Annotated in this window: 41 protein-coding genes (1 of these 41 cut by a window edge); 9 read left to right on the forward strand and 32 right to left on the reverse strand. The window is 73.5% G+C overall.

The genetic code is table 11. From position 1 onward, the window contains the following. Together acnA and OG357_RS09185 are read right to left on the reverse strand one after the other, a co-directional pair. On the reverse strand, positions 1-2,062 hold the 5' portion of the coding sequence (gene acnA, locus OG357_RS09180; RefSeq protein WP_329620691.1) for an aconitate hydratase AcnA. 656 nt of this gene lie to the left of the window's left edge; only the first 2,062 of its 2,718 coding nucleotides appear in the window; its start codon is at positions 2,060-2,062; its stop codon lies beyond the left edge, outside the window. A gap of 315 nt (positions 2,063-2,377) precedes the next feature. Further along, positions 2,378-3,238, reverse strand: a complete 861-nt coding sequence (locus OG357_RS09185) for a maleylpyruvate isomerase N-terminal domain-containing protein (RefSeq protein ID WP_329620692.1) — start codon at positions 3,236-3,238, stop codon at positions 2,378-2,380. A 140-nt stretch (positions 3,239-3,378) separates the two neighbouring features. Between OG357_RS09185 and OG357_RS09190 the strand changes: the two genes are divergently transcribed. The 4 genes from OG357_RS09190 to OG357_RS09205 all read left to right on the forward strand — a co-directional run bounded on the left by OG357_RS09190 (position 3,379) and on the right by OG357_RS09205 (position 7,626). Further along, positions 3,379-3,735, forward strand: a complete 357-nt coding sequence (locus tag OG357_RS09190) for a VOC family protein (RefSeq protein ID WP_329620693.1) — start codon at positions 3,379-3,381, stop codon at positions 3,733-3,735. Between the two features lie 51 nt (positions 3,736-3,786). Continuing rightward, complete coding sequence (locus OG357_RS09195) at positions 3,787-5,316, forward strand: helix-turn-helix domain-containing protein (protein WP_329620694.1); 1,530 nt, start codon at positions 3,787-3,789, stop codon at positions 5,314-5,316. A gap of 199 nt (positions 5,317-5,515) precedes the next feature. Then, the gene (locus OG357_RS09200) at positions 5,516-6,163 is read left to right on the forward strand and encodes a hypothetical protein (protein ID WP_329620695.1); all 648 of its coding nucleotides are present in this window, start codon (positions 5,516-5,518) and stop codon (positions 6,161-6,163) included. A gap of 65 nt (positions 6,164-6,228) precedes the next feature. Beyond that, complete coding sequence (locus OG357_RS09205) at positions 6,229-7,626, forward strand: SMI1/KNR4 family protein (protein ID WP_329620696.1); 1,398 nt, start codon at positions 6,229-6,231, stop codon at positions 7,624-7,626. Between the two features lie 120 nt (positions 7,627-7,746). Here OG357_RS09205 and OG357_RS09210 read toward each other — a convergent pair whose 3' ends face one another. Both OG357_RS09210 and OG357_RS09215 read right to left on the reverse strand, forming a co-directional pair. Further along, on the reverse strand, positions 7,747-8,964 hold the full coding sequence (locus tag OG357_RS09210) for a M20 family metallopeptidase (protein WP_329620697.1): 1,218 nt from the start codon (positions 8,962-8,964) through the stop codon (positions 7,747-7,749). Further along, on the reverse strand, positions 8,961-10,430 hold the full coding sequence (locus OG357_RS09215; protein WP_329620698.1) for an MFS transporter: 1,470 nt from the start codon (positions 10,428-10,430) through the stop codon (positions 8,961-8,963). The genes OG357_RS09210 and OG357_RS09215 overlap by 4 nt, the downstream gene beginning before the upstream one ends. A gap of 338 nt (positions 10,431-10,768) precedes the next feature. On the opposite strand from OG357_RS09215, the gene OG357_RS09220 reads away from it, so the two are divergent. Then, a complete protein-coding gene (locus OG357_RS09220) occupies positions 10,769-11,746 on the forward strand; it encodes an Lrp/AsnC family transcriptional regulator (RefSeq protein ID WP_329620699.1) in 978 nt (325 codons plus the stop codon). Between the two features lie 6 nt (positions 11,747-11,752). Here the strand turns inward: OG357_RS09220 and OG357_RS09225 are convergent, their stop codons facing one another. The 3 genes from OG357_RS09225 to OG357_RS09235 form a co-directional block, all read right to left on the reverse strand. Further along, positions 11,753-13,306, reverse strand: coding sequence for an MFS transporter (locus tag OG357_RS09225; RefSeq protein WP_329620700.1), 1,554 nt, complete (start codon positions 13,304-13,306; stop codon positions 11,753-11,755). A 119-nt stretch (positions 13,307-13,425) separates the two neighbouring features. Then, positions 13,426-13,839, reverse strand: a complete 414-nt coding sequence (locus OG357_RS09230) for a RidA family protein (RefSeq protein WP_329620701.1) — start codon at positions 13,837-13,839, stop codon at positions 13,426-13,428. Beyond that, on the reverse strand, positions 13,836-14,999 hold the full coding sequence (locus OG357_RS09235) for an acyl-CoA dehydrogenase family protein (RefSeq protein WP_329620702.1): 1,164 nt from the start codon (positions 14,997-14,999) through the stop codon (positions 13,836-13,838). Before OG357_RS09235 ends, OG357_RS09230 begins: the two co-directional genes overlap by 4 nt. Before the next feature lie 162 nt (positions 15,000-15,161). On the opposite strand from OG357_RS09235, the gene OG357_RS09240 reads away from it, so the two are divergent. Both OG357_RS09240 and OG357_RS09245 read left to right on the forward strand, forming a co-directional pair. Next, positions 15,162-16,784 (forward strand): AMP-binding protein, encoded by a 1,623-nt coding sequence (locus OG357_RS09240; RefSeq protein WP_329620703.1) that lies wholly within the window; start codon positions 15,162-15,164, stop codon positions 16,782-16,784. A gap of 42 nt (positions 16,785-16,826) precedes the next feature. Next, positions 16,827-17,717, forward strand: a complete 891-nt coding sequence (locus tag OG357_RS09245) for a PaaX family transcriptional regulator (RefSeq protein WP_329620704.1) — start codon at positions 16,827-16,829, stop codon at positions 17,715-17,717. On the opposite strand, the gene OG357_RS09250 is transcribed toward OG357_RS09245, so the two are convergent. The 3 genes from OG357_RS09250 to OG357_RS09260 all read right to left on the reverse strand — a co-directional run bounded on the left by OG357_RS09250 (position 17,714) and on the right by OG357_RS09260 (position 21,419). Beyond that, positions 17,714-18,202 (reverse strand): anthrone oxygenase family protein, encoded by a 489-nt coding sequence (locus OG357_RS09250; RefSeq protein WP_329620705.1) that lies wholly within the window; start codon positions 18,200-18,202, stop codon positions 17,714-17,716. The genes OG357_RS09245 and OG357_RS09250 overlap by 4 nt on opposite strands. Positions 18,203-18,285: 83 nt before the next feature. After that, the gene (locus OG357_RS09255; RefSeq protein ID WP_443066800.1) at positions 18,286-20,589 is read right to left on the reverse strand and encodes a bifunctional salicylyl-CoA 5-hydroxylase/oxidoreductase; all 2,304 of its coding nucleotides are present in this window, start codon (positions 20,587-20,589) and stop codon (positions 18,286-18,288) included. A 2-nt stretch (positions 20,590-20,591) separates the two neighbouring features. Beyond that, a complete protein-coding gene (locus OG357_RS09260; RefSeq protein WP_329620707.1) occupies positions 20,592-21,419 on the reverse strand; it encodes an enoyl-CoA hydratase family protein in 828 nt (275 codons plus the stop codon). Positions 21,420-21,671: 252 nt separating this feature from the next. Between OG357_RS09260 and OG357_RS09265 the strand changes: the two genes are divergently transcribed. Then, positions 21,672-22,208, forward strand: a complete 537-nt coding sequence (locus tag OG357_RS09265; protein WP_329620708.1) for an ATP-binding protein — start codon at positions 21,672-21,674, stop codon at positions 22,206-22,208. A 40-nt stretch (positions 22,209-22,248) separates the two neighbouring features. On the opposite strand, the gene OG357_RS09270 is transcribed toward OG357_RS09265, so the two are convergent. The 17 genes from OG357_RS09270 to OG357_RS09350 form a co-directional block, all read right to left on the reverse strand. After that, positions 22,249-23,706 carry an amino acid permease gene (locus OG357_RS09270; protein ID WP_443066648.1) on the reverse strand — a complete coding sequence of 486 codons (1,458 nt, stop codon included), beginning with the start codon at positions 23,704-23,706 and terminating at the stop codon, positions 22,249-22,251. Between the two features lie 98 nt (positions 23,707-23,804). Beyond that, positions 23,805-24,827 carry an ornithine carbamoyltransferase gene (gene argF / locus OG357_RS09275; protein ID WP_329620710.1) on the reverse strand — a complete coding sequence of 341 codons (1,023 nt, stop codon included), beginning with the start codon at positions 24,825-24,827 and terminating at the stop codon, positions 23,805-23,807. A 129-nt stretch (positions 24,828-24,956) separates the two neighbouring features. Further along, positions 24,957-26,189 (reverse strand): arginine deiminase, encoded by a 1,233-nt coding sequence (locus OG357_RS09280; protein WP_329620711.1) that lies wholly within the window; start codon positions 26,187-26,189, stop codon positions 24,957-24,959. 108 nt (positions 26,190-26,297) lie between these two features. After that, complete coding sequence (locus OG357_RS09285) at positions 26,298-28,823, reverse strand: hypothetical protein (protein ID WP_329620712.1); 2,526 nt, start codon at positions 28,821-28,823, stop codon at positions 26,298-26,300. Further along, entirely contained in the window at positions 28,820-31,129 is a 2,310-nt protein-coding gene (locus OG357_RS09290) for a hypothetical protein (protein ID WP_329620713.1), read from the reverse strand. The genes OG357_RS09285 and OG357_RS09290 overlap by 4 nt, the downstream gene beginning before the upstream one ends. Next, positions 31,126-33,765: a hypothetical protein gene (locus tag OG357_RS09295; protein ID WP_329620714.1), complete on the reverse strand. Its 2,640-nt coding sequence runs from the start codon at positions 33,763-33,765 to the stop codon at positions 31,126-31,128. Before OG357_RS09295 ends, OG357_RS09290 begins: the two co-directional genes overlap by 4 nt. Then, positions 33,762-37,271 (reverse strand): tubulin-like doman-containing protein, encoded by a 3,510-nt coding sequence (locus tag OG357_RS09300; protein ID WP_329620715.1) that lies wholly within the window; start codon positions 37,269-37,271, stop codon positions 33,762-33,764. Before OG357_RS09300 ends, OG357_RS09295 begins: the two co-directional genes overlap by 4 nt. 22 nt (positions 37,272-37,293) lie before the next feature. Further along, positions 37,294-39,912 (reverse strand): vWA domain-containing protein, encoded by a 2,619-nt coding sequence (locus OG357_RS09305; protein ID WP_329625537.1) that lies wholly within the window; start codon positions 39,910-39,912, stop codon positions 37,294-37,296. A gap of 8 nt (positions 39,913-39,920) precedes the next feature. After that, a complete protein-coding gene (locus tag OG357_RS09310) occupies positions 39,921-40,472 on the reverse strand; it encodes a Pycsar system effector family protein (protein WP_329620716.1) in 552 nt (183 codons plus the stop codon). After that, entirely contained in the window at positions 40,469-42,313 is a 1,845-nt protein-coding gene (locus tag OG357_RS09315; RefSeq protein ID WP_329620717.1) for a hypothetical protein, read from the reverse strand. The genes OG357_RS09310 and OG357_RS09315 overlap by 4 nt, the downstream gene beginning before the upstream one ends. Further along, complete coding sequence (locus OG357_RS09320) at positions 42,310-44,781, reverse strand: hypothetical protein (protein WP_329620718.1); 2,472 nt, start codon at positions 44,779-44,781, stop codon at positions 42,310-42,312. The genes OG357_RS09315 and OG357_RS09320 overlap by 4 nt, the downstream gene beginning before the upstream one ends. After that, complete coding sequence (locus OG357_RS09325) at positions 44,778-45,635, reverse strand: hypothetical protein (RefSeq protein ID WP_329620719.1); 858 nt, start codon at positions 45,633-45,635, stop codon at positions 44,778-44,780. Before OG357_RS09325 ends, OG357_RS09320 begins: the two co-directional genes overlap by 4 nt. A gap of 106 nt (positions 45,636-45,741) precedes the next feature. Next, complete coding sequence (locus OG357_RS09330; RefSeq protein ID WP_329620720.1) at positions 45,742-46,467, reverse strand: Crp/Fnr family transcriptional regulator; 726 nt, start codon at positions 46,465-46,467, stop codon at positions 45,742-45,744. A 363-nt stretch (positions 46,468-46,830) separates the two neighbouring features. Next, positions 46,831-49,383 carry a polynucleotide kinase-phosphatase gene (locus tag OG357_RS09335; RefSeq protein ID WP_329620721.1) on the reverse strand — a complete coding sequence of 851 codons (2,553 nt, stop codon included), beginning with the start codon at positions 49,381-49,383 and terminating at the stop codon, positions 46,831-46,833. Next, complete coding sequence (locus tag OG357_RS09340) at positions 49,380-50,858, reverse strand: 3' terminal RNA ribose 2'-O-methyltransferase Hen1 (RefSeq protein WP_329620722.1); 1,479 nt, start codon at positions 50,856-50,858, stop codon at positions 49,380-49,382. The genes OG357_RS09335 and OG357_RS09340 overlap by 4 nt, the downstream gene beginning before the upstream one ends. Positions 50,859-51,015: 157 nt before the next feature. Then, positions 51,016-51,939: a homocysteine S-methyltransferase gene (mmuM, locus tag OG357_RS09345; protein WP_329620723.1), complete on the reverse strand. Its 924-nt coding sequence runs from the start codon at positions 51,937-51,939 to the stop codon at positions 51,016-51,018. 13 nt (positions 51,940-51,952) lie between these two features. After that, positions 51,953-52,876 carry an LLM class F420-dependent oxidoreductase gene (locus OG357_RS09350; protein ID WP_329620724.1) on the reverse strand — a complete coding sequence of 308 codons (924 nt, stop codon included), beginning with the start codon at positions 52,874-52,876 and terminating at the stop codon, positions 51,953-51,955. A 249-nt stretch (positions 52,877-53,125) separates the two neighbouring features. Between OG357_RS09350 and OG357_RS09355 the strand changes: the two genes are divergently transcribed. Then, positions 53,126-53,422 (forward strand): hypothetical protein, encoded by a 297-nt coding sequence (locus OG357_RS09355; RefSeq protein WP_329625833.1) that lies wholly within the window; start codon positions 53,126-53,128, stop codon positions 53,420-53,422. A gap of 50 nt (positions 53,423-53,472) precedes the next feature. Here the strand turns inward: OG357_RS09355 and OG357_RS09360 are convergent, their stop codons facing one another. From OG357_RS09360 to OG357_RS09380, 5 genes are all read right to left on the reverse strand, one after another. Then, positions 53,473-53,958, reverse strand: coding sequence for a DUF6099 family protein (locus OG357_RS09360; RefSeq protein WP_329620725.1), 486 nt, complete (start codon positions 53,956-53,958; stop codon positions 53,473-53,475). 126 nt (positions 53,959-54,084) lie between these two features. Next, complete coding sequence (locus OG357_RS09365) at positions 54,085-54,471, reverse strand: nucleotide pyrophosphohydrolase (RefSeq protein WP_329625538.1); 387 nt, start codon at positions 54,469-54,471, stop codon at positions 54,085-54,087. Positions 54,472-54,566: 95 nt separating this feature from the next. Next, positions 54,567-55,850, reverse strand: a complete 1,284-nt coding sequence (locus OG357_RS09370; protein WP_329620726.1) for an ATP-binding protein — start codon at positions 55,848-55,850, stop codon at positions 54,567-54,569. A 55-nt stretch (positions 55,851-55,905) separates the two neighbouring features. Continuing rightward, on the reverse strand, positions 55,906-56,337 hold the full coding sequence (locus tag OG357_RS09375; RefSeq protein ID WP_317600030.1) for a cell division protein SepF: 432 nt from the start codon (positions 56,335-56,337) through the stop codon (positions 55,906-55,908). 73 nt (positions 56,338-56,410) lie between these two features. Next, positions 56,411-57,658 (reverse strand): aminotransferase-like domain-containing protein, encoded by a 1,248-nt coding sequence (locus OG357_RS09380; protein WP_443066649.1) that lies wholly within the window; start codon positions 57,656-57,658, stop codon positions 56,411-56,413. Positions 57,659-57,671 lie beyond the last annotated feature (13 nt).

Genomic DNA, 57,671 nt, shown 5'->3' on the forward strand with positions numbered 1-57,671 from the left:
GGTCGGTGGTGACCGAGTCGCCCAGCTTGGCCAGGACGCGCGCGCCGACGATGTCGGTGACCGGGGTGGTCTCCATCGTCATGCCCTCGAAGTACGGGGGCTTCCGGACGTAGGTGGACTCGGTGTCCCACTCGAAGGTGTTGCCGGTCGGGATCGGCAGCGCCTGCCACTGGGCGTCGCCCGCGAAGACGTCCTTGTAGGACTTGTTGAACATGTCCTCGCCGATGGCGTTGGCGACGACGTCGTTGACCTCGGCCTCCGTCGGCCAGATGTCGGCCAGGTAGACGGGCTTGCCGTCCTGGTCGATGCCGAGGGCGTCCTTGGTGATGTCCACCTTCATGGAGCCGGCGAGGGCGTACGCGACGACCAGCGGCGGCGAGGCCAGGTAGTTCATCTTGACGTCGGGGTTGATGCGACCCTCGAAGTTACGGTTGCCCGAGAGCACCGAGGTCACGGCCAGGTCGTGCTCGTTGACGGCCTTGGAGACCTCCTCCGGCAGCGGGCCGGAGTTGCCGATGCAGGTGGTGCAGCCGTAGCCGACGAGGTTGAAGCCGACCTTGTCGAGGTACGGGGTCAGGCCCGCCTTGTCGAAGTAGTCGGTGACGACCTTCGAGCCCGGGGCGAGGGTGGTCTTGACCCACGGCTTGCGGGTCAGGCCCTTCTCGACGGCCTTCTTCGCGACGAGCGCGGCGGCGACCATCACGTACGGGTTCGACGTGTTGGTGCAGGAGGTGATCGCGGCGACGGTGACGGCGCCGTGGTCGATCTCGTAGGTCGAGCCGTCGGGGGCGGTCACGGTGACCGGCTTCGACGGGGCGCCGTTCGGGTGGTTCGCCGGGGCGTCGGAGGCCGGGAAGGACTCCTTGCCTGCCTCGTCCACCTCGTCGACGTAGTTGCGCACGTCGAGCGCGAACTGCTGGGCGGCGTTCGCGAGGACGATGCGGTCCTGCGGGCGCTTCGGGCCGGCGATCGACGGGACGACCGTGGAGAGGTCGAGCTCCAGCTTCTCGGAGAAGTCGGGCTCGGCGGCCGGGTCGAGCCAGAGGCCCTGCTCCTTGGCGTACGCCTCGACGAGCGCGACCTGCTGGGCGTCACGGCCGGTCAGGCGCAGGTACTTCAGCGTCTCGCCGTCGATCGGGAAGATCGCAGCGGTGGAGCCGAACTCCGGCGACATGTTGCCGATGGTGGCGCGGTTCGCGAGGGAGGTCGCGGCGACGCCCTCACCGTAGAACTCGACGAACTTGCCGACGACGCCGTGCTTGCGCAGCATCTCGGTGATCGTGAGGACCAGGTCGGTGGCGGTGGTGCCGGCCGGGAGCTCGCCGGTCAGCTTGAAGCCGACGACGCGCGGGATGAGCATGGAGACCGGCTGGCCGAGCATCGCGGCCTCGGCCTCGATGCCGCCGACGCCCCAGCCGAGCACACCGAGGCCGTTGACCATGGTGGTGTGGGAGTCGGTGCCGACGAGGGTGTCGGGGTAGGCCTGGCCGTTGCGGACCATGACCGTACGAGCGAGGTGCTCGATGTTGACCTGGTGGACGATGCCGGTGCCCGGCGGGACGACCTTGAAGTCGTCGAAGGCGGTCTGGCCCCAGCGCAGGAACTGGTAGCGCTCCTTGTTGCGGCCGTACTCCAGCTCGACGTTCTGGCCGAAGGCGTCCGCGGTGCCGAACTTGTCGGCGATGACGGAGTGGTCGATGACCAGCTCGGCCGGGGAGAGCGGGTTGACCTTCGCCGGGTCGCCGCCGAGCTCCTTGACGGCCTCGCGCATGGTGGCGAGGTCGACGACGCAGGGCACACCGGTGAAGTCCTGCATGATCACGCGGGCGGGCGTGAACTGGATCTCCTGGCTCGGCTGAGCCTGCGAGTCCCAGCCGCCGAGGGCCCGGATGTGGTCGGCGGTGATGTTCGCGCCGTCCTCGGTGCGGAGCAGGTTCTCCAGGAGGACCTTCAGGCTGTAAGGGAGGCGCGCGGAGCCCTCGACCTTGTCCAGCTTGAAGATCTCGTACGACTCGTCGCCCACGCGCAGCGTGCTGCGGGCGTCGAAGCTGTTCGCCGACACGACAGTCTCCTTCATCAATGTGCGCGTACTACCGTCATGCTGCCGCCACGACCCCTCGCCGATCCGCTAAGGTAAGGCTTAGTTAGGGAACCCTTACCGGGCAGGCGGCCACGGTGCGCCGTAAGCAGTTATCTCGATGTCGAGATAACTCTAGTGCATCCCCGCCGCTCGGTCATGCCCGGCCGCCCTGTGGATCCGAGGTGGCGTTCGTCTCTCCGGGGTCCGTACGGTCTACTCCGGGGTCCGTACGGTCTACTCCGGGGTCATCCCGTCTGCTTCGGGGTCCGTCCGGCCTGCCGGGCTCCGTCTCCCGGGTCAGGGGGTGGCGACGAGTTCGCCGAGCCGTGTCGCGAGCCACGGCCTGCGGCCGCCCGCCCGCATCCGGCCCGAGGCGATCGCCTTCCAGATCGGCGTGCGCCGGAAGGAGACGAGCAGGAAGGCCGTCGGATCCACCGTGATCCTGCAGTCGTACGCGCGCGGCGGGGCGTCACGGGTCACCGCCATCGTCCCGTCGTCGACGACGACCGCAAGGCGCGGACCCCCCTTGACCACCAGGTCGAACGCGATGCGGACCCCGCGCGCCTTCGCCGGGTCCAGGGCCAGGCCCATCATCGTCGGCATCGACTGCCCGATCACCAGGCTCGCCTCGTCCCGGCCGATCGGCCACGGGAGCCCGGCGCCGCGCGCGATGTCCAGACCGTGCACGAGGCTCTCACTGAGCATCAGACCGGTCACCACCGCCACCGTGAGCGTCGGCTCCGGCCCGTACCAGGGCGCGGTGACCGGGGTGTCCGGGGCGAGGTTTTTGGTGCCGCGCAGGAACGTCTCGCCCCGTTCGGCGAGGAGGTCGCCGAGCCGGGCGCGCCCCTCGCCGTCGAGCAGGCCGATCGAGGTGGCGTTCAGGGCCGTGATCCGCTCGACGAAGGGCAGCTCGCCCGGCGGGAGGATGCCGCCCCAGTCCAGGGAGCCGTCGGCGGTGACGACGGAGCCGTACGCGAGGTACACGGACGCGAGGTGCGCGCCGACGTCGCCGACGCTCCACCTCGGGACACCGGCGGGGGCGTCCAGGTCGGGGACCTCGCGGAGCAGTCGCGCGAGGCGCGGGATCGCGGCGGCCAGCGCGGCGCGGGTCTTCTCGTGCTCGGAGACGGGATCGAACGTCGTGACGGCACCCATGCCACTCCCCATGCCACTCCCCATGCTGCGGACGGGCCCGCAGATTACCGCCGAGTAGGAGGGCAGCGGTAGACACGGCGACGGACACCGATGGCCGCGCACGGATGGCCGGGGACGGCCGACGGGCCGAGGATCGAGCCATGTTCAACGGCGCGCACGTGATTCTCTACACCCAGGACGCGGAGGCCGACCGCGCCTTCCTCAAGGACGTCCTCGGCTTCGACCATGTCGACGCCGGCCGGGGCTGGCTCATCTTCAAGCTGCCCCCCGCCGAGATCGCCGTGCACCCCACGGAGGGCGAGCCGAAGCACGAGGTCTACCTCATGTGCGAGGACATCACCCGGACCCTGACGGCGCTGGAGGACCGGGGCGCCGAGATCTCACGCCCCATCACCGACCAGGGCTGGGGCCTGCTCGCGGCCGTCCGGCTGCCGAGCGGCACCGAACTCCCCCTGTACGAACCGCGTCACCCGACCGCGCACACGCTGTCACCCTGACGGCCCACCCCAATGACGAGCGCCATCTCATATCTGAGATAACGTGACGCCATGGCAGACGACTACCTCGTACGCATCGGCAAGCTCATCCGTGACGCCCGGCAGCACCGTGGCTGGACACAGACGCAGCTTGCCGAGGCACTGGCCACGAGCCAGAGCGCCGTCAACCGGATCGAGCGCGGCAACCAGAACATCAGCCTTGAGATGATCGCCCGGATCGGCGAGGCCCTCGACAGCGAGATCGTGTCCCTGGGTTACGCGGGACCCATGCACCTCCGCGTCGTCGGACGCCGCCGGCTCTCCGGAGCCATCGACGTCAAGACGAGCAAGAACGCCTGTGTCGCGCTGCTCTGCGCCTCGCTCCTCAACAAGGGCCGCACGGTCCTGCGCCGGGTCGCCCGCATCGAGGAGGTCTTCCGGCTCCTGGAGGTCCTCAACTCCATCGGGGTGCGCACCCGCTGGATCAACGACGGGGTGGACCTGGAGATCGTGCCGCCGGCCGAGCTGGACATGGAGTCCATCGACGCCGAGGCCGCGATCCGCACCCGCTCGATCATCATGTTCCTCGGCCCGCTGCTGCACCGCATGGACCGCTTCAAGCTGCCGTACGCCGGCGGCTGCGACCTCGGTACGCGCACGATCGAGCCGCACATGATCGCGCTGCGCCGCTTCGGCCTGGACATCACGGCCACCGAGGGGATCTACCACGCGCAGGTCGAGCGCTCGGTCTCCCCCGACCGCCCGATCGTCCTGACCGAGCGCGGCGACACGGTGACCGAGAACGCGCTGCTCGCCGCCGCCCGCCACGACGGCGTGACGGTCATCCGCAACGCCTCCTCCAACTACATGGTCCAGGACCTGTGCTTCTTCCTGGAGGCGCTGGGCGTCCGGGTCGACGGCATCGGCACGACGACCCTGACCGTGCACGGCGTGCCGCAGATCGACGTCGACGTCGACTACTCCCCCTCCGAGGACCCGGTCGAGGCGATGAGCCTGCTCGCGGCGGCGGTCGTCACCGAGTCGGAGCTGACGATCCGCCGGGTCCCGATCGAGTTCATGGAGATCGAGCTCGCGGTCCTGGAGGAGATGGGCCTCGACCACGACCGCTCGGCGGAGTACGCGGCGGACAACGGCCGTACGCGCCTGGTCGACCTGACGGTCCGCCCCTCCAAGCTGGAGGCGCCGATCGACAAGATCCACCCGATGCCCTTCCCGGGTCTGAACATCGACAACGTCCCCTTCTTCGCGGCCATCGCGGCCACGGCGCAGGGCAAGACCCTCATCCACGACTGGGTCTACGACAACCGCGCCATCTACCTCACCGACCTCAACCGCCTCGGCGGCCGTCTCCAGCTCCTCGACCCCCACCGCGTCCTGGTCGAGGGCCCCACGCGCTGGCGCGCCGCCGAGATGATGTGCCCGCCGGCCCTGCGCCCCGCGGTGGTCGTCCTCCTGGCGATGATGGCGGCCGAGGGCACGTCGGTCCTGCGGAACGTGTACGTCATCAACCGCGGCTACGAGGAGCTCGCGGAGCGCCTGAACTCGGTCGGCGCGCAGATCGAGATCTTCCGGGACATCTGAGAGACCGTCGGACCTTTCGACGCCAGGCGGCCGGGACCCTGTGGAGGGTCCCGGCTGCCGTTGTTCGTGGTGGGGGTGCGCTCGTCGGTTTCCGGGGTGACCGCGGCCGGCACGACGGCTTCGGGCACCGCGATTACCGTGGGCGTCACCGCGGCCATGTTCGAGCCGGCGGCATGATGGCCGAGGCGAGAAGAGGGCAATGATTGCGCAGAGTTCCTGGCGCCGGCGCCATGTCGTGCCCGTCGCCAGGGAAGCAGGACTTGTCCCGGACGGCAGTGTGTTCAGAATGTCGGGGGAACGCGGCGACTGCGCGGTGCTCGAGCTGCAAGCGCACCCGATGGATCCTAAGCGCCAGAGCTTCTTCGTCCGGGTGTCCATCGTTCCGCTGACGGAGCGTGCCTGGACCCAGCGCCGGCACTGGGATCAGGCCAAGGACCACCCTCCCAGTTCGGGCTCCGGGATGCTGAGGTGGGAAGTGACGCCACCTGCGGCTGTGGCTTTCGATCCCCTGAGCGACAGCTCGGTCAGCGGTCTGTGGACGTACGGAGCAGGCGTCGAACCGGAGCAGTGCGCACAGCAGTTGATCGAAACGCTGCGCGAGCATACGTTTCCTGCCATGCGGCGATTCCTGGACCGCGATGCCCTGGCGGCTGAGATGCGACAGCGGTCCGACCAGCTGCGGCATCGTCGTCCGCCCGGTTGGGCAGCCGTACTCCTCAGCGTGGACCGGGTGCCATCGACAGCCCTGGAACCCTTGCTGGAGGGGGTGGAAGCCGACTATCCGCTTGCGGATGAGTTCGTCGCCTGGGCCCGGGAGTACGCGGCACGGCGCGGTACGGCAGGCTGACGCCTCCTTGATCCGCGCCTCGGCGGGCCGCTTCCGGTTCAGCACACGACACGTTGGAGGAAGAGTTGCCCTCGATAGACGAGGTCGCCACCTGGGAGCCTCTACTGCGGCTCCTGCGGCACGACAACGCGGAGCGGCTCGCCGCACCCGGCGGATACGTGGCGGGGAAGATCGGCCGCGGCGGTTGGAGCGTGCCGGTGGCCCGGGCGGCGTTCCCGCTCGGCCGGGCCGCGCTGGTCAGTGACATGCAGACGGAGTGGGACGCGGTCGGCCGCGTGCGGAGCGTCCTGGAGGAGTCGGACGTCAACGAGGTCTCCTTCATGCTGGAGACGCCCGAGCCCGGCAAGGCCCTGCTCCATCTCTTCGACCCGGGCCCCGCCGTCGAATCGGGTCTCGGGACCCGCCTGGGCGCACTCGTCCTGGTCGAAGGGGCCGTCCCCGAGCCCTGGCGCCGGCTGCCGGACCCGGCACCGGACGCGGCACCCGCCCCGACGGCGGACGCGGCGCTGCTCGAGCGGACGCTCAGGGAACGGCTGCCCAGCGCGATCGGCGCGACGGAGGAGGAGCTCACGGCGACGGAGGAACGTCTGGGCGTCGCGCTGCCCGAGGAGTTGAAGGCCCTTTACCGGGTCACCCGGGCGCGCTGGGAGGATCTCGGCGGGGACTACGGCGCCGCGACGGACATGGCCCGAGCGGTCGGCTGTGAGCTCTTCCCCCCGGACGAGGTGTACGTCGCCGACGCCGCGTCCCGCCCTGCCCCCTGGGAGCACGCCGCGATGGACGCCGTCGAGACCCGGCCCGACGCGGCTGTGCAGGGACTCGTCGGTTCGCCCGGCTGGATCGTGTTCGGGGACAACGGAGGGGGTGACCGGATCGCGGTCGACCTGACCCCGGGACCGTGCGGCCACCTGGGGCAGATCATCATCATGAGCCACGAGGAGAACTGCGGAGCGGCGCTCGTCGCCGACTCCCTGACCGACATGGTCCTCGACCGGCGCGCCGAGGTGAAGCGCGACGAGGAGGAGTGCGGCGCCCCTCGCGAGAAGCAGCCCCCGGCCGTCGCATGGGTGAACAGGAGCGGCATCCCCAGCGTGGCGGCCGCCGCCCATCCCGGTCTCGAGGCACTGAGCATCGGCGTGTGGGAGCACGAGCCTCTCAGCCTCGAACCGCTCGTCGGGCTTCCACGGCTGCGAACCCTGACCGCCTACCCGGGTACTCTCGCCGACCCGTTGGAGATCGCCCGCCTCGACGGTCTGGAGTTCCTGGAGCTCGCCCCGGAGGAGTGGCGCGTCCTCCTCGACTCCGGGGCCGTGCCGCGCGGCCTGTCGGCCGCCGCGATCGAGGTGCAGGGCGAGCGGAATCCCCTGCCGGTCATCGAGCTGGCCAACGAGATCCTCGCCCTGTGGGACCGGCCCCCGATCACCCGGACGGTCATCGAGGCCGACCTCGGGCCGGTGGCGTAGACCTGGGGTTCCCTCATCCTCGTCCCTCTCCGGGCCCCCTCGCTCGTCACGAAGCAAGGGGGCCTTCGCGTGCCCGGGCCTCGTCCGGGCTCGTCGTCCGTGGCGGCGCCCGGACGCGGCTCAGGAGCCGGACGCGTCCCGGTAGGGGGCGCGGGTCGCGAGGCGGGTGAGGAGGGATGCGCGGTGTTCGGGGGTGAGGGCCAGGTCCAGGGCGGTCCAGGCCATGGCGAGGCCGCCGTCGACGACGGCTCGGTCGGCCTGGGGGGTCGTGCCGTACCGGGTGAACTCGGGGTTGTGCATGATCGTGTCGCCGCAGTCGTAGCCGATCAGCGGGTGGATGGCCGGGACGTGGTGCGAGACGTTGCCCATGTCGGTGGAGCCGCCGCGGAGGGACGGGTCCTCGGACCGGACGTCCCGGCCGAGTGCGCGGGCGGCGGTCAGGTAGCTGCGGGCCATGGCTAGGTCCTGGCGGAGGTCGGCGTAGTCGTTGCCGACGGACTCCAGGGCGAGTTCGGCGCCGGTGGCGAGCGCGCCGGCCTCGAAGCAGGCGCGGATGCGGGCCTGGAGCTCGCGGAGTTCCTCGCTGGTGCCGGCGCGGCAGTCGTAGTCGGCGGCGGTGTGGGCCGGGATGACGTTGGCGGCCTCGCCGCCGGAGGTGACGACGCCGGAGACGACGGCTCCGGGCCGCATCTGCTGGCGGTACGCGGCGATGGCGACCTGCGCGATCATCATCGCGTCGGCGGCGTTGACGCCGCGCTCGGGCATCGCCGCGGCGTGCGCGGAGCGGCCCGTGTAGCCGACCTTCCAGCTGCTGATGGCGAGCGAGCTCATGCCGACGGAGTCCGAGGGCGCGGCGTGCACCATCATCGCGGCGGCGACGTCGTCGAACGCGCCGCCGCGCAGCATGTCGACCTTGCCGCCGCCGGACTCCTCCGCCGGGGTGCCGAGGAGCTTGACGGTGATGCCGAGTTCGTCGGCGAGCGGCGCGAGGGCGAGGGCGGCGGTGACGGACGCGGCGCCGTTGACGTTGTGGCCGCAGGCATGGCCGATGCCCGGCAGCGCGTCGTACTCGGCGCAGATCCCGATGACGAGGTCGCCGCTGCCGGCGGTGGCGGTGAACGCGGTCGGCAGGTCGCACACGCCGCGGGTGACGTCGAAGCCGGCGGCTTCGACGAGGTCGGTGATGCGGCGGGCGGAGCGGTGTTCCTCGTAGGCGAGTTCGGGGTCGGCGTGCAGCTGGTGGCTGAGGGCCAGGACGTCGTCCTGGCGTCGTGTCACGACGTCGCGGGCGCGTACGCGCAGCAGGTCGAGGGGTGTGGTCGCGGTGGTGGTGGTCATGAGCGGGCCTCGCGGTCCTTCGTGGTGCGGTAGAGCAGGGAGATCGCGGCGCCCGTGAGGGAGACGACCGCGCAGATCGTCCAGGAGGTGGTGTACGCGCCGAGCTCGGGCAGGGTCTCGCCGGCCGGGGTGCGGGCCGCGAAGACGGTGAGGACGATCGCGGCGCCGACGGAGCCGCCGACGTTGATGAGGAGTTCGTTGATTCCCGAGCCGACCGAGGTCCGGTCGTGGGGGACGGACTCGACGGCGAGCGTACGGGTGGAGTGCTGGAGGAAGCCGATGCCGAGCCCGGCGACGGCGGTGCCGGTGAGGAACAGCGGCATCGAGCCGTGCCAGGTCAGGGAAGCGAGGTAGCCGGCTGCCATGAGGAGGGAGCCGGCGCACAAGGTGAGCCGGTCGGAGATCGCGGCGGCGACGGCGGGCGCGGCCAGGGCCCCCGCGGCGATGGCGAGGAGGTTGGGCAGCATGGCGAGGCCGATGGCGAACGGGTCCAGGCCCAGGCCGTAGCCGTGCTCGGCGGGGCCGGTGCCCAGGAAGACGGGGTTGGCGACCTGGAGGCCGATCATCGGGATGGTGAAGGTCACGGTCACGAGGGAGACGGTGACGACGTTGCGGTGCCGGAACATGCGGACGTCGATCATCGGTTCGGCGGTACGCAGCTCGACGAGGATCCACAGGGCGGTGACGAGCGTGCCGCCGATCAGGCAGCCGAGGGTGCGGGCCGAGCTCCACTCCCAGTCGGGCAGTCCGCCCATGCCGAGGCCGAGCATGATCGCGACGAGGCCCGCGCACAGGAGGATTCCGCCCGCCCAGTCGATCCGGCCGCCGGGCCGCGCCGCGGACTCGGGCAGCAGGGGCCAGGTGACGGCGAGGGCCAGGCCGACGGCGGCGGTGGGGACCCACAGGGCGGCGGTGGGGCTGTCGACGGTACGGGCCACGAAACCGCTGGCGACCAGGCCGACCGCGATGCCGGCGACGAGCGCGGCGACCATGTAGCTGATGCCGCGGCGGGACTCCGCGTCGGCGCCCGCGTCGCCGTCCTTCCCGGCGCCTCGGTTGCGGAGGATGCCGACGAGCAGCGGGAAGAAGCCCGCGAAGGCGCCCTGGAGGATCTGGCCGGCGAGCAGCACGTCGAAGGAACGGCTGAAGCCCACCAGGACGGAGCCGAGCAGGACGATCGCGAGGTTCCAGCGCAGGATGCGCCGGTGGCCGTAGAGGTCGCCCATCCGGGACAGGACCGGGGTGAACACGACGGACGCCAGAAGGTTGGCGATGCTGATCCAGTTCAGCTCCGCGGCGGTGACCTGGAGGGTCTCCGTGAGGCCCTTCAGCAGCGGGGAGAGGAAGCCCTGGGTGATGCCGCTGGACAGCTCGACCAGCGCGACGGAGGCGATCACTGCGGCGCCGGGGGTCGCGCGGACGGCCCGCGACGCCGGTGGCGTGCGCAGGGTGTCGGTGTCCGTCATACGTACCACCTGTTCGAGGAAAGGGGCCCGGGGGGCCTGGGCAGGAAGGTGCTGGGGGGTGTCGAGTGCGGGAGTGCGGGGCGGGGATGCCTGTCGGCGGCCAGTCACCGGCCTGCCACGTGGCGGAATCCGCACCACAATGTCGCCAGCCGACAGGCATTCGGGCAAGAGTGCGCCTCACAATCGGGTGAAGGCGTCATTCGGCCGGGCCCGATCGGCGGATTCAGGCAGGGCCCGCCCCCTGACGGCCCTCCTCCGACACGCCCCGCGACCCGCCGGGGGGGGCCGCACCGTAGGGTCCGGCCACGCACCCCGCCGCTCCCCCAGGAGGTTCCCCGATGACGACCGAGCCCCCGCAGCCCGGCTCGCTCGACGCCCTGGACCACGCCGTGCTGCGGGCCCTCCACCGCGATCCCCGGGCGCCGTTCTCCGAGGTGGCCGCCACGGCCGGGGTGCACGAGCGGACCGCCGCGCGACGGCTCGACCGGATGACCGCGACCGGGGCGGTGGGGTTCACCGCGACCCTCGTCCCCGAGTACCTCGGGGAGGGCGTCACCGCCGAGGCGGCCGTACGCTGCGCCCCCGGCCGCGTCCACGACACCGCACTGGCCCTCGCCCGGCGGCCCGAGACGCGGTCCGTGGAAGTCGCCACCGGCGCACTCGACGTGTTCGCCGAACTGAACGTGCCCGACCACGACGCCCTGCTCACCCTCGTCGACGCGGGGATCGGCAGACTCGACGGTGTCGTCGACATCCACTCCTCGGTGGTCCTGCGGCTGCTCCTCACGGCCAGCGACTGGGCCCCGTACGACGACGAGCCCACGGACGTACGCCGGCACGCCATCGAGGGCCGGAGCCTGCCCGAGCCCCCGGTGGTGGACGAGCTGGACCGGCGCCTGGTCGCGCTCCTGCACCGCGACGCCCGGATGTCCACCACCCGGCTGGCCCGCGAGCTCCGGGTCGGCGAGACCACCGCGCGTCGCCGGCTCGGCCGCCTGATGGCCTCCCACGTCCTCCATCTGCGGCTGCACGCGGAGCCGGAGGTGCTCGGCTACCCCGTCGAGGCGCGGTTCCGGCTGGCAGTCGACCACGCCCGTCTCGATGCCGCGATCCGCCGCCTGGCCGAGGAGCCCGCCGTCCGCCACCTGGTGGTCACGACCGGGACGACGGCCCTGCTCGGCTACTCCAGCCACCGCTCCACGCGGGATCTGCACGACTTCACCGCCCGCGTCTTCGGCGCGCTCGACGGCGTCACCTCGACGGAGGTCGCCGTGCTGATGCGCACCTACAAACGCGCCGGTTTCGCGTCCCGGTGACCCCCCTCAGGCGCCGGGCATCATGCCGCCGCCCTTGAGGCGTTCGATGTCCGAGGGCCTGACCTGGATCACGATGAGGGCGATCAGGAAGGAGAGGATCGCGAAGACGGCGGCCACGATGAAGCCGGCCGAGACGCCGTTGGTCAGGACCTCGTCGCTCCAGGGGGGCGGGAGTTGTCCGGTCTCGGCGAAGCGGGCCTTCTCCAGTGGCCCGGCCTGGGCCAGGAAGGCCGGGACCTGCTTGTCGGCCTCGTTGCGGCTGGCCGTGCCGAAGACCGTCACGAGGATCGACAGACCCAGCGAACCGCCCACCTGCTGGGTCGCGTTGAGCAGGCCGGAGGCGGCTCCGGTGTCCTTGACGGCGACGTTGGAGAGGGCCATCAGGGTCAGCGAGACGAACATGAAGCCCATGCCGAAGCTGAAGACCAGCATCGGCCCGAGGATCGAACCCAGGTACGTCGAGTCGATGTTGGTCAGCGTGAGCCAGGAGAGGCCGACCGCCAGGCAGAGCGAACCCACCACCATGAACGGCTTCGGGCCGAACTTGGGCAGGAGTTGGGAGGTGATGCCGGCGGCGACCGCGATGACCGCGCTCACCGGGAGGAAGGCGAGACCGGCTTCCAGCGGGCTGAAGTCCAGGACCTGCTGCACGAAGAGCGTCAGGAAGAAGAACATGCCGAAGATCGCGGCCGCGAGGCAGAGCATGATGCCGTAGGTGCCCGCGCGGTTGCGGTCGGCGAACATGTGCAGCGGGGTGATCGGCTGGCGGGAGCGCTGTTCCACCAGGACGAAGGTGACGAGCAGGACGACCGCCGCGGCGAAGGAGGCGATCGTGTACGGGTCGCGCCACCCTTCCTGGGCGGCGCGGATGAACCCGTAGACCAGCGCCACCATGCCGAGCGTCGAGGTGAGCGCGCCGGTCACGTCGAAGTGGCCGGGCTGGCGCGCGGACTCCTTGACGTGCCGGGGTGTCAGGAAGGCGATCAGCAGGGCGATCGGCACGTTCACGAAGAAGATCCAGCGCCAGTCGAGCCATTCGACCAGGATGCCGCCGGCGAGCAGGCCGATGGCGCCGCCACCCGCCGACACGCCCGCGAACACACCGAAGGCGCGGTTGCGTTCGGGGCCCTCTTCGAAGGTCGTGGAGATCAGCGAGAGCGAGGTCGGCGAGGCGATCGCACCGCCGACGCCCTGGAGGGCGCGGGCCGCGAGGAGTTGCCAGTCGCTCTGGGCGAATCCCGCGAGCAGGGAGGCGAGTCCGAAGAGCAGGACGCCGAAGATGAAGACCCGGCGGCGACCGAGGATGTCGCCCGCGCGGCCGCCGAGGAGCAGCAGTCCGCCGAAGGTGAGCGTGTAGGCGTTGACGACCCAGGACAGGCTGGTGGTCGAGAAGTCCAGCGACTGCTGGATGTCGGGCAACGCGATGTTCACGATGGTGATGTCGAGGACCACCATCAGCTGACAGGAGGCGATCACGAACAGGGCGATGCCCTTGCCGTCTCCGTCGCTCTTGCGCGGGGCGGTCGCCGTCGGGGTTGTCGGCTTCGGATCACTGGTCATGGCTTCTCATGGCGCATCGCGCCCTACCGGTGGGAGCCGTGGGCCGGTCAGTCCACCTTTCGACATTAAGCCAGGGCCGGATGGGCGACCAGTTGATCAACGGCGGCTCCGCCGGCCGGTCAGGCGGGGGCGGGCTCGTCCAGGACGGCGAAGCCGTCCAGTTCCACCCGCGCCTGTTCGTCCCAGAGGCGTACGACTCCGATCACGGCCATCGCCGGATAGTCGCGGCCCGCCAACCGCCGCCAGATGCGGCCCAGTTCAGCGGCGTGGACGCGGTAGTCGTCGACGTCGGTGGTGTAGACGGTGACGCGCGCGAGGTCGGCGGGGGTGCCGCCGGCGTGCCGCAGGGCGGTGAGCAGATTGCCGAGGGCGGTGGCGAACTGATCGGGGAGCGTGTCCCCGACGACCGATCCCCCGGTGTCGAGCGCGGTCTGTCCGGCGAGGAAGACCAGGCGGGTGCCGGTGGCGGTGACCGCGTGGGAGAAGCCGGTGGGCGGGGCGAGTTCGGCGGGGTTGTGGCGGTGGAGGCTCATGCGGACCCGACCTCCTGACGGGACGCCTGCGGGGTGCCGGTCGCGTGTTTCGCGTACATCTCCTTGGCGATGATCGCACGCTGGACCTCCGTGGCCCCCTCGTAGATCCGGGGTGCGCGTACCTCGCGGTAGAGGTGTTCCAGGAGGTGGCCGCGTTGCAGGGCGGCGGCGCCGTGCACCTGGACGGCGGCGTCGACGACGTACTGGGCGGTCTCGGTGGCGAGGAGTTTCGCCATGGCGGAGCGCCTCGGCACGTCCGGGTCGCCGCTGTCGTAGGCGGTGGCCGCCGCGTAGACGAGGAGGCGGGCGGCCTCCGTGCGGGTGGCCATCTCGGCGATGCGGTGGGAGACGGCCTGGAGGTCGGCGAGGACGCCGCCGAAGGCGGGGCGGGCGGCGGTGTGGGCGACGGCGGCGTCGAGGGCGGCCTGGGCCATCCCGACGGCGAAGGCGCCGACGCTGGGCCGGAAGAGGTTGAGGGTGTGCATGGCGACCCGGAAGCCCCGGTCCGGTTCGCCGAGGAGGTCCTCGGGGCCGACGGCGACGCCGTCGAAGGTGAGGGTGCCGAGGGCGTGCGGGGAGAGCATGTCGAGGGGTTCGCCGCCGAGTCCGGGGCGGTCGGCGGGGACGAGGAAGGCGGTGACGCCTCGGGCGCCGGCGCCCTGGGTGGTGCGGGCGAAGACGGTGGCGAAGTCCGCCTCGGGGGCGTTGGAGATCCAGCGTTTCTCGCCGTGCAGGCGCCAGCCCCCGCGCCCGTCGGGGACGGCGTCGAGGGCGAGGGCGGCGGCGTCGGAGCCGGCGCCGGGTTCGGAGAGGGCGAAGGCCGCGACGGCCCGTCCGGCGGCGACCTCGGGGAGCCAGCGGGCGCGCTGCGCGTCGGTGCCGAAGGCGGCGACCGGGTGGGTGCCGAGCCCCTGGAGGGCGAGGGCCGTCTCGGCCTCGGTGCAGACCTGGGCGAGGGATTCGCGCAGGAGGCAGAGGTCCAGGGCGCCGGCGTCGAAGAGGCGGGCGAGGAGGCCGAGTTCGCCGAGGGCGGCGACGAGGGGGCGGTTGACGCGGCCGGGCTCGCCCTTGGCGGCGAGCGGCGCGAGGTGGTCGGCGGCGAGGACACGGAGCTCCGCACACCAGGTGATCTGTGCCGGATCGAGCGAGAATGCGGGCATGTGGGCCCTCTCCGGCGCCCTCCGGCGCCCTGGTCGGTGCGCCCTGCGGCGCCCTGGTCGCTGCGCCCCGGGGCGCGCTTGTCGCGAACTGTTGACTGCCGTCACCAACACGATACGCTCGTACGGCGTTGAGCGACCCCACCACGACAGGGGGACGGACTCATGGAGCTGACACCCTCGGCCCACCTCGACACCTTCGCCCGCGACCGGCTGCCGCCGCCGGAGCGGTGGCCACGACTCCTCTTCGAGCTGCCGGAGCTGGCCTACCCCGACCGGCTCAACTGCGGGGCGGAACTCCTCGACCGTACGGTGGAACGATTCGGCACGGACCGGCCCGCCTTCCACGACGGCCAGGGCCGGGTCTGGAACTACGGCGAGCTCCGCGACCGCGTCGACCGCATCGCCCACGTCCTCACCTCCGACCTGCGGGTCCTGCCCGGCAACCGGGTGCTCCTGCGCGGCCCCACCACCCCCTGGCTCGCCGCCTGCTGGCTCGCCGTGATGAAGGCCGGCGGCGTCGCCGTCACCGTCCTGGCCCAACAGCGCGCCCCCGAACTGGCCGTGATGGCCGAAGCGGCCCACTGCACCCACGCGCTCTGCGACGCCCACTCCCTCGACGAGCTCCTCGCCGCCCGGATCCCGGGCCTCCGCGTCACCCCCTTCGGCGGGGACGGCCCGGACGACCTCCTCGCCCTCGCCGCCGGCCGCCCCGGCCGGTACGAGGCGGTCGCGACCGCCGCCGACGACGTGGCGCTCATCGCCTTCACCTCCGGCACCACCGGGCAGCCGAAGGGCTGCGTCCACTTCCACCGGGACGTCCTCGCCGTCGCCGACACCTTCTCCGCGCACGTCCTGCGCCCGCTGCCCGACGACGTCTTCGCCGGTTCGCCGCCGCTCGCCTTCACCTTCGGCCTCGGCGGGCTCGTCGTCTTCCCCCTGCGGGCCGGGGCGAGCGCGGTCCTGCTCGAACAGGCCGGCCCCCGACAGCTGCTCACGGCCATCGAGCGGCACCGGATCTCGGTGCTCTTCACCGCCCCGACCGCCTACCGCGTCATGCTCGACGAGCTGGCCGGCGACGCCGCCCCCGACATCAGCACGCTGCGGCGGTGCGTCTCCGCCGGCGAGAACCTCCCCGAGGCGACCTGGAAGGCCTGGTACGGCCGCACGGGTCTGCGCCTGATCAACGGCATCGGCGCGACCGAGCTCCTGCACATCTTCATCTCGGCCGCCGACGGCGACATCCGCCCCGGCACCACGGGCCGCCCGGTGCCCGGCTGGCAGGCCAGGGTCGTGGACCGGGAGGGCCGGGAGGTCCCGGACGGCGAGGAGGGGCTCCTCGCCGTGCGTGGCCCGGTGGGCTGCCGCTATCTCGCCGACCCGCGTCAGGCCGAGTACGTACGGGACGGCTGGAACGTCACGGGCGACACGTACGTCCGCCGGCCCGACGGCTGGTTCCGCTACGTCTCACGGGCCGACGACATGATCATCTCGGCCGGGTACAACATCGCCGGGCCCCAGGTCGAGGAGGCGCTCCTCGACCACCCCGACGTCGTCGAGACGGCTGTCGTGGGCCGCCCCGACGAGCTGCGCGGCCAGGTCGTCGTCGCGTACACGGTCGTACGGGACGGGGTGCCGCGCGACTCCGGCACCGCCGCCGCGCTGCGGGCCTTCGTCCGCGCCCGCCTCGCCCCGTACAAGTCACCCCGCAGGATCGTCTTCCTCGACGCGCTGCCGCGCACCGCGACGGGCAAGCTCCAGCGCTTCCGGCTGCGCGACCCGGCCTGATCCGGCGCCGGGCCTGTCCGACGCACCCCCTAAAGTGATCACGTGGCCGAGCAGCACACTCCCCGATCCCTGATCGTCTCCCTCTACGGCGCGTACGGCCGTGGGCCCGACGAGTCCCCCATGCCGGTGGCCGCGCTGATCCGGCTGCTCGGGAGGCTCGGCGTGGACGCGCCCTCGGTGCGGTCCTCGGTGTCGCGGCTGAAGCGGCGCGGGCTGCTGCTGCCGCGCCGGACGGCGGACGGGGCCGCCGGGTACGCCCTGTCGGAGGACGCCCGACGGCTCCTCGACGACGGCGACCGCCGGATCTACACCCGTACGGAGCCGAAGCTGTCCGACGGCTGGGTCCTGGCCGTCTTCTCGGTCCCCGAGGCCGAGCGGCACAAGCGGCACCTGCTGCGCTCCCGGCTGGCCCGGCTGGGCTTCGGCACGGCGGCGCCGGGTGTCTGGATCGCGCCCGCCCGGCTGTACGAGGAGACCCGGAACGCCCTGGAGCGTCTGGAGCTCTCGACGTACGTGGACCTCTTCCGGGGTGAGCACCTGGGGTACGCGGCGACGGCCGAGGCGGTGGCCCGCTGGTGGGACCTGCCGGCGATCGCGCGGCTGCACGAGGAGTTCCTGGCGGTGCACGAGCCGGTCCTGCGGGCCTGGCGGTCGGCGCCGGGCGGCCCGGAGGACGCCTACCGGGCGTACCTGCTCGTCCTGGACTCCTGGCGCCGTCTGCCGTACGCGGACCCGGTCCTGCCGGCGGAGCTGCTGCCCGACGACTGGCCGGGCCGGCGCTCGGCGGAGGTCTTCACGGCCCTGCACGGGCTGCTGTGGGACCGGGGCGCGGAGTTCGTGCGCCCGTACGTCGCCGGGAGCGGGGACGGCAACGGGAACGGGGACGGGGACGGGGGGAACGGGGACGGCAACGGGAGCGGGAGCGGGGACTAGGCGTCCGTCCGGGCCCGTACCGCGAGGGCCCGGAGCAGGCAGGCGAAGCCCGCGGCCGTGACGATCGCGCGGACCAGGTTCCACGCCACCCAGGGGTCCTCGAAGGCGGCCCGGGCCGCGGCCGGGTCGCGGGTGGCCGCGAGGGCGTCGTTGAGGGGCACGTTCGCCGCCGAGGTGACCAGGAAGACCACCACGGAGAGGACGAGGGCCGCGAGCGTCCAGGTCCGCGCCGGGGTCGCGCGGTGCTGCCAGGCGGCCACGCCCGCGAGGATCGTCGCCCCGAAGAACGGGGTGAAGAAGACGGGGTTCTGGATCACGTCGTTGATGTTCCGCATCACCTCGACGTAGACCCGGTCGTCGCTCAGCGCCAGCGCCGGCATGACCGAGCAGACGTACGCGAACCACACCCCCGCGAGGAGTCCGGTCGCCGCCGTCGCCGCGCCGAGGACGGCCCCGGCACCTTTCCCACCCGTGGTCTGTGTCATGTCCCCATTCAAGTGGGGGCGCGGGGTGGAGACCATGGTTCCGCGTCGCACCCGCATACGCGCGCGTCCACGCGGTCTCGGTCTCACTGGTCGCGGCGGCCCGTCGGGGGTGGACGGCTGCCCGCGCGGTACGGGGCCGGCCAGGGTGCGGCCGGGCCCTCGTAGCCCTGCTCGGCCGCCGCGTGGAGGGTCCAGTGCGGGTCGTAGAGGTGGGGACGGGCGAGGGCGCAGAGGTCCGCCCGGCCCGCCAGGAGCAGGGAGTTGACGTCGTCCCAGGAGGAGATCGCGCCGACGGCGATGACGGGGACCCCGACCGTGTTGCGGATCCGGTCGGCGTACGGGGTCTGGTACGAGCGGCCGTACTCGGGGCGTTCGTCGGGGACGACCTGGCCGGTGGAGACGTCGATGGCGTCGGCGCCGCGGTCGGCGAAGGCGCGGGCGACCGCGAGGGCGTCCTCGGGGCTCGTGCCGCCCTCGGCCCAGTCGGTCGCCGAGACGCGCACGGTCATGGGGCGGTCCTCGGGCCACACCTCCCGTACGGCGTCGAAGACTTCGAGCGGGAAGCGCAGCCGGGCTTCGAGGGCGCCGCCGTAGGCGTCGGTGCGGAGGTTGGTGAGCGGGGAGAGGAAGCCGGAGAGCAAGTACCCGTGGGCGGCGTGGAGTTCGAGCAGGTCGAAGCCGCTGCGGGCGGCGCGGTGGGCGGCGGCCGCGAACTCCTCGCGCACGGCGGCGAGTCCGGCGCGGTCGAGGGCGCTCGGGGTCTGGTTGACGCCCGACCGGTACGGCAGGGGCGAGGCGGCGACGAGTGGCCAGTTCCCCTCGGGAAGGGGCTGGTCGATGCCCTCCCACATGCGCCGGGTGGAGCCCTTGCGGCCGGAGTGGCCGAGCTGGACGCCGATCGCCGTGCCGGGTGCCTGGGTGTGGACGAAGGCGGTGATCCGGGCCCAGGCGTCGGCCTGTTCGTCGGTCCACAGGCCGGTGCACCCGGGCGTGATGCGGCCCTCGGGGCTCACGCACACCATCTCGGTCATGACGAGTCCGGCGCCGCCGAGCGCCCTGGCGCCCAGGTGGACGAGGTGGAAGTCGCCGGGGACGCCGTCCTCGGCGACGTACATGTCCATGGGCGAGACGACGACACGGTTCCGGAGGGTCAGTCCGCGCAGCCGGAAGGGGGTGAACATGGGCGGCGTCCCGGGCGGGCAGCCGAAGTCGCGTTCGACGGCGGCGGTGAAGGCCGGGTCGCGCAGCCGCAGGTTGGCGTGGGTGACGCGGCGGCTGCGGGTGAGGAGGTCGAAGGCGAAGCGGCGGGGCGGCCGGTCGACGTGGCCGGCGAGCTCCTCGAACCAGCGGAGGCTGGCGGCTGCCGCGCGCTGGGTGGAGGCGACGACCGGGCGGCGTTCGGCCTCGTAGGTGGTCAACGCCTCGGCGAGGGTGGAGTGTTCGCCGAGCTGCCGGGCGAGGGCGAGGGCGTCCTCGACGGCCAGTTTGGTGCCGGAGCCGATGGAGAAGTGCGCGGTGTGGGCGGCGTCGCCGATGAGGACGGTGTTGCCGTGCGACCAGCGCTCGTTGACGACGGTACGGAACGCGGTCCAGGTGGAGCGGTGGGAGCGCAGCTCCCGGCCGCCGAGCGCCTCGGCGAAGATCTTGGCGCAGCGTGCGGTGGACTCGGCCTCGTCGAGTTCGTGGAACCCGGCGGCCCGCCAGACCTCCTCGCGCATCTCGACGATGACGGTGGAGGAGCCGGCGGAGAAGGGGTAGGCGTGCAGCTGCATCACGCCGTGCTCGGTCTCGGCGATCTCGAAACGGAAGGCGTCGAAGGGGAAGTCCGCGGCGAGCCAGATGTAGCGGCAGCGGTGGGTGGTGATCGTGGGGCGGAAGTGGTCGGCGTGGGCCTCGCGGGTGCGGCTGTGGACGCCGTCGGCGGCGACGACGAGGTCGTGGCCGGCGGCGAGCTCGGCGGCGGGCGGGGCCTCGGTACGGAAGCGGAGTCGTACGCCGAGCTCGGCGCAGCGGGCGTGGAGGAGCTCCAGGAGGCGGCGGCGGCCGAGGGCGGCGAAGCCGTGGCCGGTGGAGGTCGTGCGGTGGCCCCGGTGGACGACGTCGATGTCGTCCCAGCGGACGAGCTCGCGGCGGAGCGCCTCGTACACGGCGGGGTCGGCGTCCCGGATGCCGCCGAGGGTCTCGTCGGAGAGGACGACGCCGAAGCCGAAGGTGTCGGAGGGCGCGTTCCGCTCCCAGACGGTGACCTCGCGGGCGGGGTCGAGCCGTTTGAGGAGGGCGGCGGCGTAGAGGCCGCCGGGGCCGCCCCCGATGACGGCGATCCGCGCGGGACGCCCGTCGGCCCGGGGAGCGGCCGGCGTCGGGGCGGCCGGCGTCGGGGCGGCCATGGCTAGCGGCCTTGCCATTTCGGGGGCCGCTTCTCCGTGAAGGCCGCGTGGAACTCGGCGTAGTCCTCTCCGTGCATCAGGAGGGCCTGGGTCGCCGCGTCCAGCTCGATCGAGGCGGCGAGCGGCATGTCCAGCTCGGCGGTGAGCAGGGCCTTCGTCTGGGCGAGGGCGAGTGCGGGGCCGTCCGCCAGGCGGCGGGCGAGGGCGGCTGCGCGGGTGTCGGCGGCGCCCTCCTCGGTCAGCTCGCTCAGCAGGCCGATGCGCTCGGCCTCGGCGGCCTGGACCGGTTCGCCCAGCATGAGGAGCCGGGTGGCGTGGCCGAGCCCGACGACCCGGGGCAGCAGGTAGGCCGCGCCCATGTCCCCGCCGGAGAGGCCGACCCGGGTGAAGAGGAAGGCGAAGCGGGTGGTGGGGTCGGCGACCCGGAAGTCGGCGGCGAGGGCGAGGACGGCCCCGGCGCCCGCGGCGACGCCATGGAGCGCGGCGACGACCGGGAAGGGGCACTCGCGGATGGCCCGGACGACCTGGCCGGTCATCCGGTTGAAGTCGAGGAGCCGTGCGGTGTCGAGGGAGAGCGTGGCGCCGATGATCTCGTCGACGTCGCCGCCCGAGCAGAAGCCGCGGCCCTCGCCGCCGAGGACGAGGGCGCGGACGGCCCGCTCGCGGGAGAGCTCGGCGAGCAGGTCGCGCAGGTCGGCGTAGGCGCCGAAGGTGAGGGCGTTGAGCTTCGCGGGGCGCGCGAGGGTCACGGTGGCGACGCCCTCGTCGATGTCCAGGCGCAGGTGCCGCCAGCGTTCGGTGCGGGTCGCGGAGCCGGTAAAGGGGCTCATCCGGAACGGCCTCCTTCCTCCACTCGGAGGGTATCACCGTACTGTGACCGTCGTCACGAGCACGCGATAAAGGGGGTGTGATCGCGGACCTCACAAGGTCCCGGGAGAGAGATGACCGAAGTCCCTACCGGGCGGGGAGGGGTGCCCTGGGAACGGGATTTTGCGCCTCGTAAGGTTGAAACCAGGACGTCTCGGGATGCCCCCACCCCACTCGCCCACCTGCCGCCCTCGGTGAAGGGAGCCCTGCCAGCCATGCCCGAAGCCACCGGACCCGCCGGCCCTGCCGGCGCAACCGGACCCCCCGGACCTGCCGGCACCCCCGGACCTGCCGGCACCACCGGACCCGCCGCCTCCTGGCGTATCCGGCTGCCCCACACGACCGCCGCCGTACCGATCGCCCGCGCCCTGATCCGTACCGCGCTCAACGACATCGACCCCGGCGCGGCCGCCCTCCCCGACGGGGACACGGCGGAGCTGCTCACCGCCGAGCTCGTCGCCAACGCCGTCGAGCACACCGCCGGCCGGGGCCCGATCGAGCTGGTCGTCGAGCTGCTCGCCGCGCCCGGCGGCTGTCAGATCGAGGTCCACGACTCCGAGCCCGCCCGCCCTGGCGAGCTCGTCTGCCCCGACCCCGACGTCGGGGTCGACCCGTGGCAGGAGCACGGCCGCGGCCTCCTCCTGATCCGCGCGCTCAGCAGCGACTGCGGCCACCGCGCGACCGCGGGCGGCAAGGCGGTCTGGTTCACGCTCCCCGGAATTCCGGCCCAGCGCCGCCGTCAGGAACCCTGAGGGCGGGGGTCGGCCACGGCGCCTGAGCGGGCGAGGCCGGTCACGAGTCCTGAGAGGCGGGGTCCGTCGTCGTACCGAGCCGCGAGTGACGGCGCCCGTAGAGCGCGTACACGAGCGTCCCGACGACCAGGAAGACCGCGAACTGCACCCAGGTCGTCCAGCCCGTGCCCCAGATCAGATAGAGGCAGAAGCCGATGCCGAGCACCGGGCTCAGCGGGTAGAGCGGCACCCGGAAGGAACGCCGCAGTGCCGGGTCGCGGCGGCGCAGCACGATCACCGCGAGATTGACGACCGCCATGACGGCGAGCGTGCCGATCGTGGTCAGGTTGACGACGACGTCGAGCGAGGCGAAGGCGGCCGGGACGGCGAAGACGCCGGCGACGATCCAGGTGTTCGCCACCGGGGTCGCGGACTTCGGCGACACCCGCTCGAAGACCCGGGGCACCAGACCGTCGCGGGACATCGACATCAGGATGCGGGTCTGCCCGTACATCACCGCGAGGACGACGGACGCGATGGCGACGACCGCGCCGAAGGCGACGATCCCGCCACCGACCGAGGAGCCGGTGACCTCGTCGACGACGAGCGAGAGCGCGGCGGGCTGGTCGGCCACGGCGTCGGCGCCGAGGGCCCCGATCGCGGCGAGCGCGACGGAGCAGTAGAGCAGGGTGACCAGCCCGATGCAGATGAGGATCGCGATCGGGATGTTCCGGCGCGGGTTCTTCACCTCCTCGCCGGCCGTGGTGATCGCGTCGAAGCCGATGTACGAGAAGAAGGCCACCGAGGCGCCCGCGGTGATGCCGCCGGCGCCGTTCGTGAACGGCGAGAGGTTGCCGTCCTCGAACGCGGAGAAGCCGATCACGCAGAAGACGACCAGGATGCCGATCTTGAGGATGGCCATGGCGGCGGTCGCCCGGGCGCTCTCCCTGACACCCCGTACGAGGAGGGTGGCGGCGAGCAGGATGACGACGACCGCGGGCAGGTTGACCACGCCGCCGTCCGCGGGCCCCGCGGCGAGCGCGGCGGGCAGCTGCCATCCGATCAGGCTGTCGAGCAGCTCGTTGAGGTACTGACTCCAGCCGACCGCGACCGCCGAGACGGAGACGCCGTACTCCAGGAGCAGGCACCAGCCGACGAGGAAGGCGGTCCGCTCGCCGAGGCTCGCGTAGGCGAAGGAGTACGAGGAGCCGGAGACCGGGATCGCGCCGCCCAGCTCCGCGAAGGAGAAGGCGGTGAAGACGCAGGTGATCCCGGCGAGCACGAAGGAGATCACGACCGCGGGGCCGGCCTCCGCGACGCTGTCGGAGAGTCCGACGAAGATGCCGGTGCCGACGATCGCACCGACACCGAAGCACACGAGCTGGAAGAGACCCATGGTGCGCTTGAGGCCGTGACCTTCGAGGTCGGCGCCGGACTCGGCGATGAGCTGTTGCGGGGACTTGATCCGCGAGGACATGCGGGGGGTCTCATCTCTGGTGGTGCGTGGTGCGTGGTGCATGGTGCGCGCGTGAGGGGGGTCCGGGCATGTATGCCCGAACCCCCCTGAAGGATGCGATCGTAGCCGCACCACGCATATTCACCCAATCGGGCGTAAAGCTATGCCTGCGGCTCCCCTGCGGGACCGGCCATGGTGGCGACCAGGACCGCCTTGATCGTGTGCATCCGGTTCTCGGCCTCGTCGAAGACGACGGAGTGCGCCGACTCGAAGACCTCGTCGGAGACCTCCAGCTCGGTCAGACCGTGCCGGGCGTGGAGGTCGCGGCCGACGGCCGTGCCCAGGTCGTGGAAGGCCGGCAGACAGTGCAGGAACTTGACGTCCGCGTTCCCGGTGGCCCGCAGCACGTCCATCGTCACGGAGTACGGGGAGAGGGCGGCGATCCGCTCGTCCCAGACCTCCTTGGGCTCGCCCATCGACACCCAGACGTCGGTGGCCACGAAGTCGGCGCCCCGGACCCCGTCCGCCACGGACTCGGTGAGCGTGATCGTGGCGCCGCTCGTCTCGGCGAGCTCGCGGGCGATGGCGACGACCGCCTCGGCCGGCCAGTACGCCTCCGGGGCCACGATCCGGACATCCATGCCGAGCAGGGCTCCGGTGACCAGGTAGGAGTTGCCCATGTTGAAGCGGGCGTCCCCGAGGTAGGCGAAGGCGATCCCGTCGAGCGGCTTGTCGGTGTGCTCGGTCATGGTGAGCACGTCGGCGAGCATCTGGGTGGGGTGCCAGTCGTCGGTGAGGCCATTGAAGACGGGGACCCCCGCGAAGGCGGCGAGCTCCTCGACGGCGGCCTGGCTGTCGCCGCGGTACTCGATACCGTCGAACATCCGGCCGAGGACGCGGGCGGTGTCCTTGACCGACTCCTTGTGGCCCATCTGCGACGCCGCGGGGTCCAGGTAGGTGGTGGAGGCGCCCTGGTCCGCGGCAGCGACCTCGAAGGCGCAGCGGGTGCGCGTGGAGGTCTTCTCGAAGATGAGGGCGATGTTCCTGCCGCGCAGCCGCTGGACCTCGGCACCGGCCTTCTTCGCGGCCTTGAGCTCGGCGGAGAGCGCGACCAGGCCGCGGAACTCCTCGGCGGTGAAGTCCAGCTCCTTGAGGAAGTGGCGGCCGATGAGGTCTGTGGCCATGGGACGCGCTCCTGGGGGTACGGGTCGAGGGGACGGCGGTCGCGGACCCTGGAAGTCTATACGAACATCAGCATTTATATACAGCCCCCTCGTCCGGTGCCGGCTGCCCGCTGTCGGCCCCCGGCCCTCTCAGGTCGCGTCGCGCTCCACCGGGCAGCTCATACAGCGCGGGCCGCCCCTCCCCCGGCCCAGCTCGCTCCCCGGGATCTCGATCACCTCGATGCCCATCTTGCGCAAGTGCGTGTTCGTGGTGACGTTCCGCTCGTACGCCACGACCACCCCCGGCTCCACGGCGAGGACGTTGCACCCGTCGTCCCACTGCTCTCGCTCGGCCGCGTGCACGTCCTGCGTCGCCGTCAGGACGCGGACGTCCTGGAGCCCCAGGGCCGCCGCGATGGCGCTGTGCATCTGCTCCGGCGGATGGTCGGTCACCCGCAGGGACTGCCCCGCGTCGCCGGGTTCGATCGTGTACGAGCGCAGCATGCCGAGCCCCGCGTACTGCGTGAACGTGTCCTGGTCGACCATCGTCATCACCGTGTCCAGGTGCATGAACGCACGCCGCTTCGGCATGTCGAGCGCCACGATCGTGCGCGCCGAACCGGCCGCGAACAGGCCCCGGGCCAGCATCTCCACCGCCTGCGGCGTGGTGCGCTCGCTCATCCCGATGAGCACGGCGCCGTTGCCGATGACCAGGACGTCCCCGCCCTCGATCGTCGACGGGTAGTCGCGCTGCCCCTCCGACCAGTGGTGGAAGGCGCCCGCCTCCGGGCCGGCGAAGAGCGGGTGGTGCCCGTAGATCGCCTCGAAGTGCACGGTCTCGCGCTGCCGGGCCGGCCAGCGCATCGCGTTGATCGAGACGCCGTCGTAGATCCAGGCCGAGGTGTCCCGGGTGAAGATGTGGTTCGGCAGCGGACCGAGGACGAAGTCGTCCAGGTCGAGCGCGTGGAACCGCACCGACGTCGGCTCCCGGTGCGCCGCCAGGAACTCCCGCTTCGTCATGCCGCCGACGAGCGCCTCGCCGAGCGCCCCCGCGTCCAGCGAGTCGAACGCGGCGCGCAGGTGGTCGGCGGCCAGCGGCCCGTACTCCTTCTCGTCGAAGACCCGGTCCAGGACCAGCGCGCGGGCGGCGGGCACCTCCAGGGACTCCCGCAGGAGGTCGCCGAAGAGATGCACCTCGACCCCGCGGTCGCGCAGCACGTCGGCGAAGCCGTCGTGCTCCTGGCGTGCCCTGCGCACCCAGAGCACGTCGTCGAAGAGGAGCGCGTCCTTGTTGGACGGCGTGAGCCTCTTCAGCTCCAGATCGGGGCGGTGGAGGATGACGCGGCGCAGCCGCCCGGTCTCGGAATCGACATGGAATCCCATGGGCCCATCCTGACGGAGCCGGGCGGCCGGGGCCCGTCTTTCGGGCCTACGGTCCCGGGGTTCCGGTAGCCGGTTCCGGTGGTGGGTTCCTGTGGTGGGCCTGTGGCATCACCTCATGACGGCGGCGACGAGGATCGCGGCGACGAGGAGGCCGAGCACGAGGGCGGTACGGCTCAGGAAGCGCCGGGTGTAATTGTCGGCGGGGTCGTCGTCCGGCGGTGGATACGCGACGGCGCGGGGCGCGCCCGAGTGGGGCGGCGTGCCGGGCGGCGGGGCCTGGCGGGTGGGCGTGACCCGGCCGGGCGGCATGGCACGGCCGGGCGGCGGGCCATGACCGGGAGGCGGGGTGCGCCGGACCCCGTACGCCTCCTTGAGGAGCGTGAGCCAGACCGCGTCGGGCAGGCCGGGGCGGTCGCCGTCGACGATCTGCCAGAAGGCCTCGCGGGCCGACGGCACGGGGCTCGTCCGGAGCCGGGCGAGCAGGGCCGCGACCGTGCCGACCGGGGCGTCGCCCCCGCCGAGGAGGGGCCGGACGGCCCAGCGGTGCAGCTCGGCGGCGTTGGACGCGCGCTGTTCCTCCGGCGGCTCGGAGGTGTCGTACTCGGCGCCGGGCGGCGCGGCCGCCCAGAGCTCCCGGTCGAGGACCACCTCGCACAGCTCGCGGCGCGCCGGATGCTCCCAGGACGGCAGGCGCCGGGCGATCTCCTGGAGGAGCAGGGTGACGACCACGTACATCTGGGGGCGCCGCAGCGCGTCGAGCAGCTCGCGGCTGCCCGCGCGCTCGACGAAGCCGCGGGCCTCGTCCACGTCGCGCGCGGTCGGCAGCCGGTGGACGAGCCCGGTCTCGGCCTCCCGCTCCCGGCCCCACGGCTTCCTCGCCCACGCCCGCCGGCCGCCGTTGGCCGGACCCTCCCACTGGGCGCCGACGAACGGCAGGACGGGGCGGGGGTACGGGTCGTGCGTCAGGTCCGGGGCGGGGCGGGCCCGGACGGGTGCGGGGGTGGGACCCGGGTCGGCGTCGGTGTCGGAGGCGTCAGCGATGCCGTCGGGATCGGGGACGGAGTCGGCCCGGCGCGGTGGGGCCTCCTTGACCCAGGGGTCGGCACCACCGGGGGCCTCCCCGTGGGACGTGTCCGTGTACGGCTCCGCCGGGTACGGGGACGGGTCCTGGAGGGGACGACCGGGAAGCGGCGGGTCCTGCCGGCCGCCGCCCCAGGGCTCCGGGGAGGACGGGGGGCGCCCCGCGTCGGGGGAGACGGGGGGCCACGCCTTATCCGGGGTGGCCGGTGCCCTCCCCGTGGCCGGGGAGTCGAAAGGCCACTCGTCGTCCCGGGAGTTCGGGGAGCTCGGGGTGCTCGGGGTGTTCGGGGTCTTCGAAGGGCGCCGCGCGTCCGGGAGAGCCGACGGGCGGTCGACGTCAGGGGAGGCCGGCTCGCGTCCGGCGTCCCGGGGAGGGACCGAGGAGCGCCGCGGATCCCGCGACGCGCCCGGGTACCCCGTTTCCGGCGCGGCCGGGTATCGCGGGTCCACCGCGGCCGTGCTCTCCGGCTCCGGTGCCGTCCGGTGTCTCGGGTCCCGCCCGCCTGTGTCCCCCGGCTCCGGTGCGGCCCCGTAGCCCCGGTTCGGCGCAGCCTCGTACCCCGGCTCCGGCGCCGCCTCGTACCGCGGCTTCGGTGGTGTCCCGTACCGCGGGCCCCCCGTGGGCGGGCGGCGCGGTTCGCGGGGTGGGGCGCCGCGGCGGGCGTGGCTGTCGAGGATGTCCAGGGCGCGGGCCGCCGTGTCGACGAGGGCCCGGCGGGCGGACGCCGCCTCGTGGAGGGCGCTGCCGACCGCGTACTCGCGGCCTTCGCCCTCCTCGACGCCCCGCAGGTGGTGCCGGACGAGGCGGGCCGCGATCTCCTCCGCCCGGTCGCCGCACCGCTCCCGCGGGTCGACGCGGCGGCGGCCCGTGTTGGGGCTCGACGCTCCCGACCAGCGGCCGACGAACACGAAGCGCAGCGCGGGCAGTTCGACGGTGTCGTGGCTGGCGAAGGTCCACCCGCGGCCGATGAGCTCGCCGAACATGCTGTGCAGCCCCCACAGCACGGGTCCTGCGGTGTCGCCCCGTTCGTCGAGGACCGTGAACCGGCCGTCGGGGTGCCGCAGCAACTCCGCCAGCGCACCGGTGAGTTCCTGCCTCACGTACGGCAGCGTCTCGTCGAGCTCGCCCTGCCCCCGGCCCGTCGCCGGTACGAGGTCCTCCTCCCGCACCACCGGGAGCCGTCCGCGCACCTCGGCGGCGTTCAGTGCGGCTGCGCCCTCCCAGTCCCAGGCGTGGAGCCCGAGGCAGAAGGCGGGGTCGAGGAGGGCGGGTGAGCCGACGAGCGCGTGGCAGAGCACGGACGTCCCGCCGTCGGCGTCCGTGAACGGGGTGCGCCGGATCAGCATCACTCCCGGGCGGCCCTCCAGCCGGATCAGGGCCGGCCGGGTCTCCTCCCCACCGGCCCGCAGCATGGGTCCGGAGATCCGGAAGAGGGCCTCCGTCTCGTCCCGGGGCCCGGACCAGGCCACCGGGCCGAAGCCGGTGCTGCCCGAGGCGTTCTCGCTGTCCCAGCGGAAGACGATCTGGTCGACCTCGTTCTCCGACCGTGTCATCGGACGATTCCCTCCGTAGGCTCCGCCCCGGGCAGCAGCCCGCACATGGCGAACAGGGACAGCAGGGGCGCCAGGACCCGGCGCGGCCGGACCCCGTGCGGGAAGCGGTCGCCGCGCGCCTGCCCGCCGGTCGCGGCGACGAAGTGCAGGGAGCAGTTCGCGCAGTCGTCGAAGGGCTTGAGCCAGGCGGCGCTGGCGTGGTGGGCGAGGAAGGCGTACGCGTCCCGGCTCTCGTCCCGCGCCTCCGCGTGGTCGAAGCGGCCGGGCAGGGCGCGGCCGAGCCACCGGTCGACCGACGGTTCGAAGCGCACGAGGTCGCTCTTGTTGACGGCGAGCGCTGCCGGCGCCGCGACGAGGCCGCCGCGCTGCCGCGGGATGCGGTCGAGCACGGTGGCGAAGGCCTCGTCGCCGAGGTCGCGGCGGCGTATCCCGCTCTGATCCCGTACGGGGTCGAGAGAGCCGAGCCGGAGCGCGCGCAGAGGGTCCAGGACGAAGACGAACGCGTCGACGCCCATGAGGAACCGGGCCACGTCCCCGTCCTGCGCGAGGTCCTCGCCCGCGAGGTCGAAGAAGACGACGGGCCGGGGCGTCCCGCCGCCCGCGGAGACGAGCAGGCCGTCGGCGAAGCGGGCGAAGGTCTGCTGTCCGGTACGGCCCAACTGCCGTCCCTGCTGGAGGTTCTGCACGCGTTCACGCAGATAGGTGCGGTGCGCCTCGGGATTGAGCGGACGGCTCCGCAGGCCGTACGGAGCGAGGCCGCCGAGTTCGATCTCGCCGAGCATCGCGGCGAGGAGATGGGTCTTGCCGACGGAGGAGCTGCCGACGAGGGCGACGGAGAGCGGCTCGCCGTTGGTGAGGTAGGGCACGGGGAGTTCGTGCTCCTCGTCGCCCTCCACGGTGTGCGGGCACAGGTGGTAGGCCTTGCGCAGGGCGTCGGCGACGTGGCCGGGGCGCCGTTCGCCCGCGAGGTCGAGCGGGATCCGGTTGCCCTTGGCGTCGATGGTGACGAGCAGGCGTTCGTCGTACTCGACGGGCAGCAGGCAGTGCGGGCACATCCGGCTCCGCGAGGGCGGGGCCGGCGGCGGTTCGAGCGGCGACGCGGCGGCGGGGCGGGCGGGGCCGCCCTCCCCGCCGCCGAGGATCCGGTCGAACAGCGTGGTGCGCGAAGAGCGGGTGTCCCGGACGGAATCCGGCCCGGGGCCGGCGTGCGGCTCCGCTCCCGACAGCGCGCCTCCCTCGAACACGGCGCGCTTTCTGGCGAGTCGGTGGTCGTACTCGGCGCGCCACCGGGCGAGCGGGTCGGCGGTTCCGACGGCGGTGGCGAGCGGATCGGGCACGTTCAGAAGCCGCATGAGCTCGACGGGACGCGGCCGGTCGGCCACCCTCGGGGAGAAGAGACCGCTCTGGGCCAGGGCCGCGAGACGGCGGTAGTCGGCGAGGTCCCCGGGCGGGCCCTCGCCCCGCGGGGGACGCCCGGAGAGGAGGTAGTAGCCGAGCTGGGCGACGGACCACAGGTCGTCGCGCGGGTCGGCCGGGCCGAGCCCTTCGCGTTGCTCGGGCGACGCCCAGGGCGCGCCGCCGAACGGCTCGCGCGCCTCGCCCGCGCGCAGCGCGGCGAACGGCTCGCAGAGCCGTACGTGGGTCCCGTCCCACCGTACGGTGTCGGGCGTGACGGCCCGGTGCACGAGCTCGACCTGCTCCAGAAGCCGTACGGCAAAGGCGAGTTGAGCGATGATCCGCTCCTGCTCCTCGGAGCCGAGGCGGCCCGCCCATTCGGCGAGCGGCCGGCCGCGGGGCGGCCGGTACAGCACGAAGGGCTCGGGCGCGGTCAGGTCGAAACCGACGACCCTGGCGAAGACGGACCCGAACTTCTCGGCCCCGTAACTCCGTTCGAGGGCGACGGCGGCCGCCACCTCGCGCTCAAGGAGCCCGTACGCATCGGGGTCGGCCTGCGCGGAGGCGGCCAGCCGGAACTGCAGGACCGGCCATCCGGCCCCCAGCGTGGCCCGGCGCGCGAGGACGCCGGGCCTGCCGGGCGGCCTGCGGTCGTCGCCGTACCGGACGGTGAAGCGGACCGGCTCCTCGCGGTGCGTGAGGAACTCCAGTTCCTCGTAGTACGGGTGCGGGGGGCTCATGGGCTCGCTCAGGTGGTCGGGGTGATGGGGATCGATCGGGTGGTTCAGCGGGTTCTGCGCGACGTTGTCCGGACGACCGGGATCGTCCGCGTGGTCCTGGTGGTCCTGGTGGCTCGGTTCGTGCGGTTCGTTCGGGTTGTTCGGGTGGTTCAGGCGGTTCGGGTCTGTCACGGTTCTCCCGCCTCCTCGGCGCGGACGGTGTGCACGACGTCCGCGCGCAGCGGTACGAGGCGGAGGATGCCGGCGTGCCGGCCCGCACCCGTCCACACCACGCCCTCGGCGGTGCCCCGCCAGATGTCGTCCCCCGCCGCGCCGCGCCCCATCGCCTCGGGCACGAAGCGGACCTGCCGGGCGGCGAGCGGGTCGTGGGAGAGCAGCCGCAGGTGCTCGGGGCCGCAGAGCGCGACCGTGCCTCCGGGGCCGTCCTCGGCCAGCAGCAGCCGGGCCACCGCGTCCGGGGCGACACCGGTGAGGCGGGCCGCGTCGGGCCGTTCGGAACGGTCGGTGAAGACGGCGAGCGAGGTGAGCGCGCCGAGGTCGCGGAGGCCGTCGTACGGGGGCGGGGGCGAGGCCGCCGCATCGCGCTCCAGACGGATCCGGGTCTCGTCCAGGAGCTCCGTCAGCCGCTGCCCCTGCGCCCCGTGCTCCGTACCGCCGGGGTCCCTCTCGATGCCCGCCCAGCACGCGTCGAGGAGGAGGACGGTGCCGGCGACGAGATCGCCGACGAGCGTGTCGACGAGTGCGGGCCCCCCGTCCCCGTACCGCCGCTCCAGCCACGCCGGGGCGGGCCCGGGCTGCGGGGACGGGTGCGGGGACGGCGGCGCCTGGGACGGCGGAGGTGAGGCCGGTGCGTAGGAGGAGGCGGTCGTCGGTCTCCGTACCGGCGGCTCCTCGTCCATGTCCGTCCAGCCGTCGTCCTCCCCGCCGTCGCCCCAGTCGTCCCAACTCCACGCAGCCGTAGTGGTGTCGGTGCCGGCGGACGGGCTCGGAGCGTGGCTCGGGCTCGGACCCGGCGCGGGTTCCGACGGTTCGTCCGCCCAGGACGCCCAGTCCGACGACGTGTCCGGCCCCCACTCCGACGACCGATCCGACGGCCTCTCCGACGACCTTTCCGACGACCTTTCCGGCGTCCGCCCCATGCCGTACGCGTCGGCGGTCTCCGCGAGACCGCGCAGCAGCCGGGCCACGGCACCGGCCCCGGCCGAGCAGTGGTGTCGCACCTCGGCGAAGAGCCAGTCGTGCACGGCGGTCGTCACGACCAGGGCGTGGATCTCCCGCATGATCCGGCCCGCGTCCTCCGGGTCCGCCCGCGCCCACCAGTCGTCCACGGCCCGGTTCCAGTCGCGGAGCGCGAGCAGGACCACGGCCACGACGGACACCGCGACCGCCACGGCCCCCGCCCGGACCGGCAGGGCCAGGAACTGGCCGAGGCCCGCCCCGGCGAGGCCGCCGATGACACCGCCGACGAGCCGGGGCGCCGCGCCCGTGGCACCGCCGCCGTCGATCCGCCCGTCCGGCGATCGGTTGGGCCTGCGCCGCAGCATCAGCCAGGCGAGTACGGCGGCGAGGCCCCCGACGGCCGGGCCGAGGAACCAGCCGAGGACCGGCCACACCCCGGCGAGCAGCGCGAGGAGGCCGGTCAGGGCGAAGGCGGCGGGCCGTGACCCGCCGGCCGTGAAGGGATACCGGCCCCCAAGCCGCCGCAGCCGCTCCGGACCGCAGATCGCGTCGAGCCGCGCGAGCCGGGAGGCGCTGCCCGCCGGGGCGGTGCGCGCGGAGAGCGCGGAGAGCCGGGCCGCGACGGAACGCAGCGGCAGGCCACGGCCGATCAGGGCGTACGTGTGGTCCCGCAGCGCCGGGACGATCCCGGCCCGTGTGATCTCCCGTGGCAGCTCGGGGAGTTCGACTCCCCGCTCGCGGAGGAGCCCGCGGTGCTCCGCGGTGAGCCGGGTGCCGCCCGCGGCTCCGAACGCGTCCGCGACGGCGGTACGGAGCCGGGTCAGCTCCTCCGTGAGCCGCTCGATGTCCCCCGGCAGGTCGACGGCACGGCCCGCCCCGGTGAGGAGCCCCGCCGCGCCCCGCACCCGGTCGTAGCCGTCGACGGCGTCGTCGAGGGCCTCCTGGCAGGCGGCGAGCCGGGCCCCCGCCCGGCCGCCGGCGGGGAGCCAGTCGTGCCCGGAGAGGGAGCGCGGCACGCCCTCGCCGAGGAGCAGCGCGAGCGCGCCCGGCACCCCTTCCGGGGAGGCCGCCCCGGCCGGGACCTCGGGGCCCGTCAGCCCCTCGACGGCCTGTCGCCAGGACCGCGCGCGGGCCTCGTCGGTGAGGTCGTGCTCCAGGATCCGCACGGCCGGCACGGCCACGCCGTGCACCACCTCCCCGAGCGAGCCGAGGACGGCGTCGAAGACCTCCGGGGTGGCCAGCACCTCGACGAGCGGGCGCAGGACGGCGTCGCCGGAGGCTCCCTGCCCGGCGGTCGCGTCGTCGCCCGCCGTGTCGAGGAGCCACAGGACTCCGGCGGCGGGAGGGCGCAGCGTGAGGGTGCGGCGCAGCGTCCGGTCGCCGCGCGCGCCGACGGCGAGGCAGACGATCTGGGCGGGGCCGTAGGAGGAGAGGCGTTCGTAGAGGAGCTGGTGGCCGACGAGCCCGGCGGCCTCGTCGACGACGAGGAACCGCCGCTCGCCGCCGGGCTGCGGAACGTCCAGCGCCGCACGGACGGCGTCGCCGGGGTCGTCCGGCCCGCCCGCCCGCAGGTCGAGGCAGACGGCGTGGCCCGGCAGGGGACGCTCGAGGAGGACGCGGTGGTTCACTGGTGCTCCTCGTCGTGGTCCCAGGGGTACCCGTCGGGCTCGAACTCGGGCTCGGGCTCCTGCTCCCAGTCCCCCTCGTACAGGGAGCTCCGGGCGACACCGGACCCCTGGGCGTCACCGGATCTGCGGGAGTCACCGGATCCGCGGGGCTCGTCGTACGGACGGAACTCACCTTGCCGTCCCGTTCCCGGGCGGGGCGCCTGCCCGGACCCGGACCCGGACCCGTAGTTCTCCCGAGGATCAGGACCGGGCGGCCGCCCCTGACCGTGTCCCGAGCCTTGGCCCTGCCCCCGCGCCTGCCCCTGCCCTTGCTCCTGGCCCTGCGCCTGCGCCTGCGCCTGCCCCGGAGTCCCCCGCCCCCGACCCGACCGCCCCGGCCCGTGGCGGTCGAAGAGGACGCGCAGGGTGGAGCGGGTCGCGCGGGCCGCGGGCGGGAAGCGCATGTCGAGGGCGCCCGGGTAGGTGACCTCCCAGAACTGCCGCAGCGGGGTGAGCCATTCGACGTCCGTGTCGCCGTACTCGCGGTACTCGGCCTCCAGCCGGTCGAGCAGCACGAGCTGGCGCGGGGCGACCTCCTCCACGAAGTGGGTGAAGAGCGGCGACGGCGGCTGCGGCACCTGCGCGAGGCCCTTGGGCAGCGTCTTCATGAGCCGCTCGCAGAACACCTCGATGATCTGGCCCTCGTCGAGCAGGGCCCAGCGCTCGTACGCGCGCAGCATCCCCGCCCAGCTGGAGAGCGAGCCGTCGAAGGCCTCCAGGCGCAGCGACATCGTCGCGCCCTCGCCTTCCTGGAGCCGGATCCGGACGAGGTCGGGCGAGTCGGCCGGGCCTTCGGTGGCGATGTTGCCGTTCCACATCGCGCAGAGCAGCCGGTGCATGATCCGCTGCCGGTCCTGCTCGGTGGCGACGAGCCAGTCGTCCTGGTAGCCGAGCCGCTGCCGCCAGTGCAGGAAGTCGTCCTCGCCGGCCGAGTCCCGGGCCTCGGACCAGAGGCTGAGGACGTTGCGGACCTCGGAGATGTCGGTGAGGTTCATGCCGCTGCGGAAGAGGACGACGGTGAGTGATTCGGTGTCGCCGGCCCGGTACTCCTGGTCGGCCTTCGCGGGCAGGTTGAGGGCCTGCCGGAGGAAGCCGGCGGCGCGGCCGTCGGACTCGCTGGCCGGGTGCACGATGAGGATCTTCATCGGGCCGCTGCCGTCGGGGACGAAGCCGACGGGGAGCAGTCCGGCGAGCCGGGCGCGGAACTGTTCGAGCCAGCGCGGGTCGATCTTCGCCTCGGCCGCCTCGTCGCCCGCGGCGGCCCGCAGCAGCAGCTCCATCGAGGGCAGCAGAGGGCGGGCGAACTGGGCCTCGTTGGCCTCGCCGAAGAGCTTCTTCACCCGCCGTTCCAGGACCTGCTTGATCTCCTTGACCGGCGCTCCCGGCGCGCGGCGGACCGCGTCGAGGGCGTTGCGCCAGTCCTCGGGCCGGACCAGCCGGTCGAGGAGTGTCGCCGCGTCGGTGGCCTCGGGCAGGCCCTCGCTCTGGGCGAGGCGGTCGAAGACCTCGTCGTAGAAGGCGCGCAGGGTGTTCTGCGGCGGCAGGAGGTAGGCGATGCCCGCGCGGTCGTCGCGGTAGAGCTCGCGGCGGCGTTCGCCGAAGCCCCGTGCCTCGTCCTGCTCATGGGCGCGGAGTGCCTTGGTGAGTTCGCTCAGCTCGTTGACGATCCTGGCCAGGGACGGCCGCCACTGGTTCTCGCCCGCCTGCCAGCCGCGGTGCCAGAGGCCTCGGGCCCGCCACTGGTACCAGGCCTGCTGCGCGGCGAGCGCGTCCTGGACGTCGGGGTCGTTCCACCGGGCCGGTACGAGTCCGCCGACGCTCCCCGTGATGCGGGGGATCGGAGGGGCGGCGGCCTGGACGTGGGCGGGCCGTTCGGGCTCGTTGCGCCGGTTGTCGAGCATCCCGGTGAAGCCCACCCTGGCGACCCTGTCGGGGTGGCCGGGCAGGCCGGACAGGACGGCTTCGAGCTGGAACGGGCCGATGAGACCGAGGAGTTCGCGGGCGCCGGAGCCCGGCTTGAAGTCCTCGGTGAGACGCGGTATCTCACGGGTGAGGTTGGCGTCGAGGCGGCGCAGGGCGTCCTCCATGTCCCCGAGCCTGTGCTGCAGTTCCTGGGCGATGTCCTTGCGCCCCCTGGGGAGTTGCTCGGGTCCGGGGACGACCGGTGCCTCGCGGTTCCAGAGCCGGCCGATGCCGGCCCGGACGAAGAGGTCGCGGACGCGCTCCGATCCGTCCCGGGCGGGCCGCCGGGCCCGCTCCTCCATGCCGCGCACGGCCTGGGCGAGGAGCCGGGCGGCGACGATCTCGGCGAGGTCGTCGACGGGGACGGTGAGGGAGGCGGCCAGGCTGGTCGACATGCCCCGGTAGCCGATGCCGGAGCGGGCCGGCGTCGAACGCTCCACGGCCTTGTTGACGAACCGCTCGGCGAAGGACTGGTAGTCGTCGTCGGCGTGGGTCACCGAGCCGTTGGAATCGCTGAGTTCGGTGCCGATCAGCGACATCACCATGGCGGCGATGGAGCGGCGCAGGTCCTCGGTGCCGATGACGGACGGCTTGGAGAAGAGGAAGGCGGTCTGCATGGTCGCGGGGCGCAGGGCGACGACCCCGTCCCGTGGGTACGTGACGCTGAGCCGGCCGCGCTGCTCGACGTCGCCGACGGAGTCGACGGCGTCGGGCATGTTCTGATCGTCGACGAGCCGCGAGAGGTCCACGAGGGCGCGGGCGGCGTTGAGTTCGGCCTCGCGTCCGCCGCCCGCCTCGGGCGGGAAGGCCGACGGCATCACGACCAGCGGATAGATCTTCACCCCGGGCACCTTGGCGTTGCGGAACTCGTGCCCGATGAGATGGATGAAGTCGTAGAAGATGCCGGCGCCGGTGCCGCCCGCGACCGAGAAGGCGACGAAGACGTCACAGCCCCGGATCCTGCCGCCGCCGACCCGCTGGAGGTCGCCGGCCGCCTGGCCGATGGCCCCGATCGCCTCGCGGAGCTGGCGCAGGACGGGTTCGAGCCCGGACCGCAGCGTCGCGAAGAGGGCGGAGCGCCCGACGGTCGGCAGCTGCCCCGCACCGCTGCTGAGGGGGGCGACGCGCGGCTGCCGGATCCGGGGCGGCAGCCAGAGCCTGGTCTCCCCGGGGACGGAGACCCGCAGCATCTGCGTGACCTCGGGCGAGGAGTCGAAGTCGGTGGGCAGCAGGTCCCGGACGATCCGGGAGGTACGGGCGAAGGCGGCACCCTCGGCGCCCTTGGCCTTGAACTGCGGCGCCTTCAGCAGCTCCGCCTCGCTGAAGTCGGCGTAGACGAACTGGAGGCAGTCCGGCAGCTGGAAGGGCATCCGCCGGCCGCCGTCGACGAGAGCGGTGCCGTCGGGACCGCAGAGCTCCCGGCGGAGGCTGCGCTCGAGCTCGGTGCCGATGCGTCCGCCGGTGCCGCCGAGCCCGACGAAGAGCATGGGCTGGTAGATCTTCATGTCGTCTCCCTTGGGGGCCCGTTCAGAAATTGGGGTCCGGGTCCCCGGCGGCCGTACCGCCCGTTCCCGTACTGAGTCCTGTTCCGCTGCCGGTATCGATGCCGGTGCCGGTCGTCGTCGCGGGGTCGCCCGTTCCGCCGCCGGACCGGCCGGACCGTCGCGGCCGGCCGAACCGTCGTGGCCTCGGAACGCGGCCTTCCCTGTCGGTACGTGTATGGGACCCGGAGCCGCCGCCCGTACGGGAATCGGCTCCGTCGCCCGTACCGAAGCCGAAGCCGTCGTCCGTACCGAAACCGGAACGGTCGTCCATGCCGAAACCGAAGCCGTCGTCCGCGTCGAAGCCGGAGCCGTCATCCGAACCGAAGCCACTGCCGTAGCCGGTGCCGGAGCCCGTGCGGGTGCGGCCCGTCCTGCTGTCGCGGCCCGTCCCCCCGCCCCGTACGACGATCTCGTACGCGTCGAGGCCCGCGGGCTCGCCCGGCCGCAGGGGCACCTGCGCACCGCCCCGAGGGCGCAGCAGCAGCTGGCCGGTGCCCGTGCGGCGCAGTACGTGGGCGCCGGACGAGGAGCCCTCGCGGGCCCGGCGGAGGGTGGGCGGAGCGCCGCCCCCGTCGTCGACGGCGAAGGGGAAGGACCCGCGGACGCCCTGGCCCCGGCCGACGGTGAGCGTGTCGAGGACCCGGCCGTCCCCGCGGAGTTCGAGCGTGACGCCGGTGAGGTCGCGGCGGCGGCGCCGGGCCACCCACTGTGCGACGAGGAAGGCGGCGACGAGGACGAGGCCCACCGCTCCGCCGGCGACGGCCTTCCACCAGCGGTCCCACCAGGTCGGCGGGGCCACGACGAGGACGTCGAGGAAGGCGTCGTCGAGGACGCGGTCGCGGTCGCCGGTGTCGAGGACCGCGATCCGGCCGCCCAGTTCGCCGAGGGGCGTACCGCCGCCGACGGTCACCGTGAAGGGGATGCGCGTGCTCCCGCCCGGCGGGGCGGTGACGGTCGCCGGGGAGACGGAGAGTCCGGCGCCGGGCGTCTGGTTCTCCACGGCGAGGCGCAGGGCGCGCGGACCGGAGTCGTTGTTGGTGACGTCGAGGGTGCCGCGGACGGTGCTCCCGGGGTGCACGGTGGCCCGGTCGAAGGCGAGTCCGGCGGTGACGAGCGGTGTGCCCTGGGTGATCCGGGCGTGCAGCGGCCGCCGGTCGGAGGTGACGCCGGGCGCCGACATGCGGGTGGTGAGCTCCAGGTCGCCGGTGGCGCCGGCGGGCACGGTGAGCGTGCCGGTGAACCGGACGTCGCCCGCCCTGCGGTCGGGGGCCCGCCCGTCGTCGGCGAGCCGGAACGTCACGGGGGCGAAGCCCGCGCCGCGCAGTTCGGCCGAGACCGTGAGACCCGCGAGCTGCCGCGGGTCGGTGACGGTGACTCCGCGCCGGGTCTGCATCCGTACGGACACGGTGGCCTGCTCGCCGGCGCGCGGCGAGGCCGGGTCGAGGGTGACGTCGGAGCGGAGCATGCCCTGCCAGATGGCCCGGACGGCGACCTCGCGGTCGCGGTGTCCCTCCGGCGCCTCGATGTGCACGCGCCAGCGGCCCGGCAGCGGGTTCTTCACCCGCAGCGCTTCGACCGGCCCGTCCTGTCCGCCGACCTCGAAGGTGGAGCCGTCGAACTCGCCCCGGGTGGGGACCTTGCGGCCCGCCGGGTCGTAGTAGGTGACCCGTACCTTCGGGTCGTGCTTGGCGACCGTGAGGGAGCCGTCGGTGGCGATGGGCGGGATGACGACCGTCAGGTCGGCGGGCGGCTTGCCGGCGGTGCCGTGCGCGATCCGCGCGCAGCGGGCGGCGGCGAAGGTCTCCTGGAGCGCCTTGTCGAGGTCGGCGGAGCCGGCGACGACCCGCATGTGGGGGACCGAGCCCGGCACGTCGGAGCACGCGCCGCGGAAGCCGCCCTCGGCCATGGCCGTGAGGGCGGCGCGGTCGATCTCGGTGCCGAAGCCGAGGGGCCAGATCTGGACACCGGCCGCCCGGGCGCGGGCGAGTTCCTCGGTGAGCCGCCGCTTGCCGTTGGACTGGCGGTTGGCGGGGTCGGGGCCGTACTCGGGGCTGTCGGAGACGTCGAGCTTGCCGTCGGTCAGGAGGAAGACGACCTTGGGCGTGGCGGGGGCCTTCGCGGCCGCGCCGCCGGTGGTCCGCTTCTGGCCGAGGCGGGTGACGGCCTGGCGGATGGCCGCCGGGAAGTCGGTGCCCGGTCCCATCCGGGCCGCGTCGCGCTTGTTGAGAAGCTGGACGCAGTCGCTGAGATGTTCACGGCCCGCCGCGTCGGCGACGGTGAGCTCGCAGACCTCGCGCACGGGCGACTGGCCGGCCTTCTCCGAGCTGCTGAAGCCGATGACGGCCGCCCGGGAGCGCTCGGATATCTCGCCCTGGCTGAGCAGCCCCGCCGCCTCCGTCTCGCGCGCCAGATCCTTGTCGGCCAGGCTGGCCGACTGGTCCACGACGACGGCGAAGTCGATCGGGTCGGGTCCCTCGGCGGGCTCGGCGGCCGCTCGGGGTGCCCGCAGGGCGCCGGGGGGCCCGGCGGCCGCGAGCGGGCCGGTGAGCGCGAGCAGCGCACCGGCGAGGAGCAGGGCGCTCCCCTTGTTCGTCCACTGCATCGTCACTCTCACCACAGTTCGCTGAGGAGGGCCAGGAGGGCGCCGAGCGCGAGGGCGCACACGCCCAGGCGCAGCCACCGGTACTTCGCCGCGAGCACGAGTCCGTGCACGCTGGCCTGTTCGAGGAGCCAGCCGGTGGCGTCCGCGCCGGGCGGGGCGAGCCGCTCGCGCAGTTCGCCTTCGGACGGGCCGGCCGCAAGGTCGCGCAGGAGTGTGCGGTCCGCCCCTATCCGGGTGCGGGGCAGGACCACCGACACGAGCATCAGGACGCCGGCGGTCCACAGCGCGCCCGCCACGAGCAGGAGGGCGAGCCCGGCACCGGCGGTGGGCATCAAGGCGCGGTCCCCGGAGAACACGACCGCGAGGAAGGCGAGGGCGCCGGAGAGCAGGATCGCGGCCTTGGTGTCGGCCCGCCCGATGTCCTCGCGGACGGTGGCGAGCAGCCGCTCGGCCATGAACCGCAGCTCTTCGGGCGCCACCGGGGCGGCGGGGACAGGGTCCGGGGCGGGGACGGGGTCCGGGGCGGGGACGGGGTTCCCCTGAGGGTCCGGGGTCGTCACACGTCCTCCCAGTCGTCGAACTCCTCGCTGGGGCGTACGGGTCCGGAGGGGCGCCGGGACCGGCCGGTGCCCTCGCGGTCGTACGGATCGTCACGGTCGAACCGGTCGTACGAGTCGTCCCCCTCGTACCGGTCACGGCCGCCGTCCCGTCGGCCCGGGCCCCGCTCGCGGTCCCCGTACCCGTCTCCGTCGCCGCCCCGGTCCCGGTACTCGCCCCGGTCCCTGTCCCGCGCCCTGTCCCGATCGCGCTCGCGGTCGCGCTCGCGGTCTCGTTCGCGGTCGGAGCCGGACTCGACGCGGGTCGGTTCGTAGACCCGCCGGTCGGGCGGGGCGTCGCCGCGCGCCGCGGGCTCCCTGTCCTCCCGGCTGTCTCGGGTGTCTCGGGTGTCACGGGTGTCACGGGTGTCACGGCGATCCCGACTGTCCCTGCTGTCCCCGTGCTCGTCGCCCCAGTCCGGTCGGACCGGCTCCGGAGTGCCCTCCTCCAGGGCGCGCCGCGTCCGCGGCCCCGAGGAACCGCCCGAGGGGTTGAGCACGTGGTCGGTGATGCCGCCGACGACGGTGCTGGTCTGGGTCCGCAGGTACATCAGCACCTGGTACATCTGCTCGCCGATGTCGTGCCGTTCCAGCACCCCGGTGTCCAGGAGGCGGTTGAAGACGGCCAGGTAGTCCTCCTGGCCCTCGCGCCGCTCCCGCTGGAGTTGCGTGCGGATCTCCCACTGCTTGTCGGGGTGCATCGCCATGTGGTGGGCGATCTGGGCCAGGTCGCCACGCCGGAAGAGGGCCTCGATCTCGCGGGCCCGATCGGCGATCCGTGCCCGCTCGGCCGCGTCCTTGCGGCGCTCCGCCTCGGCCTCGCGCGCGTCGGCCTCCATGGTCACGCCGACCCGGTCCCGCCGGTAGACCTCGGCCTTCACCGAGTCGTCGAGGTCGATGAAGACGTGGACCCGGGTCTTCAGCCCGATGTCCCGGCCGAGGCGGAGGCGGCCGGTGCTCAGCTCCTCCCGTACGGCCTCGTCGGCGCGCTGCGCCTCGGTGATCCGGAACCTCCGGGACAGCCGGCGCAGTCCGTCGAGCAGCTCGTCGTGCAGCAACTCGGCGACGTCCTCTACCTGTTCCTGGACGACGAGGTAAGGATCGGTCACCACCCACTGGACCTTGGCGACGGCTTCGAAGAAGACGCCGTCCCCGGCGGCGGGCAGCTGGAGACGGAACTCGGTGATGTTGCGCCCGAGTTGGACCTCGAAAACGGTGTAGGGCGAGCCGAGCAGCGGCTTGTTGACGTCCTCTTTGCGATCCGGCCAGACCACGCGGTGCCCGCCGTTGCGGTAGAGGAGCACCGCCGCGACCCGGCCGCTGCGGTAGCGGTAGGGGGGGGCGTACTCGCCGAGGAGCGGTCCGCGCGGCCGCCCGGAGGCCTCCGGGCTCCACTGCTCCCTCGCCCGTCCCGCACCCCGCGCCTCGTCCCGCACCTCGTCCCGGCCCCCGTCCCGTTCCCGGCCCTCCGGCACCCGTGCGCCTCCCTGCCCCTGTTCGCGCTCCGCCTCACGCCACCGGCCCGGGTCCCCGTCCCCGTACCGAACCCCCTCCCGATCCCGCTCCCCCTCCCGATCCCGCTCCCGGCCGCGATCCCGGTCCCGGTCCCGTTCGCCGGCCCGGGCCGCGCCCTGACCGTCGTACCGCTGCCGTTCCCGCTCGAACCCCTGCTGCCGTTCCCTGTCGTCCCGGGCGCGCCCGGGTGATTCCTCGTACCTCTGCCCGGCCCGGCCGTCCGGCACCCGCTCGTCCCCGCGCGCCCGCTCGTCCGGTCGCGCGCGCCTGTTCTGCTCGGGCCCGGTCATCGGTTCGCTCCTTCCGTCACGGCGTCCCACATGCGCCGCGCCGCGCCTCGGTCCAGGGGCCTGTCACGGTCCCGGACCAGTTCGTTCAGCAGGCCCCTGAGGCGGTCCCGGTCGCGGCGGTCCACGGCGAGGAGCGGCAGGAAGCCACAGACGTGCCCGAGTGCCTCCTCGTCCTTCGCGGCCCGCCGGAGCAGACTGCCGAGGGCCTCCAGGGCCACCTCTCCGGAGCGTGCCGTTGCGAGCGTGTGCCGCAGCAGCCGGGCGAGGTCGGGTGCGAGTTCCGGCCCGGTGGCGAGCAGGGCGACGAGCAGCGGGCGGGCCGCGTGCGGGTCGAGCTCGGGCACGTCCCGCAGACCCCACAGGTGGGTGGTCCGGGTGTTCAGAGTGCGGATGACGGCGAGATGCACCAGGTTGGCGAGGTTGAGCCGGCCGTCGTCGAGCCACTGGCCGAAGCGCCGCAGCACGGGCTCGGGCTCCCCCGAGGCGAGCAGCCGGGCCGCGCTGAAGGCCGCGGGCGCGAGCACGTCGCCGTCGGACGGCTCGTGGACCCTGACGACCCGGGCGAGCGCGTCGAGCGAGCCGGGCACGTCCCCGGCGGCGAGCACGTAGCCGTGGGCCAGCAGGGCGGTCCCGACGAGCCCGGAGTCCTCGGACACGGCCCAGTCCTTGAGCACGGCGGCGACGGCCGGCCGGATGCGGGGGTCGCGGGCGGACTCGGCGAGCGCGGTCGCGGCGGCCAGCCGGGCCACGGGCGCGTCCGTCACGGCGAGGGGCACGATCAGCTCGCGGAACCCGTGGATCCAGTCCCAGGAGCAGAGCACACCCGCGGCGATGGAGGCCCGGACCCACACCTCGGCGCGCGGATCGTCGCAGAGGGCGCGCAGCCAGCGCGCCACCGGTCCACGGACGTTGTGGTAGCCGTGCCAGACCTCGCCGAGCACGGCGCCGGCCAGGGCCTCCCCCTGGAAACGGACGGCCCGCACCGGCACCTTCGCCGGCCCGAGGTCCAGTTGCCCGTCCTCCAGGACCGCGCGGGCCTGCACCGGGCGGTGCTCGGCGTGTGTACCGAACAAGCGCCGCCCCGGGGCGTGTTCGGGGTCGAGCGTGACGGCGAGCTCCCAGGCGAGGAGTTCGGCGGCCTCGGCGGCGAGGCTGTACGCGGAACCGTCGAAGACGGCGACGGCGATACGGAACGCTCCCGCGTTCAGGACCGGGAGCGCCTCGGGCAGCGTGCCGGGCCGGTCGGCGCCCGCGAACCACTCACGGGCCTGCGAGGTGACGAAGGAGGCGCAATCGGCGAGCAGTTGATCATCCGTCACCTCGCCGCGCCAGTGGCGGGCGAGGTGGTCGGCGAGTCGGGCGGCCTCGCGCGGGCGCAGCTCCTCAAGGCCGAGGGCCGTGACGACGTCGGGACGGGCGGCGAGCGCCCGCGCGGCGTCGAGGGACTCGGCGGGCTCGGCCCGCAACAGGTCACGCAGATGGCGCCGGAGGACTTCGTCGGCGGGTGGCGGCGCGCAGTACATCCCGTACCGTCCGCGCAGCATCCGATCGGCGAGCTCGCCGTTCTCGACGAGGACGATCCCGAACGCGCCGACACCGCGCAGCAGCTCCGCGAAGCGGTCCAGGTGCAGTTCGGAGAGGCGCGTCGCGGGGCGGCGCGCGGCGGCTGCGCCGTCGCCGCCGCGCGGCCCGGAGCGCGCGTGCCGTGGCTCGCTCTCCGTGCGGATGTCCTCGGTGAGCAGCTCCATCAGGTGGCCGCCGCCGTCCTGGAGGGCCTCCTCCGTGATCTCGTCGACGCCGTGGCGCGGGTCGAGCCGGAAGACCTTGCCGTCGGTGAGCTCGCCGAGGAGGGCGAGCGCGGTGGCCTTGCGGCCGCTGCCGGGCTCGCCGCAGAGGACGAGGACCCGGTGCTCGCGGAGCCGCCGCTTCATCCGCTGGTAGCCGGCGGCCTCGCAGTACACCCGGCCGAGATGGTCGAGCGTCTCGGGCGGGACGGGGCCCCGGACGAAGTGCGCGGCGCGGTCGGAGGCGTGCAGGGAGAAGAACTGGTTGCCCTCGAAGACCGTGCCGTCGCCCAGGATGCTGGTGTGGCGGTCACCACCCGCCGTGCTCGCCCAGGTCCGGACGGCGCGCCGCGCCGTGGCGGCGCCGCCGGTGTCGCCCTCGCCGCCGAGGGGGCCCCGGTCCGCGGCCGCGAAGACGCTCGGCTCGCGCGGCTGCTCGCCGGTGCCGTCCCCCTGTTCGGTCCCGCTTTCCCGACCGCCTTCCCGACCGCTTTCCCGGCCGCCTTCCCTGCCCCCTCGGCCCCCACCCCGCTCGTCCCCGCCTCGGCCACCCCGCTCGTCCCCGCCTCGGCCGCCGCGCTCGTCCCCGCCGCGGCCCCCGCCCCCGCCCCCGCCCCGCTCGTCCGCGCCGCGGCCCCCGCCGTCGGGTTCGTTCGCGGATGCGCCGTCGTCGTGGTCGCTCACTCCGGCTCACCCGCCCCCGCGTCCTTGCGGATTCCGGTGAAGCCGCCGTGGATCGTGTTGTGATGGATGTCGAGCAGGTCTCCCCCGACGTTGTACGTGCGGTTCCCGCCCCCGGTTCGGGGCGTTGGGCCGTCCCCCCGCGACGGCCCAACGCCGGTTCCTGAACCCACCCCCGGCTCCCGCCGCCCCTCGGCCGGCTCCTCCCCCTCGGCCCCGATCAGGGGCGGCGCCGCACGGCGCGGCACGTGGAACCAGGCGGCCTCGTCGGTCTCCTTGGACCGGATCCGGGCCCGCCGGTAGTGGTCCGGCTCCACGTACCGCCCGCCCTCGGCGACCACGTTCCCGTACAGCCAGTCGGAGACCACGACGAGCAGGTCGACCTCGGGGGCCTCCGTCATGATCCGCTTGGCCGTGGGGCTGTCGCAGAGCCGTGCGGCGAGATCCACCGCCCGCCCGACGAGCCCGTGCCGGTCCTGGACCACGAGCCCCGCGTTCATGCCGATCCGCAGGCGCAGCCGCCGGCTCCGGCCCGTGTTGTGGGCGCGGAGGCTCTCGTACAGGGTGTCGATCCACCGTCCGACCATGAGCCTCGGCGGCATGTCGGGGCGCAGGGCGGCGAGGATGCCGTCCCCCCGGTCCTCCTGGTGGAAGGTGCCGGGCTCGACCCCGACGGAGGCGTACGCCTCGTCGAACGCCGCGTACATCGCCGTGCGGTACAGCTCCTTCTCGGCCATGCCCAGGGTGCCGGACCCGCAGATGTCGCCGAAGACGACGAACCGGTGGATCCCGCCCGAGGCGGCTTCCGGGCGCGAACCCGCCTCCCCGTGCGCCCCGTTCACTCCCGCACTGCTCACTCGGACTCCCTGTCGGATGCCGTGGTGCCGTTGCTGCCGTGGTGGTGTGTTGCCGTGGTGGTGTGTGTCCAGACTGGCCGCGTTCCGCGACCGGCGATGTAGCCGTTTACACATCCGGCGGAGATTTGTCCGCCTGTTCCGCGCGGGGGCGCGCACGCCCCTCGGCGAGCAGCACGAGGACCCGCATGTCGATGACGATGACGGTGCGGTTCGCGGTACGGACGACGTCCTGTTCCCGCAGCAGCCGCAAGGCCTTGGCCACCGCCTCCCGGGTCGCCCCGATGGCCGCCGCCAAGTCGTGCTGGGGCAACGGCAGTTCGAGTACGGTCCCGGTGTCGGCGGGCCGGCCCGCGCGCTCCGCCAGTTCGACGAGGCGGGCCGCGAGGCGCTGGAGGACGGTCTCGGAGGCGAGCGCGCGGCGTTCGACGTCGGCGCTGCGCAGCCGGGTGGCGAGCTGGCGCATGATCAGCGACGTGGCGTGTGGCCGGGCGGCGAGGAAGCGGCGGAAGCGGTCGCCGGAGACGGCCACCGCCTCGACCACGCCGAGGGCGGTGACGGTGGCGCTGCGCGGGCGCAGGTCGACGGCGGCGAGGTCGCCGACGACCTCGCCGGCCCCGCGCAGGGCGAGGATGAGCCGGGAGCCGCGCTCGGTGCCGACGGAGACGACGGACCAGCCGGAGAGCAGCGCGAGGACGTAGGCGCTGGTGTCGTGTTCGCGGATCATCACCTCCCCTGGCTCGTAGGCGCGGCGGGCCCCCTCGGCGATCAGGGAGCGGCGGTCGGCCGCCGGGAGGGCGTGCAGGAAGGAACGGTCCTGACCGAAGAGACTCATCACCCGCTCACCCCCGTACCGTCCGCCACCCCTCAGGGAAGGCCGCCCACCGGTGGTCGACCGGCGTCTTTCGCGTGTGTGTTCACACCTCATGTGGCGTGCCCCGCCACATTGTTGACACTGCGTCACCTCGTGGGGTGAAGAACGCTAGAGGCGCGGAACGGCGGCGTCAACGAGCACGGGGGGCGCAGGGGAGCGCCGTTCCCGGCACCCCTGCGCCCCCCGTCGGAGCAGCACGAAAGAATCACGGAACCGCCGGGGAAGCCACGCAGAAGCGCCACTGAACTCCCGCGAAAGCCCCGGCTCCGGAGCCCTGGGCTCCGTGGCTCCCCGGCGCCCTGGGCTCCCCCGCCCCTCCCCGGATCAGAGTCTCGGGTCGACCGGCTCCGACTCCAGTGCGAGGACCGCGAAGACGGCCTCGTGGACTCGCCAGAGCGGTTCCCCTGCCGCGAGCCGGTCGAGCGCCTCAAGCCCGAGCGCGTACTCGCGCAGCGCCAGCGACCGCTTGTGGCCGAGGAAGCGCTGCCGCAGCCGCTCCAGGTTCTCCGGACGGGTGTACTCGGGGCCGTAGATGATCCGCAGGTACTCCCTGCCGCGCACCTTCACGCCCGGCTGCCCGAGCCGCCCCTTGCCGTCACGGACGAGCGCCGCCAGCGGCTTGACGACCATGCCCTCACCGCCGGCTCCGGTCAGCTCCAGCCACCAGTCGGTGCCCGCGCGGACCGACGCCTCGTCGCCGGTGTCGACGACGAGCCGGCGGGTGACCTGGAGCAGCCCGGTCGGGTCGTGTTCCACCAGGCGGTCGAGCCAGGCCAGCTGCTCGTCGTGCGGGACGGCCGCGAGCGAGCGCCCGCGCGCCGCGAGGAGCTGGAAGGGCGCAAACCGCACGCCCTCCAGGCCCTCGGTCGGCCAGCAGTACCTGCGGTACGCCTCGGTGAACGCGGCCGCGTCCGCCTCCCGCTCCCGCTGCTTGGCGAGGAGCCCGTCGAGCCCCTCGACCCCGCGCGCCACGGCCCGTTCCAGGGCTTCGATCGCCCCGGGGAGGACCGCGCCGGAGGCGGCGCCGACCGCCGCGTACTGCGAGCGCAGCAGCCCCGCCGACTTGAGCGACCACGGCATCAGCTCGCCGTCGAGCAGCAGCCAGTCCGTGCCGAGCTCGTCCCACAGCCCGGCGGCGCCGATCGCGGTCCGCAGCCGGTCGAGGACCTGCTCGGTGACGTCGGAGCCCGCGGCGGAGCCGCTGATGGACTCCGTGAAGAAGGGCCGTCCGGTACGGGTGTGCAGCGCGCCGGTCACCCCGCTGACACCGAAGCGCTCGCGGGCCGCCTCCTCGTCCCGGCAGACCAGGGCCACGGCCCGGGAGCCCATGTGCTTCTCCTCGCACACGACCCGCTCGACGCCGTCCGCCCGGTACTGGGCGAACGCCTCGGCCGGGTGCTCCAGGTACCCCTCGGCGCGCGAGGTGGCGGTCGGGGCCATGGTCGGCGGCAGGTACGTGAGCAGCCGCGGGTCGACGGCGAAGCGGCTCATGACCTCCAGGGCAGCCGCCGCGTTCTCCTCCCGCACCGCGACGTTGCCGAGGTGCCCCGTCTCCACGATCCGCCGGCCGTGCACGTCGGCCAGGTCCAGGGGGCGTCCTTCGTGGCCCCCGGGCGCCTCGGTCGCGAGCGGCCGGGCCGGCTCGTACCAGACCCGCTCGGCCGGTACGTCGACGAGTTCGCGCTCCGGCCAGCGCAGCGCGGTCATCTTCCCGCCGAAGACGGCACCGGTGTCGAGGCAGATGGTGTTGTTGATCCAGGACGTGTTCGGTACGGGCGTGTGGCCGTACACGACGGCGGCCCGGCCCCGGTAGTCCTCCGCCCACGGGTAACGCACCGGCAGCCCGAACTCGTCGGTCTCCCCGGTGGTGTCCCCGTACAGCGCGTGCGAACGCACCCGGCCGGAGGTCCGGCCGTGGTACTTCTCCGGCAGACCGGCGTGGCAGACCACGAGCGCGCCGCCGTCGAGGACGTAGTGGCTGACGAGCCCGTCGATGAACGTCGCGACCTCCGCCCGGAACTCCTCGCTCTCGCCCTCCAGCTGCTCGACCGTCTCGGCGAGCCCGTGCGTCTGCTGGACCTTCTTCCCCTTCAGCCAGCGGCCGAGCTTGTTCTCGTGGTTGCCGGGGACGCACAGCGCGTCGCCCGAGGCGACCATGGACATGACGCGCCGCAGGACGCCCGGCGAGTCGGGGCCCCGGTCGACGAGGTCACCGACGAAGACGGCCGTGCGCCCCTCGGGGTGGTGCCCGTCCACGTAACCCAGCCTGGCGAGCAGGGTGTCGAGCTCGGACCGGCAGCCGTGGATGTCCCCGATGATGTCGAAGGGGCCGGTGAGGTGGCGCAGGTCGTTGAAGCGGCGCTCCAGGACGATCCCGGCCTCCTCCACCTCCTCGACGGAGCGCAGGACGTGGACCTTGCGGAAGCCCTCGCGCTCCAGTCCGCGCAGCGAGCGGCGCAGCTCGCGGCGGTGACGCTGGATGACGTGCGCGGGCATGTCGGCCCGGTCGGGCCGGCCGGCGTTCCGCCTGCGGCACACCTCCTCCGGCAGGTCGAGGACGATCGCGATCGGCAGCACGTCGTGCGACCTGGCGAGCTGGACGAGCTGACGCCTGGCCTCCTGCTGCACGTTGGTGGCGTCGACGACGGTCAGCCGGCCCGCGGCCAGCCGCTTGCCGACGATGTAGTGGAGGACGTCGAAGGCGTCCTTGCTCGCGGACTGGTCGTTCTCGTCGTCGGCGACGAGCCCCCGGCAGAAGTCGGAGGAGACGATCTCGGTCGGCTTGAAGTGGCGCCGGGCGAAGGTGGACTTGCCGGAGCCGGTGGCACCGACGAGCACCACGAGGGACAGGTCGGTGACGGGCAGGTCGCGGGTCATGCGGTGACCTCCTTCAAGGTCTCGTCGGTCGTGGCCTCGGTACGGGTGAAGACGGCCATCTGCGTGGGCGGCCCGACCTCGGGGTCGTCCGGTCCGACGGGAACGAACTCCACGCCGTACCCGTACGATCCGGCGACTCCGGCGGCCCAGCCCCGGAACTCCTCCCGGGTCCATTCGAAGCGGTGGTCGCCGTGCCGGACGTGTCCGGCGGGCAGCGACTCCCAGCGCACGTTGTACTCGACGTTCGGCGTGGTCACGAGGACCGTACGGGGCCGGGCCGCGCCGAACACCGCGTACGCGAGCGCCGGCAGCCTCGGCAGGTCCAGGTGCTCGATCACCTCGCTGAGCACGGCCGCGTCGTAACCGGCGAGCCGCTTGTCGGTGTACGCGAGCGAGCCCTGGAGCAGCGTGACCCGGGCGGCCTGCCGCTCCCCCATCCGGTCGAGCCGCAGCCGGCGGGCGGCGACGTTCAGCGCCCGCACGGACACGTCGACACCCACGATCTCCGTGAAGCGCGCGTCCTTGAGCAGCGCCTGCACCAACTGTCCCTGCCCGCAGCCCAGATCGAGCACGCGGGCGGCTCCGGCGGCGTGCAGCGCGGCGAGGACGGCCTCCCTGCGCTGCTCGGCGAGCGGCACGGGCCGCTCCTCCGTGTCGCTGGACTCGTCGACGGCGTTGTCGACGTCCTCGACGTCGAGCCCCTCGGCCTCGGCGAGCCGCACCAGCTCAAGGCGTTCCGTCGCCTCGCGCTCCAGGCCCCAGCGGCGCGACAGGTAGCGCGCGGTGATCAGCTTCCGCTCCGGGTGCCCGGCCAGCCAGCCGTCCCCGGCCCGCAGCAGCTTGTCGACCTCGTCGGGCGCGACCCAGTAGTGCTTGGCGTCGTCGAGGACAGGCAGCAGGACGTACAGCTGGTTGAGCGCGTCGGCGAGCCGCAGCTCGCCTTCGAGCACCAGACGCACGTACCGCGAGTCGCCCCACTCGGGGAACTCCCCGTCCAGCGCGACCGGTTCGGCCTCCACCGCGCCCCAGCCCAGCGGCCCGAAGAGGGCGCGCACGAGGCCGGCGCCGCCCCGGGCGGGAAGCGCGGGGACCTCGATCCGCAGAGGCAGCGGAGCGGCGGCCCGCTCGGGCATCGCCTGGCACACACCGTGCAGCGCGGTCTTGAAGACCTTGGCGAGCGCCACGGCCAGCAGCGACGACGCCGCGTAGGGCCGGTCGTTCACGTACTGCGCGAGCGCGGCGTCGGGGGCGCCGCCCCGGCCCTTGCCCTTGCCGCGGCGCACCAGCGCCACGGGATCCACCTCCAGGAGGAGTGCAGCGGTGCACCGCTCGGCGCTCGCCTCGGGGTAGAGGACGTGCGCGGTGCCGTGCGAGGTCGAGAACGCCTGCGCCCGCTCGGGATGCTTGTGCAGCAGAAATCCGAGATCGGTCGCGGGTCGCTCCTGGGTGCCGGTCGTACTGATTGTCAGGAACACACGCCCGAGTATGAGCGCCCTCTCCCCACCCGACCAGGCATTTTCCGCGCGGCCCACCCGCCCGCGCCCCGAACGCCTAGGGGGTGTCTTGTCGATCAGGCCGGATCAGGGCGCGGCACCAGACGCCGCGAGCCCGGCCTGATCGGCAAGACACCCCCTAGGTCGGTGGTTTCTGCGTCCCGGAGGCGAGAACCCCGGCCAGTGTGGCGATGACCGACGGACCCACCCGGCAGCAGCCACCGATCAGGCGGGCCCCGGCCCCCACCCAGGCTGCGGCCGTGGTCGGGTCGAAGGTGACGTCGCCGCGCCAGCCGCGGGCCCCGGCGTCCCACCACTCCCCGCTGTTCGGGTAGACCACGGCCGGCTTCCCGGTGACGGCGACGGCGAGCTCCACGGCGGACCCCACCCCTGCCGGGTCGCAGCAGTTGATCCCGACCGCCACGACCTGGTCGTTCCCGGCGGCGACCGCGAAGGCCTCCGCGAGCTCCTGCCCCGCCCTGGTCCGCCCGCCCTCGACCGTGTACGACAGCCACACGGGCACCCCGCACCCGTCGACCGCCCGCAGCAGCGCCTCCGCCTCGTCCGCGTCCGGCACCGTCTCCAGGGCCAGGACATCGGGCCCGGCCGCGGCGAGCACCTCGGCCCGGGGCCGGTGGAACCGTTCGAGCTCCCGCACGGACAGCCCGTACCGTCCCCGGTACTCGCTCCCGTCCGCGAGCATCGCGCCGTACGGCCCGACCGACGCGGCGACCCAGATCTCCTCCCCGACCCGCTCCGCCGCCGCCCGCGCGAGCGCCACGCTCCGGGCGAGGAGCCGCGCCGTCTCCGCCCGGCTCACGCCCCGCCGGGCGAACCCCTCGAAGGTGGCCTGGTAGGCGGCGGTGGTGACCACCCGGGCGCCGGCCCGTACGTACGCCGCGTGCGCCGCCTCGATCTGCTCGGGCCCGTCGGCGAGGAGCCGCGCGGACCAGAGCGCGTCCGAGAGATCGCAGCCCTGCGCCTCCAACTGGTTGGACAGCCCGCCGTCGAGGACGAGCGGCCCCTCCCGGAGGGCCTCGGCGAGCGTACGGTCCGGCTTCATCGGCTCGCCCCGCTCATCCCAGCTGCGACTGGACCCGCGCGGAGATCAGCTCCAGGTGGTCCAGGTCGTCGAGGTCGAGGACCTGGAGGTACACCCGGGAGGAGCCGATGGCGGCGTACCGCCCGAGCTTGTCGACGACCTCGGCGGGCGAGCCCGCGAGACCGTTCGCCTTGAGCTCGTCCACGTCCCGCCCGATGGCAGCGGCCCGACGGGCCACCTCGGCGTCGTCCTTGCCGACACAGACGACCAGCGCGTTCGAGTAGACGAGGTCACCGGCCGGCCGGCCCGCCGCCTCCGCTGCCGCGCGGACCCGGCCGAACTGCCGCTCGCTGTCCTCCAGCGAGGCGAACGGGATGTTGAACTCGTCCGCGTACCGTGCGGCCAGCCTCGGGGTGCGGCTCGCGCCGTGCCCGCCGATCAGCACCGGGATCCTGTCCTGAGCGGGCTTCGGCAGCGCGGGCGAGTCGGTGAGCCGGTAGTACTCCCCCTCGTACGAGAACGTCTTGCCGAGCTCGGTCTCCCACAGTCCGGTGACGATCGCCAGCTGCTCCTCCAGCCGGCCGAACTTCTCCTTCGGGAACGGAATGCCGTAGGCCTTGTGCTCCTCCTCGAACCAGCCCGCGCCGAGCCCCAGTTCGACCCGGCCGCCGGACATCCGGTCGACCTGGGCGACCTGGATGGCGAGGACTCCCGGGAGCCGGAACGTCCCGGCGGTCATCAGGGTGCCGAGGCGGATCCGCTTCGTCTCCCGGGCCAGGCCGGCCAGGGTGATCCAGGCGTCCGTCGGTCCGGGAAGCCCGTCGGACGAGCCCATGCTGAGGTAGTGGTCGGAGCGGAAGAAGGCGTCGAATCCGAGCTCCTCGGTGGCCCGGGCCACCGCGAGGAGGGTGTCGTAGTCGGCCCCCTGCTGGGGTTCGGTGAAGATGCGGAGATCCATACCTCCATCCTGCACCGTCGGGTGTGTGTCAACCTCTCCGTCAGCTCACGGGCGGGTCCGGCACGGTCGGGTGAATATCCGGCCCCCTGGCGGGCCGCGTCCGACCTGGCCAGTGACCGTGGCCGGGGACCCGTCGTTGGCTCGGGCGGAGCCGGACCGCCCGGCCCGCGCGCCGGCGGCCGCTGCCGGTGCGTCGCTCTCTCTCGTGTCCCCGCCAACGGCTGCGGGGTCCGGGCCCAGGAGGCCGCCATGTCCCAGGAAGCCGCGCCGGAGCGGGCCGTGCCCGAGCAATCCGCACCGCCGTCCGTGCCCGCGCAGAAGGACGCCGGCGCTCCCAAGGGCCTGCTCCAGCAGATGGAGGAGCTGATGGCGGCGCTCTCCGCCGACCTCTCCCAGCTCGACGCCGACATCCAGTCCTCGGCCGACCGCCTGGACCCGGAGCCCGCACAGCCCGCCCCCGAGCAGCCCGGCACCGAGCACCGCGAGGACACGGGCCGCGAGCCCGGCGTCCGCCCGACCCCCGGCGACGCGCGGCCCCTCTTCTAGAACCGCCGTCACGGCCGCCGCACCGCCCCCGGCCGATCGCCGTCCGCCGTTCACGCCGGACCCGGCCCGGGGCCCGCCCGGCCTCGGGCCGGGTCGGGCGGGCGGGCCCGCTCCCGGTCGCGCACCGCGAGCCGCCGCAGCATCCCGCCCACCCTGTCGTTCGACTCGTCGACCGCGTCGATGGCCTCGATGCACTGCCAGTAGAGCCCCTCCTCGTCGGTGGCGCAGGCCACCCCGACGAGGGCGATCCCCACTTCCCCGAGCAGCGCACCGAGCGCCGTCAACGCCGCCACCGGATCACCGACCTCGGTCAGCTGCGCCGCACGCGGCCCAGCGGCCCCCCACGCCGGGTACTCCCCGGTCTCGCTCAGCCCCCGTGCCTCACCGCGCAGTTCCAGCGGCCCGCACAGTGCGAGATGACTCCCTATCGCCTGGGCGAGCGCCTGAGCCTGCCAGGCCTCAGCCACGATGTCCTGCGCTGTCCCGCTCCCCGCCAACGCGTGCCGTCCGGCCGCGATGAGCCTCTCCGCTTCCATCAACGCCGCCCCCGTTCATACGACTTACCGCCCACTCATTCCACTACCCAGAGTGAGGCCGCCTGAGCCCCAACACCAGGGGAATTCGGAAATCTGTGGACAGTAGGCCCGATGGGGAAAAGTCGATCACTCCGAAGAGTGACGATCTCCTGTCGCGGCCCCGCCGCCGTCCTCTCCGCCACCGCCTCCGCCCCCTCCACCCCGCCGTCGAACGGGAAATCGGACCTCGTTCCTGTCGATCTTCGCCGCGAGCGCCACCAGCGGATCGACCCCGAGCACCTCGCAGAACTGGAGCAGATAGGCGAGCACGTCGGCCACCTCGTCCGCGACGCGGTGGGCCGACTCGGGGTCGTCCATCACCCGTTCCGCCTGCTCAGGGGTCAGCCACTGGAAGATCTCGAGCAGTTCGGAAGCCTCCACGCTCAGCGCGGCCGCGAGATTCTTGGGTGTGTGGAACGGCTGCCAGTCGCGGGCGGCCGCGAACGCGGCCAGCCTGCGCTGGAGCGCCGCCACGTCATGACCCACCGCCTCACCGCCGCCCGCCGACCCTTTGTCGACCGTCTCGCCGCCCACCGTCTCGCCGCCCACCCTCGCGTTCTCCGTCTCCGTCACACGCCCAGGTCTACCACCGTCACCCCGGGCGTCCTTCGCACCTCCCCCGCCCCTCGCTCCCCGACCGTCCCGGCGACCCGGATGTGCCCGTCGGCGGCGATGGCCACGGCGAGGCCGAGCAGTTCGCGCACCTGGCGCCCGTCGAGCCCCCGGTCCAGGCCGTCGGCGAGCAGGGTCAGGCTCTGCATGGCCTCCGGCACCTCGGCGATCCGGTCCATGGCAAGCACACCAGGGCCCGTGAGCAGGGTGAGCGCCAGGGCCAGGTACCGCAGTTCGCCGTCGCCGAGGCGGCCGAGCGGGGTCGCGGGCCGACCGCCCCTTTCCAGGACGGCGCGGACGGTGCCGTCCTGGAGTTCCTGCACCCCGAGCCCGGTGACGGGCCCGACGCAGCCGGCGCCCGCCACGGTCGTGAGGCGGTGGTGTCTGCGCGGGCAGTCCGTGTGGGTGCGGTGCAGGACCTCGGCGAGGTTGGCGCAGTCGCGCCGCAACCGCCCTTCGCCGGGGAGAACGGGGGCCCGCATCCCTCCCGGCCGGGGGTCGCAGGGAAAGACGGACCGCAGCCCGATGACCACTTGCTCGGCGGCGGCCAGGACCTCCAGCTGTCCGGCGGTCTTGCCTGCGACCCGCAGCGGGAGCAGGGCCGTACCGAGCAGGTCGTCGGGGAGCGGTGCCCGGGTGACGGGGGTGGCACCGGCCGTGTGCCACTCGGCCTGGACGGTGCTGCGGCCCGGGTCGCGCAGGGCGGTGGCGAGCAGGGTGCGGCCCCGGCCGGTGAGCCGCTCGCCGACGATGCGGAGCCGGGGTTCGGCCTGGACGGCGAGGTCGAGGTGGACCGGGCCGGCCGGTCCGTCGACCGTGCATCCGATCCGGAAGCCGCGTCGGCCCTGCGCGTCGGGCCGGGCCCGTTCGGGGACGCAGTCGGCGGCGTCCGGGAAGACCTCGTCGAGGGAGTCGCCCGCGCCGAGCCGGGCCAGTGCCTCGTACGCGCGGAGCGTGGTGGACTTGCCGCTTCCGCTGGGCCCGGCGAAGAGAGTGACCGGCCCGAGCGGGTGGACGGCGCCGCGGTGGCCGGCGAACGCGGACAGACGCAGCTCGGTGACGACCGGCCGGGCACCACCGCGCCCGCCCTCGCCCCGGTCTCCGACCCCGGCCCTGACCCCGGCCGCCGATCTGCCGCCCGCTGCGGAGAAGGGAACGGAGGGACTGGCTGCGGAGGAGAGGGCGCCGGAAGGGGAGGCGTGTGGCGTGCGGGCGAGCGTGCTGCCGCCGGTGAGGTCCATGCCCGGACCGTACGCAGCCCGCTCCCTGACGAACCGTTACGGCTAGATGACCTTCCTACGAACGGGGGACGCGGGCGGCCCGGCCGCCCACGACCTCCTCCCCGTCCTCGCCCTCGGCGCCCTCGACCTCCGTACCGGCCGGGGCAAGAAGGAAAACGTTCCGGTCGACGCGGTGCATCCCGCTGCCGAGGCCGAAGACGACCCCGCTGCTGAAGTCGAGGATGCGCTTGGCGACATCGGCGTCGGCGCTCGTCAGATCGAGGAGGACCGGGATCTGCGCGATGAGGTACTCGGCGACCTCACGGGCGTCGGCGAACACCTGGACCCGCAGCACGATCATGCGGCGCTGCTCGGCGGACTCGTACTGCTCGGGGATCGTGCGGTGGTCGACCCTGGACGGCCATTCGTCACGGCCGCGCAGGGGCACGACCTGGGCGAGGCCCTCCCACTGTTCGTCGGTGACGTCGTAGCTCTCGTACCTACTCATGGGCACATCCTCCCGCTCCTCACCCGTTCGGCCCAACAACGACACGAGGTCATGGCGTCACGGTGAGCGGCATTCAGGCGAACGTCTTCGCCAGCCTGCGCAGACCTTCCCTGATCTCGTCGGCCGAGTGCGTGGTGAACGACAGTCGCATCGCGCCCGGGTCCGGCTCCCCGCAGAAGAACGGCGCCCCCGGCACGTACGCCACCTCGTGGCCTACGGCGGCCTTGAGGAGTGCCGTCGCGTCGTGGCCCTCGGGGAGGGTGGCCCAGATGAACATGCCGCCGTCCGGCCGGTTCCAGCGGCTGCCCTCGGGCAGCGCGGCGGGCAGGCCTTCGAGCATCGCGTCCCGGCGCTCCTGGTACGCGGCCCGCATCCCCGCGACGTGCGCGTCCAGGTCGCTGTCGCGCAGATAGCGCGCGGCCGCGGCCTGGTCGATGGAGGAGGTGTGCAGGTCGGCGGCCTGCTTCGTGATCACGCACGCGCGGCGCAGGCCGGCGGGGGCGCGCAGGAAGCCGAGCCGGAGGCCGGGTGCCATCACCTTGGAGAAGGAGCCGAGGAGGACGGTCCGGTCGGCGGCCGCGGGGTCGGCGGCGATGCAGGGGACGCGCTCGCCGTCGTAGCGGAGTTCGCCGTACGGGTCGTCCTCGACGATCCAGAACCCGTGCCGCGCGGCTGCGTCGGCGACGGCGGCGCGGCGCTCGACGGGGAGCGTACGGCCCGTGGGGTTCTGGAAGGTGGGGACGACGTAGAGGAGGGTGGGCTTCTCGCGCGCCGCGATCTCCTCCAGTGCGGCGGGGACGATGCCCTGGTCGTCGGTGGGTACGGGGACGATGCGGGCACCGGCGAAGGCGAAGGTCTGGAGGGCCGCGAGGTAGCAGGGGTCCTCGACGAGCACCACGCCACCCGGTTCGACGAGGGCCGTCGTGAGGAGGGTGAGGGCCTGCTGCGAGCCGGTGGTGATCAGCAGGTCGTCGGGGTCCGTGGGCAGGTCGCGGTCCGTCAACCGGTCGGCGATCGCGGTGCGCAGCTCCGGGTCGCCCTCGGTGGTCGAGTACTGGAGCGCCTGTCGCGGGTTTTCGGCCAGGACGCGGTCGTACGCCGCTCGGATCCCCGCGACGTCGAACAGCTCGGGGGCGGGCAGCCCCCCGGCGAAGGAGATCACCTCGGGGCGCGCGGTGAGCGCCAGGATCTCCCGTACCGGCGACGACGCGACCCCGGCCAGCCGCGAGGCGATGCCGGGTACGGGGACGGGTGCGGCTGAGCCGGAAGAACCGTCGGCAGCGGTGGTGGCGTTCGCGGGCGTCGAAGCGGCGGCAAGCATGGCGTCAGCATAT

It is taken from the genome of Streptomyces sp. NBC_01255 (assembly GCF_036226445.1).
GTDB lineage: Bacteria > Actinomycetota > Actinomycetes > Streptomycetales > Streptomycetaceae > Streptomyces.

Bases quoted from the DNA above. Each gene is read 5' to 3' on its own strand.
- mmuM (WP_329620723.1), bottom strand. From the start codon at position 51,939: ATGAAGCCGGACCGTACGCTCGCCGAGGCCCTCCGGGAGGGGCCGCTC.
- OG357_RS09285 (WP_329620712.1), bottom strand. From the start codon at position 28,823: ATGACACGGTCGGAGAACGAGGTCGACCAGATCGTCTTCCGCTGGGAC.
- OG357_RS09255 (WP_443066800.1), bottom strand. From the start codon at position 20,589: ATGGCCGCCCCGACGCCGGCCGCCCCGACGCCGGCCGCTCCCCGGGCC.
- OG357_RS09190 (WP_329620693.1), top strand. From the start codon at position 3,379: ATGTTCAACGGCGCGCACGTGATTCTCTACACCCAGGACGCGGAGGCC.
- OG357_RS09280 (WP_329620711.1), bottom strand. From the start codon at position 26,189: ATGGGATTCCATGTCGATTCCGAGACCGGGCGGCTGCGCCGCGTCATC.
- OG357_RS09260 (WP_329620707.1), bottom strand. From the start codon at position 21,419: ATGAGCCCCTTTACCGGCTCCGCGACCCGCACCGAACGCTGGCGGCAC.
- OG357_RS09270 (WP_443066648.1), bottom strand. From the start codon at position 23,706: ATGCACCACGCACCACGCACCACCAGAGATGAGACCCCCCGCATGTCC.
- OG357_RS09215 (WP_329620698.1), bottom strand. From the start codon at position 10,430: ATGACGGACACCGACACCCTGCGCACGCCACCGGCGTCGCGGGCCGTC.
- OG357_RS09220 (WP_329620699.1), top strand. From the start codon at position 10,769: ATGACGACCGAGCCCCCGCAGCCCGGCTCGCTCGACGCCCTGGACCAC.
- OG357_RS09300 (WP_329620715.1), bottom strand. From the start codon at position 37,271: ATGAAGATCTACCAGCCCATGCTCTTCGTCGGGCTCGGCGGCACCGGC.
- OG357_RS09370 (WP_329620726.1), bottom strand. From the start codon at position 55,850: ATGGACCTCACCGGCGGCAGCACGCTCGCCCGCACGCCACACGCCTCC.
- OG357_RS09335 (WP_329620721.1), bottom strand. From the start codon at position 49,383: ATGACCCGCGACCTGCCCGTCACCGACCTGTCCCTCGTGGTGCTCGTC.
- OG357_RS09230 (WP_329620701.1), bottom strand. From the start codon at position 13,839: ATGAGCCTCCACCGCCACAACCCCGCCGAACTCGCCCCGCCCACCGGC.
- OG357_RS09380 (WP_443066649.1), bottom strand. From the start codon at position 57,658: ATGCTTGCCGCCGCTTCGACGCCCGCGAACGCCACCACCGCTGCCGAC.
- argF (WP_329620710.1), bottom strand. From the start codon at position 24,827: ATGGCCACAGACCTCATCGGCCGCCACTTCCTCAAGGAGCTGGACTTC.
- OG357_RS09210 (WP_329620697.1), bottom strand. From the start codon at position 8,964: ATGACCACCACCACCGCGACCACACCCCTCGACCTGCTGCGCGTACGC.
- OG357_RS09200 (WP_329620695.1), top strand. From the start codon at position 5,516: ATGATTGCGCAGAGTTCCTGGCGCCGGCGCCATGTCGTGCCCGTCGCC.
- OG357_RS09360 (WP_329620725.1), bottom strand. From the start codon at position 53,958: ATGGAAGCGGAGAGGCTCATCGCGGCCGGACGGCACGCGTTGGCGGGG.
- OG357_RS09265 (WP_329620708.1), top strand. From the start codon at position 21,672: ATGCCCGAAGCCACCGGACCCGCCGGCCCTGCCGGCGCAACCGGACCC.
- OG357_RS09225 (WP_329620700.1), bottom strand. From the start codon at position 13,306: ATGACCAGTGATCCGAAGCCGACAACCCCGACGGCGACCGCCCCGCGC.
- OG357_RS09330 (WP_329620720.1), bottom strand. From the start codon at position 46,467: ATGAGTCTCTTCGGTCAGGACCGTTCCTTCCTGCACGCCCTCCCGGCG.
- OG357_RS09185 (WP_329620692.1), bottom strand. From the start codon at position 3,238: ATGGGTGCCGTCACGACGTTCGATCCCGTCTCCGAGCACGAGAAGACC.
- OG357_RS09195 (WP_329620694.1), top strand. From the start codon at position 3,787: ATGGCAGACGACTACCTCGTACGCATCGGCAAGCTCATCCGTGACGCC.
- OG357_RS09350 (WP_329620724.1), bottom strand. From the start codon at position 52,876: ATGGATCTCCGCATCTTCACCGAACCCCAGCAGGGGGCCGACTACGAC.
- OG357_RS09375 (WP_317600030.1), bottom strand. From the start codon at position 56,337: ATGAGTAGGTACGAGAGCTACGACGTCACCGACGAACAGTGGGAGGGC.
- OG357_RS09250 (WP_329620705.1), bottom strand. From the start codon at position 18,202: ATGACACAGACCACGGGTGGGAAAGGTGCCGGGGCCGTCCTCGGCGCG.
- OG357_RS09355 (WP_329625833.1), top strand. From the start codon at position 53,126: ATGTCCCAGGAAGCCGCGCCGGAGCGGGCCGTGCCCGAGCAATCCGCA.
- OG357_RS09305 (WP_329625537.1), bottom strand. From the start codon at position 39,912: ATGCAGTGGACGAACAAGGGGAGCGCCCTGCTCCTCGCCGGTGCGCTG.
- OG357_RS09315 (WP_329620717.1), bottom strand. From the start codon at position 42,313: ATGACCGGGCCCGAGCAGAACAGGCGCGCGCGACCGGACGAGCGGGCG.
- OG357_RS09240 (WP_329620703.1), top strand. From the start codon at position 15,162: ATGGAGCTGACACCCTCGGCCCACCTCGACACCTTCGCCCGCGACCGG.
- OG357_RS09235 (WP_329620702.1), bottom strand. From the start codon at position 14,999: ATGCCCGCATTCTCGCTCGATCCGGCACAGATCACCTGGTGTGCGGAG.